Genomic DNA, 55,807 nt, shown 5'->3' on the forward strand with positions numbered 1-55,807 from the left:
CCGGTCAAGACAAAATTCAGTGACCCGGTATGGGGGGGGTCAGCACTCAAACTCAGTCAAGGCCCACCCACGGGGATATTTAACATCACTCACTCCGCAGTTTATACAGAACTTTTTAAATGTATCAGTTGGGCTGCCGACGGTTGTCTACGCTCACGTTATAAAGAATCAACGTTCCCTGGCCTTCTCGATAACCAGGGGAGAGGCGGAGAAATTGAGGAAGGTTGGTTATGTCGATAGGATGATGGTGCTCGTTAGGGAGATGGGGACAGGTATTACCTTTCAAGGCACGTTGAGGAACAAGTTCAATGCCTATGTGATCAGGATTCCTGTTAGACTCTCGAATTTCTTCATTCACGGCTCGACGGTGATAATCACAATAATACCCATTGCCGTGAAGGAAAACCAGCGTCCTAGTGCAAGGGCCCCCAGTGAGAGAGACCCAGAGGGTGATCCACAATGAAGGAGCCAGTACTGCTTTTTAGAGTTTCCCGTTCAAGAAACAATAAGGTCATACTAGGTCTATACATACTGCTGCGCGAGGCTAAAGGGAACGTTGTTGTTTACCCAGGCAAGATCGCTCGAGTTACCGCAAAAATGGGCTACGATAGCCCATTCAAATACGTCAGGCCGGCAGCGAGACTGTTGGGTAATCTTGAAAAGCTGGAGTTGATCGAGCCTTTCAATTTCACGAGGGCAAGGACCTCCCGAATATGGGTTATCTCGTTCAATTCACCATTGATGGCCATGGCTCGTTCAATGACTGCCGAGGAGTTTGTTGAGAAACTGAATGAACTAATTAAGGAGGGTGGTGGTCACGCCTGACTCGAAACTTATGACAATGGCCAAGTCGATGAGCCAGGGCGAATTCGTGAGGGAATTGACCAAAATAATCGAGGTGATTGGGCATGACGGCCGTTAGGGCAATTGGCCTCAGCATTGAGGAGACGGCTAGGTTACTGGTTCATGCTGGGTATAACGTCATCTTCGTTAATGAGTCAAAGATGCCAATCGGTATTGAGGAATACGCCAAGTACTATGACGAGCACATGACTGAGGACTTCATAAACGAGTACGTGAAGAAGGCATTGAGGAGGGCTAAGGGCATTGCACTGCTTGGCAACATCAACCCGTGGTTCCCCCCCGATAAGAGGCTCGTGATTATTGACGTGGATAACCCATGGACTTGGGATGATGTTAAGCAGAGACTGCCGCAGGAGCTGGCGAATAAGATTGAGGGCTCGTGGAAGTGGCTCACTGGTCCGAGGTGCCCAATTGACAGGGATAAGCACGGCATTAAATGCGATGGTGAGGTGTGCACGCATGAAATGGGTAATGAGCCACACTCATTCAAGCTGCCTGAGGCTAGGCGTGGCTTGGCTTACGCTGTTTTAGTTCCAGGCAACTGCGTTGGTCTTAGCGAGGGAACTAAGAAGTTGATGGGTGGAGACATCGAGCTCAGGCTCAGGGGGGGTTATGAACTCATTCCACCTAGCCTTCACCCAAGCGGCATTAACTACGAGTGGAGTAATCCAGCGATTGTAAATGGCTTGGTCGTGCCACCGAGTGAGTTGACTTGCGATGAGTGGAGGACGCTCCTAAACGCCCTGGGCTATGGAAAGGAGTCGAAGCAGCAGGAGGTTACTCAGCAAACTGGTGGCCTCGGCACTAGGAGGTGCCGTGAGGAGGTGATTATTCCAGAGGACAGGATTGCTCAGGCTGTGCAAATGTTCAAGGACGTCTATGTACCCAATTTCAGAGACCACATGCTCTTCGGCATCCTCGGCATGCTTTGGTGGAGGTGCGTCAGCTATGAATCGGCCAGGAAATTCGTTGACATGCTCACCACATGGGCCCAGCAGCAGTACCCAGATGAAAACGTCAAGAAGGACTACTACATTCTGGACTGGGTTTATGGCAGGGCAGGTGGTTCTGACGAGGATAAGCGCAGGTGGGGGGGTAAGCCAAAGTTTTACGAGCATTTAATCGAGCTTTTCAAGTCAAGGGGGGGCTTGAGTGAGGAGGAGGCCATTGCAAAGGCCGAGGCATTCATAGGTGAGTTATTGAATGCCCTGGGCATTAGCTCGGGTGTTAGGAGGCCGCTGGCGTGTGAGGGTGCCTCATTCACGGCGTGTCTGAAGAGAATCGTGAGGTACGACGGGAATGTGAGAGTCGACTGTAAGGTCAGCATTTGCGGAATCGAGAATGATGACCACATCGAGGTGAAGAAGGTTACGCACAATGAGGACTTCGACGTGGAGGAGATTCTTTGCACACTGCCGAAGACCATTGTGTGGTTCAACGAGAAGTTCACGGGTAACGCCTACATAGTCTTCGTTGATAAGCGTGGCAGGATTCACATAGTTGATGATGTTAATAACCTAGTTAATGAATTAAGGAATTCTGGCTACATAATCGAGAGGCTGAGTAATGAGGTTCAGCAGGCAATCGAGAAGATGATGATTAAGGAGGAGGGCTACCTAACCCCCCCTGGCATTACTGAGGATGGCGTCATAGACCCAACCCTCAGGCTGGCTGAATTGCTCGGGCTTGATAAGTCCAGGCTAAAGCCCCCCCTTGACCTCAATGACTACGGCATTGAGTCGTTAGCCGTGATTCACGACTTCATAATGAGCCACTACCCAGGCAATAATAAGTGGCGTGCCCTGGCCAACGTCGCCTTTGTCCTCGGGAAGATTGTCAGCCCGTACGTTAGGAAGTTCAATAGGACGTTCATAGACTCATTGATTTGGAACTATGGCCGTGGTGGTGAGGGTAAGACATCACTCGTGGAGTACATCATGATGCCACTCCTGGGCATCACGGATGAGTTCAACGAGATGTACTTCGTAGTACTTAAGGGTAGCGTGAGGACTTACCAGCAATTCCGCAATCTAATTAGCCTAAACAGGCTGCCTCTAATACTAGATGAGCAGACCGAGAAGGAGCTAACTAGCAATGAGGAGTTCATTATTGAGGCAACGATTGGCTTCGGCATTATCGGCGTCCACGCCGCTAGGTACGGCCCTGGAATCGGCGCATTCTTCAGGAGTAATAGGGGGGGCATCATAGTCTTCACAAATGTGCAATTCAGCAAATTCCTGAGGAAGGTTCAAGCCCGTGCCACTGAATTCGCCTTTGCCAGGCGTGTCGTAACGATTAATTGGGAACACGAGCCACTGAACGCTAGCACCGATGAGTTGATCGACCTAGCGAGTAGGGTCAAGCCGATATACGGGGGGGCAATAAACAGGGTGTGGCCTAAGTACAGGGATGAGCTCATTAAGTCCAGGGATATTTACGAGCTCTCGAAGAAGCTACTCCTGGCGCTAGGCAGGGAATACGCAATGGGTGATGAGGGGGCTGGGCAAAGTCATTGAGGATTACATAAAGGCCCTGGACTTTGTGCTTCAGGAGTACGAGGGTGAGAAGCCCCCCCAGTTATTGAGGAGTGATGAGGAGGAGTTTAGGGATGCAGCATATGAATTCGCCAGGGGCCTTGGCATTCAGATAAGGACGTGGATGGACGTGGTTGATGCATTGCTAAACAATCTATCGAGTGGCATCGAGCTTCATAATGCCAAGTACTCGAATGAGGTGATTGAGATACAGGACAGGGTGCTTAAGCTGCTTGGTGTTGGGCCGAATGAGGATTTTGTCAAGAGCCCCCCCAAGGTGCCTAACTCAATAGCCAGGGCTTTGCAGGAGGGTAAGGTCAAGGTCTACGTTAAGCCATACGCCTTAGGCGTAGTGCAGGAGGAAGGCGCAAGTGGTTGGGCAAGGAGGGCACGCCATACAAAGGCACTAGGTACTACGTCCTTGACCTGGACGAATTCATAAGAATCTTCTACGAAGCAACCGAGGAGTCCACGAAAGAGAGTGAGAAGCAGAAAGAGAGCTCTTAAATAAAGTAAAGAAATCATTTGATTTAAATAAAATAAAGCACGACTTTCTACCTTTCTACCGGTTCTACCAAGTTTCTCACTTACTCTAGTAACTAGTTAATTACGTATGCACGATTCACGCACAATTCAACCCCCCCTCACTTTCAGCCTCTAATAACCCCCCCACGTAGAGACAGAAGTATAGGGGGGGTTAGTGCAGAGTTCAGTAGAATCAGCAGAAAAGTAGAATCCCGTAGTACACTTGGCAAAGTTTAAGCCACGGAGTCTCACGTGAATACCGTGAGCCCCCCCGTGTACTTTTCACATAATAATTAATGCCGAGTGTAGGTTAAGTAGTTAGCGTTTTGTTTTTCAAGGTGCCCAGTGACTTGAGCTGCTAGCTACTCAGCCCCCCCCTTAAGAAAGGTGGTTTACGCACTTTTGCACAGCCTGAGCAAAGCAAAGCTCCTAAATACTGGCTAAGCCTATTGGGCATTGATGAAAATCACGTGCGATGACATTAAGGAGTTCATGAACAAGTACGTGGAGGTTCAACTCAAGCAGTACAAGGAGAGTGTTTGGGGGGGTAGGCTCATTGATTGTAACGGGCGATTCATAACGCTTGAGGACGCCCACAGGGGGGGATTGGGCGTTGGGCGAATGAGGAGGGTAATCATCAGGCTTGACTCGGTCACGTACATCGCCGAGTACGAGGAGCCACCTGAGGAGGAGGCACTCATTAAGGCGGTTCGAGGACTGAGGTGAATCAGTGAGGTGCCTCTCATAAACTAGTTTCTATTAATATGTGTTAGAAGTGCTGGGTGAGGAGACGCACTCAGCCTGACGGGTGATGAGTGCACCCCTACCGATACTAATCAATGAGCCCAATGAAAAACCACTGTTTACTGCCCAGCCCCAAGCATTGAGTCGAATCTATCCACGACACCCCTCCTAAGCTCCTCCTCAATCCACCTCAGCGCCTTCTCAGCGGCGCTCCTCAGTATCATGCATGAGGCTGGCTTAGAGGACTTGGCCCCAGCGAAGGCCACGCATATCCACCTAATGACCTCGGCAATGATTAGCTCGGGCCTCTCCGTGTCTATCGGCACTGTCCCATACTTGCGGATTGCGAACCTAACCACCCTCCTTATGGTCAGCGGTATAAAGCCACCCTTCACCGAGCTAATCTCATGCTGTAGGTAATCCCTAACCACGCGAATAGCCTCGAGCCTAAGGACCTCCCTGTCCCTTGGCATGCCCACCACCCTCAAGCCCAACCTCAGCCACCGCCCTCTGGACAAGCCTCTCGAGTAGGGGTATCAAGGCGAGTGAGCCCTCCAACTCCGCGTTTTGAAAGCCCCCCCGCACAAGGGCCTCCCTAACACTGCCCATCTTCAAGCCCCCCCAATGAATGCCCTCGCTACGTCGACTAACTTCTCAGCGTGCCTATTGATCACGGCCAAGTCAACAGCATCCCTTGACCCTTTGACATACCTAACCAGGGCCTTGAACAGGTTAAGCACCTCACCCTCTGGCTGCGCCACCAGGCAATGCAGTAGGTAGGGCTCTGCGAAACCCCCCCTGAGCAGGACCTCACCGGCTTGCCTCAGTGCCTGGGGCCTCGCTGACCTAGCATCAACCTCATTAATCAATGCGTAGAGCCTGAGCGCGTCAGCCACGTCGTTCGTCTCAAAGTAAACCAGGTTAGCCCATGCCTTCCTCCTGCCCTCCCTGCCGAGCCTTTTCATGGCAACTACCCACTTGGCGCCGAAAAGCACCAGGCTGCCTGGCCCGCCTTTGACGGGTGGCGTGTAATCGGTCAAGCCGATGACTGGGGTGAAGCCGCGCCTGATGAGGCTCGTTGCATAAGCGATGCCAGGCAGGTAAACCACCTCATCAAGGGGGGGTTGATTTCCTGGCAGGTAGAACGGCGAATACATCCTCAGGAGCTCCTCTGCGTTTATTACCTCGTGCCTCACTGACTTTATGGGGGGTTTCCGTTCAATCCCAGGCACTCCTCAATCACGTTATTAAGCCCGAATTGCTTATTTATTTGAGTGTCGACTCACCGAGAAAACCCCCCCTCGTGGAGGGGGGGGTTGGTTCCTACCCAATAGCCAGCCTGCCTCTTTCCCCCCCTATAATCAAAGTTTATTAAGTCATAATGAGGAGACGTGACTTGATTTTTAAGGTTGTGATCGATTAATTACTTCCCCCCCTAGGGCCTCGACTGCAGTATCTTGGTGACGAGGACGTCCCTAGCCACCGTGCTCGCCTTGCGGTAGCCAACCGTGTTTCTAACCCTGTCAGCAAACTCATCGCATATCATCGTTAGCGTGGGGGGGCCGAAGCCCAGGTTAATCGGTTCCCTACCCCCCCTCGAGCCACTGCATGTGGCTGTCTTATCAACGCACTTAACCCAGTTAATCCTGATCCCACTACACTCCTCAGCTACGTACTGACCAACCTCGCCCACGAGGGTTGCATTCCTCCTGATGTCCACGAAGACTTGGTTGAGTCCGGCTGCCGTGCCTATTACAATGCCTACGTAGCTTCTGAACGTGGTTAGTAGGCCCGTGAGTGTTTTCCAGATGCTGATGTCTCTGCTGCTTGCCCAGGCGCTTAGGTCGTCAAGGACAACGACTGGGTACTTGATCCCGCTTGGCTTGGCAGCCGCGATTAGGGCTATTAGTGAGTCCAGGTTGTTTATGAAGAGACCCTCATCAACGATTGCGTTGACACAGTCTTCAAGGGTCTCGAATGGCGGTGGCTCCCTACTGACCCAGTCGTACCTCCTCCAGAATTCCCTTGTCATGGGCCTGCAGGCGAAGAATAGGGCTGCCGTGGTCTTGCCAACCCCCTGCATGCTCGTTGAGAGTCTCCAAGGCACCAGGAGGGTGGTCCCAGTGAGTGCCCAATAGGTTATGTCCGGCCTCAACTCCTTAACGCTTTTGGACTTGGTTGTCGTGAGTAGTGGGTATGTCCAGGGAAAAGTCTCCAGCATGAAGGGTATTAGCCTGCCCGGCTCATTGGTCTTCTCATAAACAGCCCAAAGCCTGTGTAGGTTAACCGCCAGGTTGTAGCTGACGAGTGCTGTTATCCTTCCCCCCCAACCCATCATGTACGCAGCGATTAAGCAGTTAAATGAGATTCGGCGCTTAGTTCGATACTCAAATAAGTTTTGGATTGCCTTACTCGGTAATGAGTGGTAAGATTACAATGGGTGGTAGGCCCGTCACAAACATTAGTCAGAAGGAGCTTCTTCAGAAGCTCGCCCAGAGGCAGGCCCAGGCTAAGCCCGGCGAGGATGGCAAGAAGGAGAAAAGGCGTGGCTATAGGGACTCGTTTGATGATGATTACCTGAATAGGACTATAGTCATTACGATGGATGATGGCAAGGCCGTGACTGGTCAATTGATTGCCTACACAAAGTTCTGGCTTAAGGTCGTAACGACTGACGGCAAGCTTGTTTATATCAATAAGGGTTATGTCAAGACAATCGAGCCTCAACCTGAGGCTGGTGGTCAGCAATGAGCTTCACGTGTGAGGACATCAAGGACTTCATGAATAAGCTCGTTGAGGTTCGGTTGAGACGCTCGAGGTTCGGCATAATGGGCAGGCTCGTTGACTGCAACGAGAGATTCATAACGATTGTCAATGACGATCGCGAGTGCGAGGACGTCGACGTATGCATGAGGAAGGCGCTCGTCAGGCTTGACGAGATCGCGTATATCGCCGAGCTCGCGAGAAACCACACCGTAGATGAGGATGAGCTGGACATGGACTTGCTAGAGGAAGTCGGTTCGATGCGTCCGCGATAATAGTTTGTGACAGATTGATTGTCGAGAGACTTAGAAAGCCTAAGGAGGGTTCTTTGTCGATGATGTTGAAAATGCGGGTAACAAAAGTAAAGACTTAAGTGGAGCAAAGGGAGAGTGGGGGGGTGGTATGAAACCCCCCCCGTTATGGGGGGGATTACGGTAGTAATCACGACGGTCATGATCATCACCGCATTGGCTCTTGTTGTTCATGCTCAGTACGTGCCTCCGCCCTCTCCAAACATTGAGTTCGTTTACTGGTCTCTCTCCTTGAATTCCACTGGTTATGCGGCTGTTGGAGCGAGTGGTTGCGTGCCTAGTCAGCAGTACAGCCTCTACGTATTCACGCAGAGCCAGTACAATGCGTGGTACTCCGGTCACGCTGTAAATGCCGTTTACGCATCAACAATTGGCAGTACGGGTTCGCAATTAGTCATTTTACCCGCTGGTGACTACGTCGTTGTTGTCTACCCAGCTCCAAGCAATTACGAGACATGCCTAGAGCTGAGGTACGAAACAAGCCCATTCGGCATGGGTATTTCCTCAGCACCGAGTACGCCAATAACGACAAACGCAGTCATGGGGGGGTTCTTCAACATAACATCAATCTCGGGCTACAGCCTATACGCGAGCGAGTACAACATCCCAAGCGGCGCAGTCTCGCTCCAACTCAACGCCTGGCTAGTCGTGAGGCTCGCCGACGGCTCAACCCAGTACTTCTGGCTACAAAACACCATGAGCCTCCTCACGCAGAGTAATGAGTTTAACCTAGTGGTTAATGTTTGGAACTACACGACATACCCATCAACACCGAGCAACATAGTTGGCGGGGGGGGCTCCATACAAAACTCGACGGAGGGCTACGCGTACATATACATGACGCAGAACATGACTTACTCACTGCCGTTCTCCGGCTACCTAGTCATTGCAGTGGAGCAGGCAGGCAGCAACACGGTGAATGTCGGCTTCGGCTACGTCATTATCCAGAGCGGGAGTTACGAGCCCCCCCCACAGGTTGTTTGGTACGACAACGCCACAATAACGTTCAACGAACCCATTGAGGGCGCGGGCATTGAAATAAGCAACCAACTCACGCCAAGTGATTTACCGCTTAATGCGGAGTTCGTATTTGGTGGCTACTCAAGCGGTGTCCCCCCCGCGGTGTTTAACTCCCTAAGTGCGGAGTTGGCGCTTGTTTATTGGAGTGGCACATCCTGGCTGCCCCCCCACCCAATGACTACAGCTTTGCACTTACCACAGCCGAGTCAGCGACTGACCTACAGGTCAGCATGCCGGGCGCCTACGCAATTGTGAATGTGGGCACGCCGAACATCGGCTTGATCAACCCACAGCCGCAGATCCCGCTTTTGCCAATGACCTACGTCGAATTAAGTAACCCGGTGACTGGGGGTTAGCAGTGCGTTCTACGTGACTCAGCCGTACACCGTGAATTGCACGTCAATAATCAACGCCGGTTATGGGGTTAGGTACGTACTAACTGGGTACTACGTGAACGGTGAATTCACGACAACCCCCCCGCCAGTCATTGAGCCGGGCAGTTGGTTCGCGACTTACGCGGTCTCCCCCCCAACCTACCAAGTGCAGTACCTGGTCAGCATAGCGAGCCCACTCCCAATCACGGTGAATGGGGGGGTGCAGACCACCAACTACACGGGGGGGTGGGTCAACGCAGGCTCAACACTGAGTATTGAGGCTGGCAGGGTTATGATGAGCAACGGAACAATGCTTGTGCCGGGAATCAGCAATGAATCAATCACGGTGAATGCGCCAATGACCATGAGCATCACCTGGACACCATACTACCTAGTGAGCATTGCAAGCGTGCTGCCCATTTACGTGAATGGCAATGAGACCACGAACTACGTTGGTTGGGTGGCTAGGGGGGGCTCAACACTCCTTATTGAGGCTAACAGCGTGGTCTTGAGTAACGGCACCATGTTCAAGCCGTCAATCAGTAACGAGACGATTACCGTGAACTCACCCACATCGCTGAGCATCACCTGGACCACGTACTACCTAGTCACTGTGAGCAGTAACTACCCAGTCATTGTTAATGGCTCGTTAACGACGAGCTTCAGCGGTTACGTGAGGGCAGGCTCAAGCATTGGCATTGAGGCGAAGCCAATACCGGAGTACTGGGGGGGCTTAATCACACTCCGGCCAAACGCCACAGAGCTAGCCCTAACCATAGACAAGCCAACCACTGTCACAATAACCTACACACCAAACTACACAAACCTAGTAATTTTAATCATGGCGATTGCCGTAGCCACAGCAACAACACTACTCATTAAACGCAGGAAGTGAGCAACCGAAAACTAAACGAACCTATTAAATGAGTAAAGGCATGAGTGGGTCAGTAGTCATTAAACGGAAGGGGGGGCAGCATACATGGCTAAACAAATGACAAGTCCCGCCATCTAAAGATGGGGGGGGAGTAGAGGGATAATCATTATATAAGGAAAAGCAGTTACTAGGCGCGTGGCGTGGAGGAAAACAATTGGGATTGTCCTGCTCGTGCTCGGCGCGCTCTCTGTAATCGGTGCGATTCAAACCAGTCTAGAAATATTGTCGTTCGGCGTCATAAGCCCGGCGTGGTTGGGTTCATAGTCGGTGCTTGGTTACTACCGGCAATACTGCTTTACCTTGGGGGGGTTAGGTTCGTGAGGAGGAAGTGAGCTGCATGGGCAGGCTTAGAGGCCTAGTTTGGCTCTGGGCCAAGAGAATCACCGGTGCATTCCTCATAGCCTTCGCGGCAGCGAGCATCCTCAGCATCATCATAACCAGGGAATTGAGTGGGGTTGGGCTGGCGATCATCGCCATACTCATGCTTATTAAGTACGGCATCCGCCTACTCAGGAGTAAGGAAAGCAATGGGGGGGAGGAAGAAAAGGCGGGTTGATTTTGAGACTGCCCCCCCAGGGACGGGCGTCAAAATCAGAACCACCTTATTTCCTCCAGGAACCTCCCAATCGACGGCCTCGCTATTATAGCCCTGGAGCTCAGTGCCGGTGACGCCGCCGAAAATAACCCTATCCCTCCAGTACTCAATTGGTTAGTCGAAAACCATTGCAGGCGGAATTAACTGAATCAATGATTTATGTGAGTATCAAGCTCCCTCATGTACAGGTTAATTAAGTCCCTGAAGCTTGAGTTTAGGGTTACTACATCATCATGGACTGTGATTACGCCACTCTCCCTGAGCCTATCCAGGTATGCGTAGACGTTCTTACCGAATAGCCTCCTCAGTTCTTTGGTTTGAACGGTCTCCCTCCTAGCAATTAACACCAGGAGCACGTGCGTCAAGTTATACCCCCCCTGCCTACGCCTGGGCATCTGTGAAAGGCTGCAACTCGGTATTTATGACTAACTCTTATTAGCCATCATAGGTAGCGTAAAACATCGCTAGTTTATTTTATTTTGTCTGAAGACGTGGAGGGCTAACTAGTGTTAGGCACTCATCCAATCTGGCACCAGCAGTGGCGCAGGCAAAAACCATTTTATCTGAAGCACGGAGACCCACCGAGAAGCAATTCACTTGGTGCCAGGAGCCTTTTGTTTCACGAGTTGCCAAGCCCCTTGACGCTAAGCTGTGAAACAAAAGCTCCCTAATTGATTCACGGGAATCATTAAGTTCGATCTTAAAGATTGTGAACATGTTTTTGTTGTTAACGCGTTTTTCCGTAGGCGATTCATAAACTTTAATCCAAGTGGTGGTCATGATACGAGATACCCGGCATGTAATTGGAGGCGTTAATAACCTTGCCCAATTGCTAATATGCCACAGGTGGCGGACCGTTAATGAATTGCTAAGCTCATCATTTACAAAAGGGTCTATAGCGTTAAGCATTTAAAGTATGAGAATGGGGGGGTTCACCCACCCCCCCACGGCGGCGGCAAATGAGGGCCGCCCGCGTGGGGGGTCCCCCCCCACTGCCTGTTCATTATTTAGCTCATAATACGTGCTTAAAAAGCTATCTCTTATGGATAGGTTGTTGAGTATTAGTCTCATGGTTCCGCCATTAATTCAATAAGTAATTAATAATTTTTTATTATTGAGTGGGGGGGTTCGTGCATATTAATGTGTTTAATGATTTTCATTGATGAGTCGGGGGGGAAGCCTAATGAGCTTGGGAGGGGGGGTCCTTTCGTCATCGCCTCTGTGGCGATTGATGAATTAAGTGCTTGTGATGCTAGAAATAGGGTTAGGGAGTTCGTGGGTTCCGTTTCGCGGGGGGGGCTTGGCATTAGTATTAGTGAGATTCACGCGAGTGACTTAGTCGGTTACTCCAGTGAGTGGAGGAGGAAGAGGGTTGACATATCTAGGAGGGTTCAAGTCTTCAATGACTTTGCCCAATTGATTTCTGGCCTGAATATACTGTTGAATATAGTTGTTGTGAGGGCCTTGGGGAACGTGGTTGTGAGGAATCCAGGTGGTGTGATGAGGGTTGCAATCACAAACCTTGTTGAGCGTGTGTTTATGTCGAAGCCGTGGTTCCCCCCCAATTGTTCCAGGGCGACTTTAATATTTGACTCCCAATCCCCCCCAAGGGAGAATAGCCGGGTTAAGATGGATGTTGGGTATGCCATTAGGAAATCCCGTGCCAAGCCAACGTTTAAGTTATCCGTGGTATTCAGGGATTCGAGGGATGAACCTCTCATTCAAGTGGCTGATTACGTTGCGTATGTGGTGAGGAAGGTGTACATGGGGGGGCATACTCAATATAGGTCATTCAACTTCCAGCACGCATTTCAACTGCTTGAGGGCAAGATAAGGAGGTGCCCAGGCAAAAACACGTACATGGGCTGCGGACTTAAGGAATGGGTCATAAAATGACCCGCTAAATGATTCACGGCCTTCATTAAGTTCAGCCCTAAAGATTGTGAGTGCCTTTTGATTGTCGAGATTCCTTGACGACTCTCTCGTTGTATTACCCCCCCTCACTACTCATCGCATTACTCATGTAATTCACTTTAAAATCGGGTGGTTACGTGTATTAAGTACTGCCGGTGTAATCACCCTCGTACGTTAACTATGATTAGCAATGCTTTAATGTTGTTCCTATCTTTACTAATTTAATGGGTGTTTTTGATTCATTTGTTGATTGCCTCAGTAATTGTGAGGGTTTGTACCCTGTTGGCTCGGGTAGGGATAGGTGCTATGAGATTTGCCTCAGCAAGGCCGAGAGATTAATCGAACTAGGCACCAAGGATGGTAGTATTTCGAGGGATGAGGCCGAGAGACTGAGGAGCCTACTAAGCACGTGCAAATCAAGCATCGGCAAGGTTGAGGGGGGGTTGAGGGAGTACTGCGTTAGAAAGAATGAGGAGTTGATTAGGGCGTTATCACGTTCGAGCGAGGTTGTGGAGGCGCCGCCTGCCCAATCAAGTGTGGCTGAGGAGCAGTTACCGAGTAAGTTGGTTGATTGCTATCAGTACTGCGTTAAGTATCATGGTGATGACCTAGCCGCGCTGCAGAGTTGTAGGTCTATGTGTGATGCCATGTGGAAGTCCGGCATTCAAGTTGGTACTGAGCAATTCTCGAATTGCTTCCCACAGGGAATTCTGGAGCTTGGTGAATTCGAGGCGAGGTATAGGAGGGCCGGTAGGATTGGGCTTGATGATTGGCAGATTGTCGCCCACGTCTCGTTCATCATAAACAAGATGCTTGAGGAGGGCAGGCAAAACAAGTGCCCAGACCCGGAGGAGATGATAGTTAGGATAGTGACCAGTAAATTGGACGAGATGGGCATAGACAGGTACTCAGTGAGGAAGGCGCACCTACACGGAATGCCCAAGGAGGTAAGACAATTAATCATGGAGATATTCCCAAATGTTGAAGAAATAAGGAGACCGTCAATTGATGAAATAGCGAAGTACTACGAAGCATCGCAAAAACGAGCTACGGACATACCCAGCGGGCCCAGAGCCATTATTCCTCCAGGGTATGAGAAGTACCTATCCGAGAATAACGACCAGGGAATACCGCCAGAGCCCCCCCAGAGACCCCCCCCGGAACCTCCAAATCTCTCTGAACACCCTAATAATGAACGAAAGCCTGAAGCAAGTGGTAATGAGTGCGTTGAGCCAGATTACTCATACATAGGTAATGTATTAATGGGCTTGATCATCAATTACATAATCTTTGTATCACCAGCTGCCTATTTCGCCTATTTGGCATACATCAAGTACGTCACCTCTGTATATGCTTTCGCTCTCTCCATGTTTTTCTCCGCACTATTCTTTGCAACAGCATTAGGTCTTATACTAGGCGTTGAATATGCTAATTGGAGAGCGAGACGTCTTCGCTTTATTTCTTCTCTTAATGCAGAAACAGGATGTTTACGCGTCATACCCCCCCTTGGTTTGAGCACATTGAGAGTTTATTTGCACCATTCTTTGCAGCGGCCTTCATTAATCCGGTGGTTGAGTACATTGTGTATAAAATGCTTAAATCAGGACCGATCACGCTTAATCCAGAGACTGTTACGTTGTACGAATCCATGGTGGCATTCTTCGTAATCATAATTTTAATACTCATACTTAATACTCTCATTGACTGGAGTGATTGGCGCAGAAGACGCTTATTGGCTCCACCTCGTTGAGCCAATAATAATACTTAGGCAGAACATTACTCATGAGAAGTAATCCATTTATTATCCTGCCAACACCATTATCTAGCTTAGGCAAACTTACCCAGCCATGGGCAGTACTGGAGTGGTGGGGTATCCTCATTAGCTCTATACTCATTAACAATAACAATGGCTAACATAATTGGGGTCAATAATAATGGATTAAGCCGTTGATTAAATATTTTGAAACACGATGATTACAAACCCAGCAATGCTTTAAAGGGGAGGTGCGTTGTTCATATTGATGTCTTTTATTGATTATTCTCCGATTCATGAACTCCCCCCCATTCCTATTACTTGTTTTCTTACCGGTGATTAGGTATGGGTGGTTCAAGTGATTTAGATAGACGCGTTGAGTGTTATCGGGATTGTGTTAAGTATCATGGTGATGATAAGGCGTCATTGCAAACGTGCTATTCCATCTGCGATGCACTATGGAAACCTGAGCTGCAGTTTACCGATTTAGAGGCGTTTGAGAAGTGCTTTCCACATGGGATGCTCGAGCTTAAGGAATTCATGGCAAAGTACCGAAGAATTGGCAAGATAGGCTTTGAAGACTGGCAAATAGTGTCTCAAGTTTCAAGTGCTATTCATAAAATGCTTGAGGAGGGTAAGCAGAATAAATGCCCTAATCTGTACGAGAGCATCATTAGGGTTGTAGTGAGCGTACTAAATAGTCTTGGGATAAATAGGGTTGAAATAAAGACTGCATACGCACATCACCTAACAACTGAGGAGAAGGCAATACTATCAGTCATATTTCCAAGCCTAAACCTGGGGGGGGTTTCACCAATACCATTGCCGGAATCACCAGGTAAGGATATGACGCAAAGTACCTCCGCACCAACTACCTCGGTACCTCAGGAATCACAATCAACGCAGTCTGCGCAGACACAGGCGCAAAGGCCATTGGAGCAAACCAGTAGGCAGATATCCCTTGATGAGGCTTTGATTAAGGCCGTGAATGACTGCATGGCAAATAAGGAATGCGCCAATAACACCTCTAAGATTAGGGAGTTACAGAACACTATAAACACGTTAATTAAGCTTGGGGGGGCCAATATAAATACCAGGGATTTCAGGGGGTGGACACCGCTTCATTACGCAGTTTCACTTGGTAATTTAGAGCTTGTTGAGTTCTTGGTTGAGCATGGTGCCAATATTAATGCTAAGGATATTAATGGAGTTACGCCATTACATATTGCGGCAAAGAATGGGCACTTTAGTATTGTGAAGTTCTTGGTTAAGCATGGTGCGTTGATTGATGTAGTGGATATTTATGGTAAGACCCCCATTGACTATGCAAGAGAAGGAGGTCATAAGTCCATTGTCAAATACTTAACGAATAAATTAATGAATAAACCACCAATTGGGTTATTCACGGCAGGCATTATCGGTGGTATTGCCTTATCAATACTATTGATGTACCCGCCAGCATACCTATCCTCGGAGCTATATCTAATAGCCATACAAAATTCATCACCTGCCTTCGCCGCCTTAGCATCCTCAATTATAATACTACCATTAATGAGCGTAGTACTGTTATTCCTCGGATATGTTAGGTGGCTTGGCAGGCGTTATAACGTGTTGAGCCAATCAATATTATCTACATTAAGTGAAGTTATGGAGAGGGTTGCTATCTCAATAATAATTTCAGGCATTATTGAGTTAATGATTATATATTTACTCATGGGACTCTCATTAAGTACTGCATATTTCGTATCAATATTTATAGGGATAGTAATACTCACGAGCATGCTCCTCATAAAAACGAAATGAGTAGGTCACCGGCAAAGTAGGCACGGTGCGTGCCTCAAGTACCACTGCTTAAGCTCCTCATTAGGCCTGGGCTTTTAGGCTGTGAGTGTCGGTCTTATTACTCGGTCTCGCCCTCCACCCCCCCCTTTAGCACTGGCTTTCTGGCCAGTAGTACTCCCCCCCTACCAAGCTTAATGTTTATTTCCTGGCCCATGTCCGGTGGTGTGAGTAGTTCCTCTGTCTTAACGACATTCGTTATGAAGGACTCGTAGAGCCTCCACAGAAGCTCCTCCTCACGGCCTGCGGCAGCCCTAACCCTGATCCCAAGCTCCACCAAGTCATTGATTGTTATTGCGGCACTGTGCTGCTTATAGCCCGTGAACCTCCTTGCAACCTCAAGGGCCTTACTAGAATCACCCCCCCTGAGCATCCTAGCCGTTAAGACCCTAACCATTAAGTCTATGTTGTGCTCGAGAGCCCTTGCGTAATCCCCAATCTCAATTATTGGGGGGGCCTATCGAGGATCTCGGAAACAACCTTATTCGGCAAATCACCAACCCTCAATGCCTCGAGAACCCTATTGAAGGACTCAATCACCGACTGAATGGGCACGAATGTCTTACCCCCCCTCGGGTAGTATATCACTGGTCTATCGGCCCAAGCTCGGCGATTGGCATCATCGCCAACTCATCACCGGCCAGGGCGAGTATTGATGCCGCACTCTTGGCAAGCCTAAGCACGTAAATGATTAATTTACCACTGACAATACCCTGAAGGTGCCTAGCCAGTAGGTATGCCTCATCAATATTGCCACCGGCTGAGTTGAGCACCACGGCCAAGTCCTTAAAACCACCCAATCCCCTAATCACCGAGTAAACGGTGTCGACAACTGTGTGATCTATGAACCTGTATGGGGGGGACATGATTATTGGTAGGACGGGCATGCCAACCAAGCCCTCAAACTCATTGATTATGCCCAAGGCATCATCAACAAACCTCCTAAACACGTAAGGAACACCCTCACCAGAGGAATCAACAAGCATTAAAACGAAAATAGTGAGGTGGGAAATAAAACATACTAACCAAACGCGGGTAATGATCACCGCACCACGTCAATAAACCTTAAATTGGGTTTTGCCATGACTTTTTAATGCAGGTGGGTCCTGCATCTTCATGGCCTCCCGCTAATTGTAATTTCTTGAGTGGTGGGGGGGTTTCTTGGTTTAGGGTTCGTGATTCCACGGCTGAGGTTGAGCAATTGGTTGGTGGTACTAGGGGGGGTACTGACTATGTGTATGTTGAGGATGAGTCCGGCCTTCTAACCAATGTTAAGTACCTGCGTGGGGGGGCTAGGATCATTAGTAGGCGTGAGTGGGGGGGTAGGGACCGCACTGAGGAGGTTTACGAGGTCCCACTGGACGTTATTGGTGATAGGCTTATCATGAGGATATCCTTCTCAAACAGCGGTTATACAAATGCAACGCTGTGTAGGCTTAGCGGAAAATCCATTGAGTGCTACTCATGCCCCGTTGAGAGAATCACCCGTGAGTACGCGGGTAGGTTTAGGATTCTCGGTGATGAGAGGGCCTACGTCGATCTTTACATGAGGTTTGTACCGACTTTCGTGAGTGAGGTTTTGAATGTGATGAGGGTCTGGGGGGGCTAAGAACATTGTCTTTGGCGGTCATGAGGCTAGGCTTAGGGAGGCCTTTGAGGACCCATACCTATCGCTATTCGCATCAATGGCTCTAGACACGGCTGGGGGGGTAGGGCCCAATCCATCCAGAACACATTGGCTCACGTCACCGAGCTTTGGGTTCTCTCCAAGATTGTTGAGCTGTCGATGGTGAGACGATACGCCGTGATTACTGGTACATTGAGTTCACCATGAACAACCCATTCGCCTTCATTAGGTCTAGAACTTTTAATAGGGAGTTCACGATTTACTACCAACCATCAATATACCCACACATAACCTCAGCATTTACCGGCGGTGGTAGGCTCCACTTAATACCCGACATCGTGGTTTTCGAGGGCGTTGTTGATGAATTCCTCAATTGGGGGGGTGGTTTGCATAGGCTGATTGATGGTGGTAGGAGCCCACTGCTCATTGTTGAGGTTAAGACTGGTGTTGAGCTCTGAGTGGGGTGGGCCTGACTACGTGGTTGAGCAGTTGAGGCATTACAGGGAGTTCCTAAAGCCGAAGCACATGGCCCTCGCAGTACTGACGAGGCCAACCACGCAATGCCAATGACGGAACTAAGGCAGTTGGGTGTTGAGGTATTCCAGGAATTAACAAGGCAGGAGACGCAGCAACAACTCAAAAACTACATAACAAACGCACTAAGCAAGTAAGGAACACAACGCAAAATCAAGAACAAAGCAAACACGGCGCGTGCTTCAAATACCACCACCCTAATTCCTTCATTTTTAACTCAGTATTGATTACTCACTTATGATGAGTTATTCAGGCTGTGACCTGCAGTACCTAGGGCACAAAATAAGTCATTAAGTGTCAACACTTGACGGTATCCTCAAACCTATCTGCCTAAAAGCGCCATTATAAGCCTAATTAAAATCCCAATTAGTACTACGAATAATAGTATTATGAATATTGTAAAGAATATGAAGAATATCGTAGTAATCCACGGCAGAGCGGCTTGTGCCCAGTTCGGTATTAGGCTTGCTATGCCTGCTTGGTGTTGTGTGTCCAGTTGTTGGGCTGTCGTTGCCATTGCGATGAGTATTGCCGCCATCATTGCCATGAATAGTATTACCTGGAGCTGGTAGGCCCTGATACCCCCCCTACCCACTACGCCCTCGAAGCGTGCCCTGGTCCTGCTTATGATTGGGTAGGCCGCCTCGGTTTCGTATGGAGCGTTTACACGGGTGCATCTACGCTCTATCTCTTCAATGCATTCCGCCCTCTCTATCTGGAAGTACCTAATCTTTATTGATAATGCCATCATCGTAATTGCAAATATTAATAGAATGAATAGTAGCCCTAACTTCAGCATTATCGTTCCTGGACCTAGACCTGTTAAGTAATAGTAAATCAGCGTTAATACAACACCAACAACCGTCGCAGTGCCGAAGGGTATCTGCCAAAGAAGATTATCGTAATGCCTCCAATCCCCAACCAACCTCTCATAAGCCCGCCTACTAAACTCATCATTACAGTTAAAGGACTCATCAATGCAAAGCCCCCCGCCTCTCACCCACGAGATGAGAAGCCCTTAGCTTAACTTAAAGAAGTTGCGCATTAAGGGCCTGAGCACGGCGCACAATACGGAGTAATTAAGCCTTTATCTTCAAGGGTGAAAGTCTTTATCAATTCATTGGCAGAGTAGGCATGGTGCGTGTTTTAGGTACCACTGCCTGAGTTCATCGTGTCTTGGTGACCAGTAGTGCTCGATGAGGACTCGATACTCTGAAGGCGGAGCCTACCTTGTAAGGTATTGACAATGCTCTCTGGTACTCCTCTGCTAATCATCCAGGTCGCGAAGAACTTACGCAACTCATAAAGCTCGAATTCCCTGCCAAGCACTGCCCGGGCAGCCTCCTTAATCTCATGCCTAAGTCTTTCCCTTTCGTATGGTATGAACCTGTTCCTGAACCCCCCCTCGACGTAGGGTTTTGCCCAGTCCACGTTTTCCATGGCCTTTGAAACCCTTGCAACAAACTCCTCGCGCCTGGGTAGGTACTGGCTCTTAATGAATTCGAGGGTTTCTGGCCTTAGGAAAGCCACGAAAGCCCTCTTAGTCTCACCGAGTTTGCCAATCCTGAGCATGCCGTGCTCAAGGTCAACGTCATCCATGGTGATTAGGAACGGCTCACCAGGCCTCAAGCCGGTCTCCGCGAGGATCAGGAAGTATACCTTGGCCTCAACGCTCTCGATTTTCGAGAGTATTTGCCTAAGCTCGTTGATGGTCGGCAGTTTACCGTTATTGCCTGGCTTAGTCCTGATAGTCCTAAAACTATTGTATAGAATGCCGAATAGCCCCCCCGGGTCCCTGGGCTGCAGCACATTCTTCAGGAAGGACTTTAGGCTAGCGGCGATGTGCCTAGCCACGTTCGGGCCCTCATCCTCAATGACCTCAGCCAGGTAGTCCCTAATGCCCTCGGGACTCAGTGTCCAGTCCAGGTCAGCCAGTGCGCGCCTGATGTACCTAAGTCTCATGCTCACCGTCTCCCTGGAGGCATTCCTAAGCCTCAAGGCCTTGAGGTAAGCCTCGATGTCCTCATTCGTGACATGCCAAACCCTACCAAGGCTCTGAACATAATCGCCCAAGTACCTGGAGAGCAATGCCAGGAATTGCTCACGGAACTCGGGGGGGTCCTCCCTAGCCGTTATAATGACCCTAAGGGCATCACTAAGAGTTGCCCTCTTCTCAGGCACCCAGCCTTTCAATAATGCTTGTAATTCCTCTGGCGTTAGGAACCTGAGCATTGTGCAAAGGAGTTCATCACTGACCCTGCGCTTGCCGTTTCTGATCATGCTGATGTAGTTAGGCGTTACATTGAGGTCACGGGGGGGCTTAACTCCTTTGTTACTAATTAAGTAGTTGAGGATTAGCAGGCGTTGGTCGTTGCTTATCTCCTCAATGGCTATTAACGAGCAATCAACCATGCTTGCCCAAGTGATGCATCACCCAGGCACGTATATAAGCCTTATGTAACCGGTCACCGATTGAAATGTAACCGACCACGGCAATGATCTGCGTAGGATTGAACGCAGACTGGGGGGGGCCGGGGGGGGCCGGGATTTGAACCCGGGTTCACGGGCTCCACAGGCCCGCAGGTTAATTGCCCGAGACTGGGTCTCCCCCCCAGTCTCGCCAGACTACCCTACCCCCCCGGCAATGGTATTCTTGCTATTTATGCTTTTAAGTTTTTGTCCTTAGTATCATCACATCTTTGGATGTCTAACTTTCGTTTGGGCATTTTAATTTCGTTACTCCCTTTACCCGGTCAATCACCTAGTGAGTGCGTGGTATATACCGTTGATTCCGGGAAATATTTCGATGCCTTTTTCTCATTTTGCTTTTGTAGAATGGTTTAAATACCCAGTCTCCTTCATCGTTTGCGGTATGAATGAGGGTATTGAGGAAGGCGTGGTTTTTGCGAATCTGGTTTTTGTGGTAATGACGGCTATTTACTCCCTGGCCTTTCAATTAATACTGTTATTTAGTAATTCGTTAATTGTAATTAGTTTAAGCGTTGCCGCATGGTTCGTGCTTGTTTATGCCCTGGTGGCTAGGCGTGGTCCCTGGGCCCTGATTTATGCCAGGGTTCATAAGGCGTTGACTGGCATTAATGTCCTGGGCATTACCAGGGTGGAGAGACTACTATTGATACCCTACGTAATTAACCACGCGGTAACTATAATACTCGCGGCGTTCGCCAACTACCCAATACTGAACCTAGCCCTTAGGATAACTACCACAACGCCAATGTTCATAATGATTGGTGAATTCACGGCATTACCACGCATGGTCACTAATAATCGCCTAAAAATTCCCTAAGGTTTTAACGAAGATTCCTTTACCCAATTAAAATTGAGTTTTAGTCCCTTTTATTCATTAATGATTAGGAGGTAGGCAGGATGTTATAGCCCCCCCGAGGTCCCGGCACGCCGGTTTCCCGCGGCCTCGCGGACCGCAGTACTCCCGAACGCGGCAGGGCGTTTCACTTCCGGGTTCTGGTGAGTCCGGGTGGTGCCACCCCGCCTATGGCCGGGTTACCTCGGTTTGGCCGTTAATGACGCGCTCACCCCAGTTTTTAAGCTTTATTAACCTTAAGACGACCGAGGTTTTAAAGGTCGTGAAGATTTGGCGGGCCCGGTGGGATTTGAACCCACGACCTACGGCTCCGGAGGCCGCCGCTCTACCTGGCTGAGCTACGGGCCCAGGTTATTAATTATTTAAGGGCATATATTAAGTTTTTATTGTTGGTTCGTTACTCACGTTGGTATCATTAGGGCTGTGCCATATATTAGGCAGTATATTGCGTATAGGAGGCCTGTCCTGGCGTCTATGTCGTGTGCGCTATCCCTGAAGGCCCTTGCTAGTCTTGGTATTAGGGCTGCTGTGGGTAACGTGGCCAGTGCGGTGTATGGTAGTATGCCCGTGATTACCAATGCAGTGTTGATTATGTAGGCTGTAATCAATGAGCCTATGTATATTTGGTAGCCATACTTAGCCGTTAACATGGCTAAAGTCCTAATTCCGGCCTTGGCGTCGTACTCCCTATCCCTGTAGTTATTTGCGTATATTATTGAGAACATTATGAAGAATGGCGGTAATGAAATTAGGAACACGCTTGGCAATAATGAACCACCAGATGCAGCCACAAAGAAGCCGCTAACTAGCAATGGACCCCCCCAGGTTAATGCAACCGATAACTCACCGAGCCCCCTATACTTAAGCGTGAATGGTGGTCCCGTGTAGGCGTATAGCAGGAACACACTAAGTAGCCCAAGCACCAGTATTAGGTAACCCTCCATTACCGTTAGATATACACCGATTGAGGCCCCCGCAATTATTAGCGAAAACCCCCCAGGTTCTTAACGAATGATGGGCTTACCGTACCCATGACCAGTGGTTGGCGTCTATAAACCGCCGTGGATGAGTTGGGGCTGTCAACACCGTGTATAAAGTCGTAGTAGTCATTAAGCACGTTAACACTGGCATGAAGAAGTAAGGCACCCACCACAGCCATTACTGAATATATAATCCTTAAGCCGTAGTAAAGCCCAAGGTGATAGGCATAACCAATGCCGACTAGGGATACCGCTAGAGTCATTAATAGACTCCACGCCCTAATGAGACCGAGGATGTCACCCTTATTCATTAATATTCAATCTAATTCTTAATAATTTAAAAGCATTATTTTCTATATTAAGTAAAATAACCGTTATGTGAGTCCACGCATTGCTACGAAACCAGCGGGAGGATCACCATCATTAACTCTAGCCACACTACGTGGGCTATTATTGAGGCCGTAAGACCTGCCTTATCTGTAAGCACGCCATCAATAAATCCAATGGCGAAGGCCCCCCAGCAATTAGGGCTGGATTCAACGTAGATATATGGACGAGCGTGTAATAAATCATCGATGCTATCCAGGGCTCATTACTAAAAATGCCGCCTAATCCCCCCCTCGCCAATTCCTGAAGACCGCCCCCCCTCCAGTAAACCTCCTCCATGAACCCAATGATTACCAGGGCAATGGATAAGGCATAGGCATTTGCCATGCCCCCCCTAACCATTTCATAAACGAGGACTACATAACCCACGAGCCCCCCCATGTATTTAAGCAACGCGTAACCACCAACAAAGATCATGTAGAGAATCCCGGACATGAGGAGACCAAGTACAATCACTACTGCGGTGTTAACCCTAAACCACCGAAGCTATCCCTAAACCAAGCCAGCGATAGTAAACCGAGCAGTAACGTTGATAGTGCCATGCCATAGACAAAGTACCTACTAAACACGTCAAAGGACAGCGGCCACAGTACCAGGGGGGGTAGGATTACGTAAGCCACTGCCTTAGCCCTAGTCCCACTCATGAAGCATCACCACCTTACCAACCACGCCCCCTACTCTCCATCAACTCATGAAGAGCTGGGGGGGCATCCTTAATACTAGTCACCTTACTTATGAATGGCCTAACGCCCTTATTAACCATGAAGTTAATGACCTCCTTAAGGTATGACTTAGACGCGTTATGAATGCCTATCAACCGTGTATGTCTAAGGTAAAACCTCCTAATGTCGATCTGTACCGTGGATGACTTCCCAAGAACTCCAAATGTGACTACCGTGCCTCCTGGCCTAATGGTATCCAACGCCATTGGTAGGGTGTCGCCAATACTGTCTATGGCTGCATCAACACCACCATCAGTATTCTCATTAATAACCTTCATCAGTTCCTCCTTATCATAACCAATAACTACGTCAGCACCCAAAGACTTCAAAAGACTGGGCCTCGTGGTGACGGCGATTACCCTGGCGCCCAATGCCTTAGCTAGTATAGTTAATGCGGTGCCAATGCCGCCAGACCCGCCGAGCACCAGAACCCAATCTCCCGGTCCAACATTGGCAACCTTAAGGGCCTTCCAGGAAACGCTGTAGCCAGCGGTAATACGGCCAACTCATTAATGCTCAACTCCCTAGGTGCCTTGACAAGGGCCTAACGGGAACCCTAACCAACTCGCCATACCCACCCCCCCAAACGTGAAAGCCGGGCATGGTCCACGAGGGACAGTGATCCTCCATACCAGCCCTACAAAACCTGCAGGACCCACAGCCCCCCACACATTACTGACTAGGACTAAATCACCAACCCTAAACTCCCCCCCAAGGTCCGTGCCGGGTCTGGCAGACTCTATGTAACCAACTATGTCTGCACCAGGCACATGAGGCAACTTAACCGGTATCCCTGGGTAACCCCTACGCACAATAGCATCAATCCTATTCAATGAGGTAGCCAGGACTCTAACAACAACCTCGCCAGGGCCTGGGGGGGTCTGGTAGCTCCATGACCTTAAGCACGCTTGGTTCGCCATGCACCTCAAAGCCCACGGCCTTCATACCAGGCAAATCCATGGATTGACCAGGGATTTAAGTATTGGGTGTGTTTCCCAAGTGATTTGCATGTATTTTCTTTTCTATTCCGTGATTTCTATCTCTTCTCAACAATTCTACAAAGAGTTAACAACATAATTACTCATAACTTCTCAACAAGCCTTTTATATTTCGCGCGTAGAAAGAGAATGCAATAATGAATATTGACAGTCAGGTAGAGCTATTCCTGATGGCCACGCTCGCCAACGCGCTTGACTTAGTAACGAGTTACTTAGCCTTCTCTCTATTTGGGCTTCAGGAACTCAATTACTACGCAACAGTCATGCACCTCAGTAATTACTTGGCGGCTGCCCTGGCCTTCATAGCCTATGAGGTGGTGATAACCGGCATGTACCTGGCAATGCTGAGATTCCCAATGCTCAGGTGGTTCATGGCAGTGTTCATAGCCATGAAGTTAATAGCCGTGGCTGGAAACATAGCCGCGTCAATGGGTTTCTACGGCATTAATAACACAATTTTGGCAATGAATCAATTACTAATTGATGCCCTTAAATATTAGTTAAGAAACTGAATTAAACGAGGAGAAAGAATTGAAACTGAACAATGCATTAATCAATACAAAGAAGGAGTAAGTCCGTAGAATGCCCACGCAGGTTTATTGTGTTCCTCATGTTTCTATTGTTGTAGAAAGAGTTTTTCTGGAATAGAAAGTATTAACCCACACGCATGTGAGCACTTATTAAGTAGTTGAAAGAAGGCTATGCCGTATGGCAACCAAAATGAATAGAAAGGGTATATCAAACGTAGTAGCAACAATAATACTCATAGCCGTGGCAATAGCGCTGGCAGTGGCAGTCGCCGTGTGGGTCTTCGGCCTAGCAGGCTCAGCAAGCAAAACAGCAACACTACAGGTACAAGCTGTTGGCCTTACTGGTGTTAGCTCAGGTACCTCTGCTAACTTAACGCTTTTAATTAGTAATCCATCGAGCAGCGGCATAGGCATTAATGGCTTTACATTAGGAAGTCTATCATGCGTATTCTCAAGCCCGCTTCAGATACCTGCCGGTACGCAGGGAGCTCAGGTAAAGATAATATTATCTATAACTAATGGTAACTTCACTGGTGTATCAGCAGTATATCTAAATGGTGCTTCACAATCAATATCATCAACATGTAGCGGTTATCAAGCTGCTCAGGTTGGTGTTCAATACAGTGGTTACTTAACTACAGTTAGTGGGCAGACGTACCCATTCACAGTAACAGCAAGTTCATAATGAGTTTAATGCCTTAAATTGGTCTCGTTAAAATTTCGATTCTTTTATTTTTCTCCTCATTTATTCTCTCGCTGATGTTCTGTGGTTATTTGTTAAACCAGGGTTCGTTTCCGAACCAGGGTGTCTCCACCTCGTCTAGTCTCCATCTTTGTTTTGTCACTGCTTCCGTTGGGTCTATGGTGATTCCGCTTTTGTAGGCTAGTAGCCCCCCCGTTAGTGCTATCATTCCTCCGTTATCCCCCCCTGCGTACTCTGGCGGTACTATGCCTAGTTTGGCGTTGAATTCATTGGCTATCCACTCCATTATGGACCTAAGCCTCTTACTCCTCGCCACGCCGCCGGCCAGTAATAGTTCCTTCTTGCCCGTCAGTGCTAGTCCTCTCTCGACTACTTCGCCTAGCATTGAGTACGCAGTCTCAACTAGGCTTAGGCACACGTCGGGTAACGCAACGCCCTTCTTAACGAGTCTTAGGGTCTCCTCGACTAACCCGGAGAAGGATACGTCCTGACCCTTCACTGTGTACGGCAGTGGTATGTACTTACTGCCCCTCTCCGCGCACTCCTCCAGGTGTGGCACGCCGGGATTTGGCAACCCAACACTCCTTGCGAAGTAATCTAGGGCGTTACCCACAGCCATGTCTATCGTCTCGCCGAAAACCCCCCCGTAGGTCCTCCCTGAGTGGGCTATGACCATAGTGTGTCCTCCAGACACGAGTAGGACAAGCGGGTCCCTAAACCTGACAGACCACCTGGCGACCTCAACATGCGCAACACCGTGATGCACAGGAACCAATGGCTTGGCGAACTTAATGGCTATCGCCCTCGCAGGGTAGCACCGACCTAAGGCTGGGCCTAACCCTGGACCCATGGAGAAGGCCACGGCATCAACATCCCTAATGCCAATGCCGAGCCTCCTTAGGGCTTCGCTTAGTAGTTTTGGCCCCACTGCCACGTGGTGGTCAGCCGCGACTCTTGGGTGTATGCCCACACCCTGCGGTGGTGTGTATGTGTCATTAATGTTAATTAGTACTCCATCCTCACTGGCAATTCCAACACCGAAGGTGTGTGCCGTGGATTCAATGCCAAGCACGAGCGTCATTAATACACCCCCTCCATTATCGAGTCAACAACATCATCCAACTCACCATCACTTAATCCGCCATACTTATTAATTACGTAGTCGATCGCCGACTTCACGGAATTCTCGAGCCAGCCACACCCCCCCGGGTCGTAATTGTTATCCAGCGGAATTATGAAGTCACCCACGGTCTTGACAACGCCTGCCTTTGTTAATCTCTCAATAACGCTTATGAACTCCGGACTCGTTAGTACCAGGTCAATCCTATCCCAATTAAATGCCTCAAATCCCCCCCCTAACCTATCTATGAGGAATACCATCTTGGCTAGCCTATCCATGCTCACCCTGCCAAGTCTCCTCAATGCATCGACGATTATGCACTCAATTAGGCCCATGTCTGTAACTCTACTGCCTCGCATTGAGTAAATTAAACTTACTACGCGCGGCAGGTGGGCAATGCTTAAATCCGAGGTTTGATTACGGGTAATGTATGGTTAGTCCTGACGTACTCAGGGAAATACTAAAACCGAGTAATTCAGTCCTTGTGGTTTGGGATGTGCATAGGGCATTGTTTAACGGTATATTCAATAGGGATGAGTTTCAGAGGCTTTGAACACCGCGATTAACGCGGCCAGGAGGGTTAATGTGCCGATAATATTCACGAAGATAACCCATACCCAAGTGGCTTCGAGCCCATAACTACGAAGATAATGCCGTGGAGGGGGGGAGGGTTTAAGCCCGAGGAAATGGAGTTGATAGTCCAACCACAACCCAATGACATAGTGATCAACAAGAACACTTGGTCACTCTTTGTGGGGGGGACAAACGTGGAGCTATTGCTCAGGAATTCGGGTAGGTACACCGTGGTATTCACAGGTATTGCAACGGACATTGGAGTGGAGACCAGCGCGAGACATGCCTACGCCCTGGGCTTCATACCGGTGATTATATCTGACGCCGTATCATCATATGACAGGGAAGCCCACGAGAGATCACTGGCCAACATGAGGAGGTTCTTCCCAGTAATAACGGCCGATGAATTAGCTAAGTACTGGTCATGATGTTGCCTTGGCATATTTAAATTGAATTGAAAGGTAAAATAAAAATCATTATTTACGCATTATTTCGCTCAGCAAGTTCCTCATTTCCTCTATTAATGCGTTTGCGTGGTCCCTCGTGTGTATCATTGATGGTAGTAGGTGGGGCATGTGCTCCGTCATGTATAGTATGCCCCTGGTCCTCATGTACAGGTGCATTAGGTGGTATAAGTTCTCATCAATTCTATCAGCGTAAGCCGACCTAACATTTACTGGCCTGTTCCTCGTGAAGTGAATGCCGAGCATGCTACCAACACCCGTCGTCCAGCAGATCCTGCCGTACTCCTCACAGGCCTTGTCAATCTCCCCCCCACGCACCCAATTCCAGAGGTTGTTGAAGTTCTCATAGAGTGTCCTGTGCTGGTTCAGGTAATTAATCAGTGTGTAGCCTGCGGTTAGTGTCACTCTATTGCCCGTGAATGTGCCTCCATGGAAGCTCCTTGCCCTAGCACTTGGTCTCTTGACCTGGTCCAGCAATTCCATTATTTCTGACCTGGACGCAATGGCCCCCCCAGCGCCTGGGTAACCACCGCCGACTATCTTACCAAGCGTCACTATGTCAGCCTTAACATTAAATAATTCCTGACCACCGCCAAGGGCGAGCCTAAAGCCCGTGATTACCTCATCAAATATGAGCAGTGCGCCATACCTATCCACCAATTCCCTAACACCCTTTAGGTAGCCTGGCTGGGGGGGCTCTATACAACCGCCTGAGCCGAGCACGGGTTCCATGATCACCGCGGCCACGTCAAAGCCCTTTAAAGCCCTCTCAAGTGCGTCTAAGTCGTTGAATGGGACCACGATTGTGTACTTAATGTGCTCGAGAGGAAGCCCAAGGCTCTCGGGACCCTCAAACGGTGGGTTGACACCGACATGCAAGCCATCATAACCACCGTGCCAGCCACCCTCCATCTTAATCACATACCTACGCCCCCCCGTGTACGCCCTTGCAAGCCTAACGGCGTACATATTGGCCTCAGTACCACTATTCGAGAACCTAACCATCTCGACATTAGGTATTACCTTAGTCAATAACTCTGCATACTCAACCTCCAGGGTGTTTGGGTATCCTAGGTGCGTACCTCCATAGGTCGCCTCATTAACGGCCTTGACCACGAAGTCTGGTGAGTGGCCGAGTATGTGCGTTCCATGGCCCATCCAGTAATCCACGTACTCATTGCCATCAACATCCCAGACCTTAACACCGCTGGCTTTAGTTATGTAGACTGGGTATGGTGCGAAGTACCTTATTTGATACGTCGTACCTCCAGGAAGTACCTTCCTAGCCCTCTCGAATAGTTCCCTGGATTTACCCGTCTTCTCCGAATAAATTTTAGTGTATTTATCAATCAACTCCTGAACCCTACCACTAAGACCACTCATTGATTAATTCGTGAATTATTCAGTTATTAAGTATTGTTATGGTAACCTTGTGAGGAAACCGTGAACATTAATTAAATGAAGCAATGCATCAACGAGTCTAGTCGATTTATAGCCGCACTTCACGCATACGAAGTACCTCCTTCTATGGAATGAATTCCTTGAGTACGACTCAACCTTAACAACAAGCCACTGCCCATATTCCTTAGTCCTGACTATATGCTCATTAAAACCGCTGAAGTGCTGTATGAAGCCTAGCTTTACCTGGTCTGTGTGTGGCGTCACGTAAAGCCTAAACTCCTTGTTAGTGAATGGGCACTTAATCACACCGCTTAGGAAGGTCCTCTTACTGCCCTTGGTGATGTACATAATCAAATCCGCATACTTACCCTTAATCTCAGCGCTCTTCCTGAGACCCAGGATCTCCGCTTGCTCGCTCGTCACGGCTACATACCATTAAAATGGGGGGCTTTAAGCATTACTTTATGAGAAAATCACTGAATCACTCCATACCTCCTCATCACGCTTAGTATTTCATTAGCATACTTAATAACGTGATCTCTAACCCTAGGCATTAGGCTAATGAATGGATTGCCCAGCCTATCAACATCCCTTGCCTGAGACAGTATTATTAGGGATGATGGGGATCTAATGTCGACCTTAACAACTACGTCCTCACCAACCCTAACCCCTAACGATTCCCGTTACCTTACCCTCGGTGTAGGTTATGACCTCAATGATGCCACCCTCTATGGCTCCGCCACCAAGTTTAGCGTTATGTTATTACCGCTGTGCGTTACGTAAATCCTATCACTACCTGCAAGGTTAATACTTACCTTACCAAGTCTCACGGAGTCGAGAATCCTCCTCCAACCATCACCAACGAGTTTGAGGTACTCATCATGGTTATTGAGCCTTTTCATTAAGTATTGAATTGGGTCCTCTGTTTCGATACTCTTTGCATTAATATTAACGTTGACCTCACGCCCAACATTAATGATGAGTTCGTCAAGTCTATCGAGAAGTTCACCAAAGTAATCCTTACTGCTATTAATTATTTGCCTAGCTTCATCGCTATTGATCTCCAGTAACCTCTCCTCATAACTGCCGTCTGGCCCAATGCCTATTATGAATACGTACTTATCACTTATTGAGACCTTGGCGTTACTTAATAATCTACCTCCAACATTAACCGAGTTAAGTGGTGCTAGGAACTCCATTTATTATTATATGGTTGATTTAATCCTTATAAGCACTTGTGCGATGCTCATGCTCGTATGGGCGAGTTCAGCGATAAGGTGGTTATGGTCACGGGTGGTACCCGAGGTATAGGTAGGGCTATCGCCGAGGCATTCCTAAGGGAGGGCGCTAGGGTTGCCGTAACCTACGCCAGGAGTGATGATAAGGCTAGGGAACTCGAGAGAATGGGGATATTGGCGATTAAGTGCGATGTGGCTAATAGGGATGAGGTTAGGAGGGCTGCGGAAATCGTTAGTAATAAGCTTGGTGACGTTAATATACTCATTAATAACGCTGGTGTTATGTACCTAATGCCGTTTGAGTCATATAATGAGGAGTTGTTTGATAGGATGATGGGCGTCAATGTCAAGGGCATTATATACATGACCCTTGAATTCCTGCCGCAGTTAAAGAGGACTAGGGGGGGTGTTGTAATAAACATAGCATCGAACGCGGGCATAGGCACGGCCTTTGAAGGTACGACGTACTACGCAATAACGAAGGCTGCCGTGATAATACTCACGAAGCGCATGGCGTTTGAGCTTGGGAGGTACGGTATTAGGGTCAACGCGGTCGCGCCCGGCTGGGTTGAGACTGACATGACCACGGCCAATAGGACGCCGGAGGAGGTTGAGAGGGCAAAGGCGCTGGTTAGGTCTAGGACAATGCTAAGCACTACTGGCGTGCCTGAGGACATAGCTAATGTGGTGCTCTTCCTAGCCAGTGATAGGGCTAGGTACATCACTGGACAGACAATAGTGGCTGATGGTGGTAGAATTGACTACCTAACCCATGGGATTTAATGAACTAACTCCTTAAATAATTCCCTGCCCTACTTACCCCCCCTTAAATTTATGATTGGTCTCTCATTCATGGAATACTACGTATTGACCGTACTCGTATTAGCAATAATACTATTATTAATACGTATCGTTAGGTATGACGTAGTCGGCCTCATAGTCATGGTCTTACTAATCGTTGGCGGCATCATTAGTCCCGAGAAGGCCCTGGCATTCATTGGCTCCACCACGGTTGTGGTGCTCGGCAGTGTCATGGTGATTAGTAAGGTTCTTGAGGAGTCGGGGTTTCTCGATAAATTAGCCGAGGAGTTGGATAAGGTGTTTAGGAATGAGTACGTGCTCCTGCTCATTATCATGTTGATAGTATCGTTATTATCGGGTTTCATGAGTGATGTGGCGTTGGTTTCAATATTCATACCATTCATGTATGCCGTATCGAGAAGCCACAACAAGAAACTATCTAAGTATCTACTTCCCCTCTCCTATGCAGCCATTCTCGGTGGTAGGTACACAATATTTGGTACCAGTACGAATTTAATAATTGACCAGCTTTGGTATGAGAGGTTTGGTAGGTATTTACCTATTTTTCAATTCTTAAATATAGGCCTGGCAATAATTCTTGCGAGTATACCAGCATTACTGCTGATATACTTATTATTACCAAACAGGGAGAGTGTGATTACTAGCGTTGATGATTTGAAGATTGGTGAATACGTTGTTGAGGCTCAGGTTGGTGAGGATTGTGAATTGATTGGTAAGACGAGGCGCGAGGTTGAGAGGGAGTATGGTATTAAGATAAGGTCTATATTACCGAGGAGGTTATCCAGGTCAGGTAGGATTCATGGTGGAGTTACGTTGATAATGGAGGTTCCCGTTGATAAACTACCAATAATCTCATCGATAAAGGGGGGGTTAGCCCTGGTACCTCAATCCACACAGATTGAGGGTAAGGATGTCATTGAGGCGCTAATAACGAGTTCATCAACCATCATTAACTATACGATATCTGACCTAGACGTGTTGAATAAGTACGGCGTCAAGATCGTGGGAATCTCCGCAGGGGGGGATAGGAGGATATACGGTAGAATTTCGCATGTGGTGCTCAGGCCTGGTGATGCACTGCTACTAATGGGCAGTGAGGAGAGTATTGCCAAGTTCATGAGTGATTATGGCTTAGTGCCTCTTAGGACCAGAGGCGCCAAGCTCTTTGATGTTAGGAAGGGCGCCGTGTCTATTGCCGTGTTGTTGGGGGCAACACTCGCATCATTACTAGGTGCAAACATTGCATTGGCATTTCTCACGGGGGGGATCATAATACTTATGCTAAGTGGCGCTGTTAATTATAGGAGGATTTACCAATACGTTGATTGGTCGGTCCTAATATTCATAGCATCGTTCCTATCCCTGGGTTACGCAATGAGCAGTAGTGGATTATCAACAGTAATAGCCAGCGTACTCCCTAAGTCACTTATTGTTTTATTCCTAATAACTGCGATTATCGCGAACTTCGTGAATAACGTGAGCGCTGCAACGATAATGACGCCGATAGCCCTCACATACCCGAATCCCCCCCTGCTTGCGGTGACTGTGGTTGCTATGGCATCAACAACCACATTCCTAACGCCCTTTAGCCATCCAGCAAATCTCCTCGTCTACAACCCAGGGAATTACAGGCCCAGGGATTACCTAATAATGGGCACAATATTACTGGTATTAACATTAATAATAACGCTCCTGTTCACCCACGCCATTTAGAAAAATGCACCGTTAGGGAAGGATTAATGAAGTTGTAACCTGCGGGTAGGTTTTATAAATTAGATATCTTCTCCGATATCGATATGAAGATCATAGCAGCGCCAGGCCCGGTCTCCTACCCATTAATATTAGCTACCAGGGAGTATAGGGATCTCGACCTAGTCTTTGGCAAGGGTAATGAGGAGCCAAGTGCGTATGCAATAGCTGACTCGCTCACGTCATTGGTAAGGAGTGGTTTAAGGATTGACGTGGTGACGGTTAGGCGATTAATGTTTGTGTATCCTGAATTGAGGGGGGGTCCTAGGATAGCTGTTTGGAGACGTGGTAGTGCAGCTGATGTGCTTATTAGGGCGTTGTTAGATAGGGCTGGTCTAAGGGCTGAACTCGTTTATGCGGATGATTGGCCGTCAGTTCTTAACCTCCTTAACACAGGCTATGCGCAAAGCGCTGTTCTAAACCTTGGGGGGGTTCTCGAGTATAAAGGCGAATTTTTAGAGGACTTAGTTGGCGCGCCAGGCGCTGTGGTGCTCAGGTTAATGGTGATCCGCAGTACTTCATCGATGTCTATAGGGCTGGAATTGAAATAGCCAGGAAAAACTTAGAAGACGCCGTTGATTATGTGGCTAATAAGCTACCGATTAAGCTACCGAGGGAGTTCATTAAAAACGTATTGACTAGGGTGGAGTATGGTATTTATAGCCCGGGTGATTATAGGGGGGGGTTCGTAGAAGTCGTTAAAAGGTATGGTGGCGGGAAATGACGAGGGGGGGGCAGTACCTGGGCCTTATACAGGCAATATCAATAATAGTGCCATTGACCATAGCCATTAGGGCATCAAACAACATGCTACTGACGACAATACCACTGATCGCCAGGTATAACTTTCACTTCAGCAATACACTGATTGGCGTATTGTCTGCTTTAACATCGTTAATGACATTCCTGAGCAGCGGCCTGTTGAATTCAAGGTTGAGGGCATGTCATAGGAGGATTGCCTTCATAGCAGCATCAGTCCTTTACGCCATTGTATTTCCGCTATTTTGGTTATCATCACCACTCACCATATGGATACTCTCCGCCGCGGCAGGTTTCGTCCTAGGCTTTTTAATGCCCAATGTAATAACCTCGGCAAGCCTACTGCCGGACAGGAGGGCCAGGGAGAGATTACTAAACATATACACGTTGTCCCTGAGCATTAGCTTAATACTGGGTCCAGCCATTGAGTCGTTAATACTGAAGTACTACGGGCTCAGGGAGTCCTTCCTATTCTTCACGGTATTTCCAATACTAGCTCTTGCAATAGCACCGTTCGTTAAATTCCCCCCCGAAGAGAGTGCTGAGGATAATGCCGCAGTGAGCACGACTACGGTAATATCAAACCCAGGATTTATAGCGGCGGTCCTAAATATAGCCACCTACAACGTTGTCTTCTCCTTCCTAATGGCATTCGGCGGCATTTACGCCAAGGACTCCTTCGGAATTAGCTACTCAATGGTTGAGGTCCTCTTCTCGCTGTTCTTCGTAACATCCTTCTTAGGCAGGCTATACCTATCAATTAGACCTGCGGAGAGGCTGTGGCCGTACATGGCCAGTGCCGTTACCATGACCGTGGCCGGCATATTGCTGATTGTACTTACGAATAATCCACTAATCTATGCAGTAGCCCTATTAATACTGGGTATACCGCATGGTACTACGTATCCACTATCTGTTGTATCAATATCGAGGGCCTTTAAACCACAGCATAGGAATGCCGCCAATAGCTTATTCTTCTCATTCATGATGCTCATAGGCATAGTAACACCCACAATAACCGGTTACATAGCAGATTTAATAGGTATTAGGAGCACATTTATTGTGTTAATACCACCAGTGCTGGTCGCGTTATTCTTCCTAAGGAGGTACGTTAAATCAGTAGATAGGCCACGTGAATAATGAATTCAGCATTTAATTGATGCGTTAGGCTTAAGTACTTCATTCAATTTTGGTTTATCGTGAAATTGAACAACAAAATACACACATTAATAGGCATGTCTTTAATAATACCATTCTATTTAGTTTGGACTTTAGGTTACCTCAACACTATATCGTTAGGTCTCTATGAAACCCTCGAGAAAGTATTATCGATAACCTTCATAATAGGTCTAATCATTGGGTTAACACCAATTACATACAGAATAATTAGGTTAATACGTGAGGATAGGTATTTCCTAACAATAATCGCCATAATGACATTATTCATAGTACTTGGATCATCACTATCTTACATTAAGTATTTGACGTATAATGCTTATGCCTGGGATTTGGGTATTTTTGAGCAGGCTTTGTTTAGTGCTGCCTTTTATCATAGGCTCTTCTATTACACAGTTGAACTTTACACAAACCCAAGCGGAAGCTTCCTAGGAACACACTTCTCACCAATACTATTCACACTAACACCAATATACTACCTAAACCCACACCCAATAACACTGCTAGTGTTACAAGCATTCCTGCTATATATACCCGTAATTCCACTATACATTATGAGCATGCGATTAACACGTGATAGGAATATTGCCTTCATAACTTCATTAATATATCTACTCAGCCCGGGCATAGCAAGTCCCCTTTACTTTGATTTTCACGTTGAAGTCTTCATACCGCTGCTCTATATTATCACTGTATTGTTTATATTGATGAGGAGGTGGACACCGGCCACGGTATCAATGGCATTATTTCTCATGATTATTGAGTATACACCAATAATTGCCCTAACGATGATCATACCAATAATGTACAATCTTATTAAGGGTAAGGAGCTGAGCAAGTACGTAGTGAATGTGATTTTAATTAGTGCGATGATAATTCTTTACATAGCAGTAACGCCAAAGATTATGGGATTAATTAATTCCTATAAATCATCGTTTACGGTATATAACCCATCCACAATAGCTGGTTATTCCGGCAATCCAATTAACTTCATATGGTACGCCATGAAGTATTGGTCATTCGTTAAGCAATCAATTCTCACGAACATAAGGCAGAAAATAATGTACTATGCAATACTTGGGGGGGCGCCTCTGTTTCCATCGTTATTATCACCGCTATGGCTATTACCAGTAATTCCATACACAGCCTTCTCCATCCTATCAACATACACCTCTTACTATTCACTAGGTCTTCAATACACTATGTACGTAATGCCCCAATTATTTGTGGCGTATGTAATGGGTATTAATCGCATTAAGCAATTTAAGCAATATGTTAAGTACGTACTAACTTCATCATTAATCATTAGTATATTGCTATTTGTATTATATAATCCATTAAGCCCCCCTTTGCCCCCCCGCAAAACCTATACGTATTTATATGGCAACTTAATTCAGCGAGGGTTAAGGCTATCAATTCAGTCATTAAATTAATACCTAATAATGCATCCGTACTAACAATCGACAGCATTTTTCCTCATTTTGCAAATAGAATTGATGCATATGTATTTCCAATGTCAATACCTAATTATAATGAATATGTACTTAATATGAACGTAACATATATATTAATGTCAATTAGCAGTAGAGGTTCTATGGCTGGATTATTAAAGGCTGAGGTTCAGGGCTATGGACTATTGCTGCCGCCAATGGTCTTTACCTATTTGAAAAGGGTTATGATGGAAAACCAGTAATCTACGAGCCAATCATTAACTATACAATACCCACGGATGAATTTCAACCATGGACCGATGCGCCCATTATGGCGATTAATTACGGTCATGACACCGTATACTACTGGCCTAAGGGGGGGTACTTGGGAACTTTTTGGGTAGGTCCATTTTACCTAGTATTACTACCGGGTACTTATAACGTAACTGCGTACTTCATGATTACTGAGCCGTGTAACGGCACTGTAGGAGTACTTCAAGCAACAAATATGGTGGGTTCGCAGATATACGCATCGACTCCGATACTTTGTTCCTACTTTAAGGAGCCTAATAAGTGGGTTGGCATAACACTAACGTTAGTTGTCAGTAACTCTTCTGTGGATCCAATAATGCTTAGATGCATAAACATGACTGGTGCAACGGGTGTTTATTTCAGTGGCGTGGCCATAACTCAGATAAGTTAATTTAAATTAATTACGGCCTTAAAAAATTAAACGATTCATTAATCGCGCGAATTAATTAAGTGATTTAATGATAATGACTAGCTACATACTCAGGGAGCCAGACGCTGAGGGGATCTTCGTTAGGAGATTAAATAGGTTTGTTGGTATCGGCATTATCAATGGTAGGGAGGAGCTTATACATATTCATGATCCTGGTAGATTAACAGAACTATTGAGACCAGGCGCTAGATTCTTCGCGTATTCGAAGTCCACGGGTAAGACCAGGTTTTACCTAACGGCTGTTGATCTTGGTGATGAGTTAGTCCTGGTTAATTCGGCAATACATAACGACATTGCCGCTTGGTTAATTAATAGCAAATATGTATTGAATGGTTATGAGGTTATCAGGAAGGAGCCTGGCTTCGGCAATGGCAGGTTTGACCTACTACTTAAATCGCCAAGTGGTGATTACGCCTTCGTTGAGGTTAAGGGTGTAACCCTTGAGGAGGGAGGAATAGCGAAATTCCCCCCCGACGCCCCCCCAACCACACGCGGTGCCAGGCACATGCTTGAGTTGGCGAGGGCTGTGGAGCTTGGTTATGAGGCTTACGTACTATTCCTAGTATTTAGGTCGAGGGCCACCTCCTTCATGCCTAATACGACGCTTGATCCTAGGTTCACGGAATCCCTTAAGTATGCCATTAATCATGGAGTTAGGGCATTGGCCTATAAACTAATGCTTACAAGGGATTGGGTAATAATACCGGTGGGTCAACTCGAGGTCAGGATTGAGTAGGGATATTGAGGATGATTTCGATCACTCATCATTAGCCGAAACTATCATCATAGTATCACTTCCTGGGCAATTCAGGACCTAGTATGTACGTGCCCACGTCACTCCTTGGATTTAGTTCACCGGCTATTGGCGTTAGCATTAACCTCCTTACCTCACTCATATCCCTGGTCTGTGCCAACACCCAGGAGAGCTTCACGAAGGCGACCTCCGGTATCATATCCTCCGCAGGTATAACACCAAGCTTAAGCAGTTCCACGCCCCTCCTATAAACATTGAGGTTGACTCTACCAAATATTGTCTGGCTTGTGATCACCACAGGTATGCCACTATCGATAGCCCTCTTTATTGGATCGAGCAGCTCCTCCCTAACGTGTCCAAATCCCGTACCCTCAATCACAATGCCGTGATAACCCCTATCAATTAGAAAGTGCAATATCTCTGGATCCATACCTGGGTAGAACTTGACTAGGGCTGTCTTCTCATCAAACCTATTCATTAATATGGTATCCTCCACCTTAGACCTGGAGATGTAGTTGTTCGTGTTCAGTATTATTTCGAGTTTATTAATGTCTACGTAGCCACGGGCCTATCATTAATGCTTATGAACGTATCCCTCCTAGACGTGTGCATCTTCCTAACCCTAGTCCCCCCCCTATGAACCGCTATTAACCCGTCATTGGTCGACGCATGCATCACCACGTAGGAGCCTGCAAACGGCGCCCTGGCGCTGACGAGAACCGCAGCCAACATATTCTCGAAGGCGTCACTAGACGGCTATCACTACTCCTCTGTGAGCCAACAAGGGCTATTGGGCCTGGGGGGGATTTCTGATTGCGAAGGATAAGGCGGCGGCTGTATAGTGCATGGTGTCCGTGCCGTGAAGCACTACAACCCCAGAGACGCCGTCAAGGAATGCCCTGTAAGCAGCCTCAGCAATTTCAGCCCACCTCCTCGGTGTCATGTCCTCACTGAATATGGCCATTAGGTTTAAGAGCTCAATATCCGCTATGCCCTTAACCTCAGGGTACATCGCGTACAAGTCCTCAAGGCTAAAGCTCGGATACACGGCGCCAGTCCTGTAATCCACCTTAGACATTATTGTGCCGCCAGTGGCCACGAGCCTAACCCTGGGAAGCCCGTTGATTCAGCCTTAACGAACTGGCCAATGGGTATGGACACCGCGCTCTTCGACTCAACATGGCCCATAACCTCCACTTTCTCAATATTGCTGGCGTGAATGCCCACGTTATACCCATTATCAAGCTTCAGGATCAATACATTAGGGTCACCAACGCCAGGCCTAGGCAACACCACGCCATCTAATACCGTCCCATCCCTAAGGTGAATACGCACCAAGTCAAATTCCTTAATACCCCCCCACTTGCTCATTATCTCGCTTAGCACAGGTATCGTGTGCACCTCTGTATTATAAGCGTTAACTAAACAATTAATTACATAGATAATTAATGAAATCATTGAGTTATGTTTAGTAATATCCTGAAGAGCTTTGTGTCTGTTTCTGAGGGTTGACGAGTTATTATTACGTACTTAAGCCTCGACAATGCGTACTCACTGAGCAGGCCGAATCCATCCATGGATATACAGAGTACCTTATTACCAGCGGCGAGTAGGTAATCAACCTCTGTCTTATCCTTAATACTCCTCAGCAATACCGTGGTAACGCCATCCACGTGCCTTAACGAGTCATCAACCTGCTTAGTAAGTAATAATGCGCACTCGCCAGGCCCTAAATCAATGAGTACCTTATTGAGATCTGCGTAACTATTGATCCTAACGATCCTAACCATATCATTAATAACCCATGAACCCAGCATTTAACACCCAATTACTCAAAATAACTAAGCCTAATAACCCACTACACGTTACGATCCCGAAATACCTTTAAAGCACTGATGTGGTTCCCTCACATGGATTATAGGACTAGACTACGTGAGGCTAGTAAGGAGATAATTGAAAGGAGAATAACATCCGATGACGAGCTTAGAAAAATAGCCGATAAGTATAACCTACCCCTATCAACGGTTAAGACATTATCCACATTCTACTTCCATGATTACTCAGAGGTCCAGGTGTGCATGGGCCTTCCATGCCTATTGAGAGGTGCCAGGGAGGTTGTTAAGGAGTTAGAAAGGCGTGGCATTAAGTACTCCATCACGTACTGCCTTGGCTATTGTGACAGGGGGGGTCCCGTGGTTAGGATGAGCGATAAGTATTACACGTTCGTTAATGGTGAGTTTAGGGAGATTGAGGAATCAAGGAGTGATTACGTTCAATCTCAGTACGAACCTCTCGATAAGTACATAGCGAGGGGCGGCTATAAGTACTTCGAGAAATTCCTTAGTGAAGATAATAAGCTCTTCATACTTGAATTACTCGTTAAGGCCGGCCTACTCGGTGGTGGTGCCCTAAGTAGGTTTAAGACCCTAGCAAGCAGTGCCAATAAGCCTAAGTACCTGATTGTCAATGGCCATGAGGGCGAGCCTGGCGGCTTTAAAGACAGGTTGATAATGGAGAGGAACACTCATCAACTGCTTGAAGGCGCATTACTATTATCACTCGCCCTCAATGTTGATGAGGTTATAATTGCGGTTAATGAGAGATTTAGAAACGCCAAGGCCATGATTGAGAAGGCACTCAGTGAGTTAAGACCGTATTTAACGAGCAAGGGCTTACTTAATAAATTGCCTCCCATTACTGCCTTGCTTGTTGGTTCTCCGTACATCGTTGGTGAGGAGACGGCGCTGATAAACTCACTTGAAGGTAATAGGGGGGGTGAGCCCAGGTTAAGGCCTCCTGACCCAACTGAGGCTGGCTTGTTCGGTAAGCCCACAGCCGTGATTAACGTGGAGGTCGTTGCCGCGGTTCCCATACTTCTTAGCAATTATTATGAGGGTAAGGAGATAACGATTGAGAAGTACTTTTGCATTACTGGTGATGTGGATAGGCCGGGCCTTTACAAGGAGAAATTGACTGTGGGTCTCAATGAATTATTAGCAAAAGCAGGGGGGGTTAAGGAGGAGGATGTCAAGGCCGTCTTCGTCGGTGGGGGGGTCTCCTCGGGCCTTGTACATTCATCGAAGATAAGGGTAAGGCTTACGCCTGAGGAGACGAGGAAACTCGGCGTCTTCTTAGGGCCTGGCGTAATCATAGCCTTATCCAACAATAGGTGTATTGTCGACGTAATGCTTGAGGTCGAGAGGTTCTTCTCCCATGAGTCATGCGGTAGGTGCGAGCCATGTAGATTGGGTACTAAGGAGTTAGTGGAGGTTCTTGAGAAGGTTAGCATGGGTAAGGCGAGTGAGGAGGACCTTAAGTGGGCTGAGACTGTGGCGAGGACTATGATGGAGACCTCACTCTGCGGTCTCGGCATGTCAGCGGCAAGGTGTTTCTCGACGCGCTTACCCAGTTTAGGGATGAGTTTGAGGAGCACATAAGGGGGTGTCTGTAGGGCTGGTGTTCACTTCAGGTGATGGGTATGGTCAAGGTGCTTCTAAACGGTAAGGAGGTTGAGGCTTTCGAGGGAGAGACGATACTAAACCTGGCCAGGAGGTACGGCATTGAAATACCGACACTGTGTTACTACGAGGGCTTCGCAAATGGTTCCTGCAGGATATGCATCGTTGAAGTTAATGGTAGGTTAATGCCATCATGCATAACCAAGGTATCGGAGGGCATGAGGATTGAGACCGAGAGTACGAGGGTTGCCGAGGCCAGGAAGACCTTACTAAAGCTCTTACTGAAGAATCATACCCACAGAAGTAAGGAGGAGCAAATGAGGTGTAGAATATGTGGGTACGCGGTTAAGTACGGCCTTGAACCAGCACCAATAATACCGAGTGTTAAAGTCGATGATACACACCCAGCAATATTGTTTAACCCATCAGCCTGCGTAATGTGTAGGAAGTGCGTAATCGCCTGCGGCGTTGACCAGAATAACGACGTTATAGCGGTCATAGGTAGGGGGGGATCCGGTACTAGGGTTGGCTTCGACCTTGACATCCCAATGGGTATGTCAAGTTGCGTTAGTTGCGGCGCGTGTGTTGACGCATGCCCAACCGGGGGGGCACTAATGGAAAAGGATTGGGTACCCGCTGATAAGGTTATTGAGACTACATGCCCATACTGCGGCACTGGGTGTCAAGTCGAGTATGGAGTTAGGGATGGCAAGGTCGTCTGGGCTAGGGGGGGCGCCTATGGACCTGCGAACGAGGGTAAGCTCTGCGTTAAGGGTAAGTTTGGTTATCAATACGTCAATAGCCCCGAGAGACTCACGAAACCATTAATTAGGAGACCCGGCGTCCCTAAGGGCCCATTAAATGGTAGGTCAATTCATGAGGTATTTAGGGAGGCCACGTGGGAGGAGGCTCTAGACCTGGTGGCCAGTAAGATTAAGGAGATCATTAGTAAGTATGGGCCTGCCGCGATTGGGGTATAATGAGTGATAGAAGCACTAACGAGAGTATTTACGCTTTTCAAAAGTTCATGAGGTGCGCCGTCGGTACTGACAGCATCGATCAATCAGCCACGTTATGCCATGAACCATCAGCATGGTCATTAGCTACACAACTTGGTTATGGCGCGGCAACTAACCCCCCCATAAGGGATGTATTAAACTCAAGGACTATAATTGTAGTCGGCTCCAACATGAATGAAACGCACCCAGTCATTGCCGCTTACGTCAAGAGGGCGGCTAAGCAGGGCACTCACTTAATAGTCGTTAACCCAATACACACGGAGCTAGCCAGGTACGCCGAGTATGAGCTCCTCATTAGCCTGGTACGGATGTCGTACTATTCTCGGCGATGGCTAAGTACATAGTTGATATGGGCTGGTACGATAAGGAGTTCATTAGCAGGTACACCGAGGGCTTCGAGGATTGGGTAAGGAGCCTTGACACATTTACTCTGGATTTTGCCGAGGAAGTAACCGGAATACCTAAGGACGTTATCAGGGAGGTTGCTAAGCTTTATGCGCTTGAGAAGCCATCAATGATCATGTGGACCCTTGGCATCACGGAACATGAGAATGGCACAGAAAACGTATCAGCTGATAAACCTGGCATTGTTAACGGGCAATGTTGGTAAGCCAGGCGCAGGTTTAATACCACTTAGGGGACAAAATAATGTTCAGGGGGGGGAGCTGATGTTGGGTGTGCACCGGGTAGGTTGCCTGGTTATCAACCGTTGATGGATCCGGAGGTTAGGAGGCGCTTTGAGGATGTTTGGAGGTGTAGGTTGCCATCATTCATTGGTTTTAGGAGTACGGAGATGATTGATATGGCTAGGAGGGGCTTGATTAAGATGCTCTACATAGTTGGTGAGAATAGCGTTAGGTCGCACCCGGACAGTAGGGCTGTTGCTGAGGCGTTGAGTAGGTTGGAGTTCTTGGTTGTCCAGGACATCTTCATGACCGAGACTGCCGAGTATGCTGATGTGGTATTGCCAGCGGCGTCTGCGGCTCTTGAGGATTACGGCACATTCACGAATACGGAGAGGAGGTTGCAATTAACGAGGAAGGTGGTTGATCCGCCAGGTGATGCAAAGCCTGATTGGCAGATCTTCATTGAGTTGGCTAGAAGACTTGGTTATGACATAGGCTTTAGGGATAGCTCTGACATAATGAGGGAAATGGCGAGGGTAGCACCGATATTTAGTGGTTTGAGCCATGAGAGGCTTGAGCGCGAGGGTGGGCTTCAATGGCCGGTACCGAGTGAATCTAATCCAGGTACTCCAATGCTATATACTGATGGGTTCCCAAGGGGTAAAGCTAGGTTTAGGGTAATTGGTTGGAGGGGGGGCTTTGATGTTGTTATGGGAAGGCTTTACCCGTATTCGTTAATTATTGGTAGGGAGAGGGCGCAGTACCATACCGCAACCATGACGTCTAGGTCGCCAGTACTTAGGGTCATTTGGAGGGGGGGACCTATTGTTGAGATGAATCCTGAGGATATGAGGGTTGAGGGTGTTGAGGATGGTGAAATCGTTAGGTTGGTTTCACCAGTTGGTGTGGTGATTGCTAGGGTTAAAGCGTCGAATAGGGTTCCGAGAGGCGTATTATTCACCACGTTCCATTACCCAGAGCTCTTGGCGAACGCCTTGGTACCTGCCGTGCTTAATCCAATTACGAAAACGCCAGCGTATAAGGATACGAGGGTTCGTATTGAAAGATTAAAGCATGATAATGTTTAAAACCGAAATACTTAATCAATGAGAAGGTGGCTAATAATAGTAAGGATATTAGTAGGTCTAGGCGTAGGTTTCTAGAGACTATAGTCGCCGGCGCCGTAGCCGTTGGCGCCGGCATTATCGGTTATGAACTTGGTAAGGAATTCATTAAATGCCCACAATGTCCGCCATGTACAATAACCAGCGTTCAATGTCAATGTCCTCCCTGTCCATCCTCATCTATTCCTCAGGGCTACGACTACGTAATCTTCACAAGCAATGGCAATTACTACGTTATGAATTCAAGCGGTTCTACCATTTATCAATCAAATAACCCAGGCAGTGCAATTAACTACGTAATTAGCAAATTAAGTGGCAAGGGCGGTAGAATTCTCATTAAGAATGGCGTATACGCATGCACTTCGTACCCCTGTGCCACGATCACGAATTCCTCAAGTAGTGGCACTCCGTTGCCGATTATTATTGATGGTGAGGATCCAACGGGCGTTATATTCACGGTTGGTAATGGCGTCGCCAGCTCCTCGGGTCAGGGCTTGCTCGTGATTACTGGGTCATATATATGGCTCAGGAGGATTGGCTTTAATGGTAATTCCCAAAACAACACGTACAGCGTCGGCAGTCAATTCAACGTTGCCGTGAGCAACGCCAAGTTCGTGTGGCTTGACTCAATATACAGCACTAATGGTCCGGGCGCCGTTGGTGTCCTAAACTCAAGCCACGTGATTGTAAATAACGCGGTTAGTGAGGGCGACTCAATAGGCGCCTACGTGGGTGGCTCGGACACTGTGCTCATAGGCAACTCATCACTAAGGAGGAGCGCTAATTACGGTGTTGGGGGGGTTTCATCATCAACGAACACGGTCATTCACGGAACATCAATAATAGACGCTGGCGGTGGCGTGCTGATTAGTGACGGCGACGTATTGATTGATGGGAGCACGATAGCCTTCCCAACAGTGAGTGGTAAGTACGGCGTCAGCGTCACAATAAGCACGGCTGGTCGTGAGGTCATTATCTCGGATACGGCAATCACGGGCAGCGTGGCGAGCGCCATCAACGCCGTAATAAACACATCGGGCAGACTCGGTATCCAGAACTCCTCGGTAATGGCTGGGTCAAGCACCACACTGAGCGTTTCATCAACGCTGGGCTCCGGGGGGGCCGAACTAGTCATAATTGGCGCCAACTTCAGAGACATGGTGACGACGGCAGGCTCAAGCCCATACGTCATAAACGGTGTGGACAACGTAGAGATAGTAAACACCGCATTCCAATTCGGGGGGGCCAAACAACCAGCGCAAACGGACCAAGCATAAGCAACACCAAGAACCTACTACTCAGGGGCAACACCGTGATTAGATACTCAACGGGTATAAGCATCAGCAATTGTAATTCTGCGTATTTATACGATAATTACTTCAATAATGTCTTAACACCTATTAATTACAGTAATGTTTCATTAATGTATGCCATTAGAAACATTGGCTGGACGCCATCAATAACCACGCCATCATTACCTGGCTCCGGAACGCCAATAACCAACACATACCCAGTACCAGTGACCGTGTGCGTATACGGTGGTTCAGTGAGTAAGGTGGTAATTGCTAAGGGTGGGCAATTAATTACGGCATTTCAATCCTCTACGCCACAATCAATAAATGGTGAATGCTTTATGCTTAATCCGGGGGGGGACTCAATATTGATAACGTACACGCAACCACCAAGTTGGGCGTGGATACCGGCTACTTAGGGGGGGTGAGAATTTATTATTAAGGGGGGGATCTAGGCTTGGGTAATTCTGTGGCGTTAAGAATTAAGTACGTATGGTTTGCTTTAATGCTGATTGCATTATTACTCGTTATTATAGGTGTTGGTTCATATTCTCAGCAAAGCACGGTTTTAATTGCTTATAGGGATATCTCGTACCTGGGCGCCAATGGCGTTAATGTGAGTAAGGACGTATCCTTATTAAATGATGCGATAGCGCTGATGGAGAGGGGGGTAATTATACGGGTGCTCAGTTACTGGCTGAGGAGGTCATAAAGGATTCTGAGGCTTTGAGACCATCGTTGTACCTAGGCATACTATACATGGCGCTTCCCGGTATTATATCGGCCGTGGTAGTCGCGGCCTTAATAATTACGTATCTTAAGAGGGAGAGGATAATCGGTAAATTGATGATTAGGTTTAGGAGTCATTATAGGGTTGTTAGGGGGGGTAGTGGTAAGTCAAGGACCATGCTTTTCAATGAGGAGGTGCTTGCGGTAATCGCCGCAATAGTGGTGGTATTCTTAGTATTTCTATCCTTCTACCCAGCCATAAGTAAGTATGCAATTGAGCCATACGCGGTAATTGCGTATTTAGGGCCTAACGGTACGATAACTGGTTATCCAAGTACCGTTTACCCCGGTGAGTCCATCAATGTGAGTATTTATGTTTATAACGGCATGGGTGAGCCAATATGGTTTGTGGTTCGTGTTTATATCGCAAACGCGAGTTTAATTGAACCACCATTAAATGCCACACCAATAGTGACGATTCAGAGAATACTCCTTAACAATGAGACCTGGGTTCAGGGAATAACCATAAGCATAAATGGCACTGGGAATTATAGGGTATTCGCGACGCTGTGGATGTACGATCCAAACAACCTAGAGCTAAAGTACCTAGACACTTATACATACCTCACACTTAATGTCACCAGTTAATGCATGTAATGCGTCCTTTTAATCGAGGAAATGAACGAGAAATTTCACCCTCTTGAGTTAAGCAATGGCTACATTTATTACGTAGTAGTATATGAATAGTTTATTAGGTCTTTGAGTGTTATTAATCCGGGCCTTGCATTGAGGACCCTTGGGATTAGGTTTACGATTACCGCAGCCGTGGCTGGATCGCCGGGCGTTCCAGTACTCCTCCAGGTGATTGATGGTTCACCCTCAAGCCTAACCTCCTCGAAGTCCTCACAGCCAACGCAGGCCCTTAACTCAACCCTAACAACCTCCTTACCATTGATGAAGCCACTTCCATGACCAACAACACCCTTTACCTGTCCAGGCTCGATCTTGAAGTACTGTGTTTCGTAATTTCTCTCCGCAATTAGCGCCTCCTGACCCTCCTCAACCCTGTCCAGTTTAAGTCCTATGATATTGGCCAGGAGCAATACCGACTCTGCGAAGCCTACGTGAGCCGTTATCTCGCCTCTATTCAATGAATCCGTGAATTGACTCGGCGTCATGCCCAGACCAATCTTCTTCTGAAATGAGTACCTCCTCTTTGAGGCATCTAGGGATCTAATCACGGTAATCCTATCAAGCCTCGTTAATGTCACGGATAACACAGCGGGTAATGCATCAAATACGAAGCCTGGATTAACACCAGCCCAAGTACCGTTACGTCATGGCCTCTCGCATAATTATCAACGAGCTCCGCGAGGTCTGGGTACCTGTACCAAGCCACGCCAGTGTTTCGCATGTTGACACCACGTCGGCGCCAGCCCTGATTGCCCTCATTATCTGTGGGTAGACCCTATCAAAGAAACTGCCTGTTGAGTGAAGAACCACGTCTGGCTTCGTATCCATGAGCACCTTATCGGCGTCACTCTCAACCCTAATACCCAGGGTTTTACCAAGCCCAATAACCTCACCAAGGTCCTTACCAACCTTCTGTGGGTCAATATCAATTGCACCAACGACGTCAAACCCCTATTAAACGCAACCCTGGCTATTAACTGACCAATTGGACCTACACCATAAACCACAACCCTAATAGTCATTAATTAATGGGGTAAAGCCATAATTTTTAATGATTATCTCTATCCACGGAAATCAACATATCATCCTTAATCAGCGCTTGGATCCCATCATCCCCCCCATCAGCCAACTCACATAATGTAATGTTAATCTTAAAACCTTTTACCCATATTTCATGGGTTTCACTATGACGGTGCCTATACGTATTAATCTCATATTAATTGCCGTGGAAAATACAATTATTAATGTGAAAATATAGTGTGTTTTCCCCCCATTTGTCCTTGTAATTACCTGTGTAGAAAGAGCATTGTAAATATTGATTTATGAATTGTTTATGGCTATGATTATTTATTAAGGATAGAATAATAACTAGAGTACAATGGCGGAACTATCAAGCTACATGGAGAGGGAGTATGAGGTTGAGTGCGATGGTCAGGTGGTAAAGCTAAAACCGGTTAAGGTATGGATGCTAGCACCAAAGGGTAGGAGGGGGGGCGTGATAATAGGGCTCTTTAAATGCCCTGGCGGTAAGGTGGTTAGGAAGGCTATTGGTAAGGCTGAGTAATTCAGGGCACTTAATGAGAATACCTTTTTAAAATTATTAATTTTCAAACTTAAAAATGCATAGTTATGATGCCATTGAGGCATTAACTGAGGAGTACCGGTCACGCTTTGTGAAGGTCATACAGCAAATCTGCAGGTGTAAGGGTGAGTATGAAAGGAATAGGGAGTTAATGAGGATTCTGGAAATTAGTAATAGTATTACTGAGTGCGTTAGGCAGAGAAAGCCCTGCGACTTAGGGTTCGTTAAGGTCAAGGTTGTTAAAAAATTGATTAATACCCAGGTAATTATTGTGCTTAATAATGAGGAGATAACCATCGAATCCTTTAACAAATTAGTTGCATCAGCCAAGTTCTTTAAGGAGTGGTATGATAATGATTGCTCGGTCGACTCATACATGCAGCCATTAATAGGCGCTGACCATTACGACCTAATCAAGGAATTCCTTACTAAGAATCTTGAGAAGCTGCAGTACATATGCGACGGTAAAACGCCAAGCCTAAACCTCGGTGATTTACCGATTTACGTATCCAACGGCATTACCAGGGCAATAAACGACCTGGTTAAGAAAACTTAAAGAATTCACTAACCAACGGCTTAGTGAATGATGCGGGAACCATTCACGCTTAAGTTAAGCGGTCACTTATTTGATAGTGAGGACTTACTGCCTAAGTACGTGGACTTAATTCGTGAGTTTTGGAAGAATGGCTATAAGATGGCTGTGGTAACTGGTGGTGGGTCCCTAGCACGTAAGTACATAGATATTGGTAGGAAAATGGGTATAAACGAATCACTACTGGACATGCTCGGCATATCGGCCAGTAGGTTAAATGCCCAGTTATTAGCCGCCGCCCTCAGCGATATCGCCTACCTACCAATACCCACCAACATAGATGAGGTCTTTAGGGCATGGTCAACAGGTAGGTTAGTGATTACGGGTGGTTTTCAACCAGGCCAATCAACAGCCACAGTGGCGTTGCTCGTGAGCGAGTCCCTAGGTATTAAGAGGTTAATTGATTGTGCAAACGTAGACGCGGTTTATACGAGTGATCCGAGGGTTGATCCTAATGCCAGGAGGCTCGATAGGGTGAGCATTAGTGAGTTAATGGCCATGCTTAAGTCAAGGACGGTGGCTGGTACTTACGACTTACTCGATCCATGGGCACTAAGCATAGCCCAGAGGAGTGGTATTACGATCTACGTGGTTGGTTGTGGTAAGTTAGGTTCATTGAGGAGACTCATTACCGAGGGTGTGAGTGATGGTACTATCATTACACCATGAAAGGACGGGCTTAACGATACTACTAATGACCTGCCCAACATCACCCGTGAACTCACTCAGTAACTTTTCAATTAATTCCTTATAATTAATAATTAGTTCCTTCGTGTCATAACCAGCCCTGGCGTAAATGCACGCTCTAATTAATGTTGCTAATTTATCCGAGAGATTCACGATTTTACCCTCAATGCTCAGTCCATACCTATACTCACGGAAGTAGCTACGTAATTCCTCAGGGAATTGAAGCTCATTGAACAGCCTAACCTCTAAATCCCTCCAATTACTAATTAATGAACGGGCGCTATTACCCACATTGCCTATTAAGGCTTCATGAGCGTCGTGTATTAGCGCCATTGATGCGCACTTATCAAAATTAATATTACCATCAACCTTATGCACATTATTGCAGAGGATTAGCGCAAGGTAGCTAGTAAGTAATACATGGTCTCCAACACTCTCAGCAATGGCTTGGGGAACACCGCGCTGTAGCCATCCAATCCTTGGGGTATTAAGTATCGTATTTACGACATTAACCACACCTATTAATGACGACACCTTGAATGACGCGAAGGCCCTACTTAAAAGGTTTTTAGTATTGTTCATAAAATGCTTGGGTAATGCTGCCCGATATTGACGCTGTGACTAGGGATGACCTAATGAGATTAATTACCAAGTATAGGTTAAGGCCAATAAAGAGGTTAAGCCAGCACTTTGTAGTTGATCCAACGGTCATAAGAGACATTATCAAGCATGTACCAGGTGGTTCGAGAGTTCTTGAGGTGGGTACTGGAATTGGCGTATTAACGTATTACCTAGCAGGGTGGCTTCTCAGGTAATTACCATAGAGGTTGATGGAAGGCTTATGAGAATCGCTGAGCATGTATTGAATGGCTTAAGTAATGTATCCATGATTCAGGGCGATGCCTTGAGGATTCCATGGCCAAGCATTGATGTCTTGGTATCTAATGTGCCGTACTCAATAACGTCACCATTAATAATGAGGATAATTAGGGAGGGCATTCCAATGGCCTTATTAACTATACAGCGTGAAGTTGCCAATAGGCTTGTTAGTGGACCTGGTGGTGATGATTATGGAAGGTTAAGCATAATTACTCAGTGTAATTACTCAGTGAGCATACTGAATACGTATGCGCCCGACTCCTTCTACCCAAGCCCCCCCGAGATTTACTCATCATTAGTTATGATGATTAGGAAGGAGCCCTGCTATAGTGATATGAGGATGCTGGAGTCCGTGACGAACATACTCTTTAGGCATAGGAATAGGGTGCTCAGGTGGGTTCTCAATAAGTATCTCGGCCCTAATGCCGTTAATGCCGTGATTAAGGCGGGCATTGATGTGAACGCCCGTGTTAGGCAGCTGGGAATTAATGAGTTAATTGAGATTGCAGATTCACTAAGACCCTTTATTAATGATCGCGGCAATCTTACGAAGTGATTACTAGGCTCATTAAGTCCCTGGCGGCTATAACATTCATGAAAACCTCAGAAGCCTCAGCGGCTAAAAGCTCCGGGTCGGAGTACCTGTTACTAATGTGCGTTAACACAAGCCTCTCAACACCGGCCTCCTTAGCCACCCTAGCCGCGTCCACGGACCTTGAGTGACCCTGATTCCAAACGAGGCTTCCATCCTCAACAGCCGAGAATGTTGAGTCATGAATAAGTAACTGCGCGCCCCCCCGCGATATGTCTATGACGGAGTCCGTCGGCGCCGTATCCCCCCCCGTATAGACTATCTTTACCAAACCACTACCCTTAACCTCAACAACATCCTCAGGCTTTATGACCCTACCATCATCTAGTACCACAGTTTCACCCATATGAAGTCTCTTCCAAAGAGTTACGGGAACTCCCAACTCCTTAGCCCTCTCTGGATTGAATTTACCAATGTACGTCCTCCAATTAAGGGAGTAGGCGCAGTCGGGCACCGTATGCCTCGCCAATACGCATTGCAAGTTGAAATTCTCTTCATTAATAACATCTTTAGTACTGATTGATGGCTCGACCTCGTAGATCCGTACATGAAATGGCGGATCTCCAACAATCTCCATACTACTTTTCACGAAATTCGTAATACCAGTGGGGGGGCCGCTTATGACCAGGTCCTCCTTCCTACCCAGCATTGCCATCGTCGCTAGTAATCCAGGTAGTCCAAAGATATGATCGCCATGTAGGTGTGAGATGAATATGTGCGTTATCTTCAATGGACTTACACCAACCTCAAAAAGCCTATACTGAACACCCTCACCAGCATCAAGTAGTATTTTTCGTAACCCATCTTCAATCAGTATAGCCGGTAAGTACCGATCCTTACCTGGCGTCCCCGCGCCGGTCCCTAAAAACGTAATTCTTACCAGCATCCACCCCGATTAACTTAGGTTTATTTAAATAAGAATCCTCCTGAATTAATAAAGTGAAATGAGTAATGAGATTAATATTGAAGATTTAATCCGGAACTTTAGAGTAGGCTTCGATAAGGCAGGTCTAACGATATACGTAATACCGAAGAAAGACGCGGAATCACTGATGGCAGGTAAATCGTATTATTTCAATAATGAGGATGTTCAATTATATGGTACAAAGGTTATACTTCACTTACCATGTAATGGGGGGGCTATACATGGGAGATACCTAGTACGAGGTGACGATTATGTGAAGGGACTATACCTAGTAATTACTAATATGGAGTGCGACGTGGATATTTCATGGAATGAGGAGGGTTTAAATACGAGAATGCACGTGAGGTCTGACGAGGCCTTAATCGTGATCGTGAGGCTCATGATGTTTAAATATCATAAAGCGAAACCAAATAGCCATGCCCTCAGAATTATGAGGACCCTAAACCTTTCAGGTAAGTTTTTATACTCTGACGCTAACCGTGAAATTCAGGTATTTGGCATACAGAAAATACCTACCCTGCAAACCCAAAGTACCTGCGTAACTGAATTCTCTATTAAGCAGTGGAAGCTCGTCTTTGGCAAATGTGGTTTTGTGACTGAGGTATTTAATGATGGTAATACTACCGCATTGCTCATAATTGATGTTAATTCCATGGTAATTAGCCGGTACTTCCCATCGCTTAATAAATGGTATGAGCTAAATAGGGTCTCAGGCTTCAATAACTACTTAGTTGTGTTAGATGGCGAGGTTTGAGTGCTTTATGAAGATTGAGTTTAGGCGTGGACTGTCAAGCATTATGACATTGTTCACCATGTTTATCCTGAACTCCTTAAGTATTAACTGCGTATAGAGGTACATTAATGCCTTGCTTGCATCATCATAGTCAATACTTATGTGAAATTGCTTCCCAACTCTCTTAATCCAGTCGAGGCATGCGTCATGGGATGGGCACGTGCTTTTACAATCATGGTTTGAGAATGTTGGTGTTAATACGATGAATTTATGACCTCTAATGTCTATGAATGCGCCGTAGTTTGTTGGTATTACTATCTTCATGCCGTGCTCGTTAGTCTCGAGCTTAAACCCTAGGTAAACCATGGCGGTTGGTACGTAGTAAATCCTATTCGCTCCCTACTCAATCCCATGGTCCTCACCTCATCATTACTTAACTGCCTAATCCAACCAAAGTCCTCAAGGACCTTCACATGCCTGTGAACCACGCCCTTAAGCATGCCAAGTTCCTGGGCTAATGAAGTCACGGTCATGGGACCCCCCCTACTAAGCATATCCATTATACTTATCCTAACATTATTGTTCAGCAATGCATCAAAGGATTCAATGGGTAAAACGGCTACTGACTTTACATTAATCTTAAGCATGTCCAGCCCCACAGTCGCCATGTTTATCCTAATCATTTTACGTACACAAAAATGTAACCTCTGAGTTTAAAACCCTATTTTGGTAAACCATAGGAGTTAGTAAGCGCTGATAGCGTTGAGCACTATGTGGAGGGGGGGGAGTATTAACGAGATTGAGAGGATTAGGGAGGTAATTAGGGTAGAAAGGGGTACGCCGCAAATCGGAGCATTAGCTTTCGGCATAGTTGATAGGGGCACAAACATAATTGAGGTCAGGCCAACAACATTATGTCCGCTATCCTGTATATATTGCTCAGTGAATGCTGGCCCGAGGTCAACGAATAGGTGGGCGGAGTTTATTGATGATCCTGAGACGCTATTAATGGCGTTGGATGAGGTAGTTAGGTTTAAGGGTACGAGGGATATTGAGGTTCACATTGATGGTATGGGTGAACCTGGTGTTTATCCTTATCTTGTGGATCTCATTCGTGGTATTAAGGAGATCGATGGTGTTTCAGTAGTATCGATGCAGACAAGGCTATACATGTTCACTCCGGAGGAGCTCAGAGAATTAGCCCGGGCAGGTTTGGACAGGATAAACCTGAGCATTGATACGCTAAATCCCGGGCTGGCTAAGAAGATAAGTGGTGCGCCGTGGTATGACGTTAATCGTGTTAAGGAATTAGTGATGCAAGCCCTCGAACTTGGGATTAACGTGATTGCATCTCCCGTTTGGTTACCTGGCATTAATGATTATGACATGGTCGAGATAATCAAGTGGGCTAAGGAGACGGGGGGGCTAGGTAGGGGGGGTGAATTACCACCAGTGCTCATTCAGAAGTACATACCGCATAAGAGGGGGGGTAGGAAGGTTAGGGTTAGGGTTATGACTTGGCGGGAGTTTGGGATAGAATTAAGAAGCTTGAGGATGAATTGGGCGTTAAATTAACGGCAAGTAATGAGGAGCTGAACATACATAAAGCCCCTAGATTGCCGAGGCCGTACAACGTTAATGAGGAGGTTAGGGTCAGGATAATTAGTAGGGGGGGGATAATTAGGGGGGGTGAGTTCTTGGGCGTAATCCTGCCTCTGAAAAATACGGCAATGCATGATAGGGTCATTACCGTGATTGCAAGTCCTAGCATGGAGAAAGTGCTCATTGGAAATCAGGTTAGGGTTAAAATCATTGAGAATGATGATAACATATACATTGGTAGGCTCATTTGAAATTATGTATTGCTATATTTAATTATATATTTATAAATTAAGCCAATTTGAGTAATACTTAATTCACCCAATACGTTACTTTGCTTGGTATGGTTGTTAGGGTTGCTGTTGTTAGTGGTTCTGGTCGTGGTATTGGTAGAGCTATTGCGGTTAGGTTAGCTAAGGATGGTTTTCGCGTTGTTGTTAATTATAAGAGACATGATGAGGAGGGTGAGGAGACCATGAAGTTGATCAAGAGTGTTGGTGGTGAGGCCATCATGGTTAAGTCGGATGTGGCCACGGCGGAGGGTGCTAAGGCGTTGGTTGATGAGGCCGTTAAGCAGTGGGGCTCGGTTGATGTTGTCGTTAATAATGCTGGCCTCGGAATAATGAGACCCTTTGTGGATATTGATGAGGGTTTGTGGGATAAGATAATAAACACGAACCTGAAGTCGGCTTACCTATTGACTAAATTTGCTGTGCCATACATGATCAAGAATAATTGGGGGGGTAGGATCATAAACATGAGCTCCATTGAGGGCATAATGGGCGCTGCCTATAATGTTCCATACGCAACTGCTAAGGCAGCCTTAATAGGATTCACGAAGGCCCTAGCCGCCGAGTTAGCGCCCTATGGGATAACCGTCAACGCAATAGCCCCAGGCCTAGTAAGGACTAAGATGGGCATGAGCCTATTACAAGTACTCAATGTTAGGGAGGAGGATTGGGTAAAGATGGGGGGGACGCTCACGGGGGGGGAGGATTATCGAGCCTGAGGAGGTCGCGGACCTAGTAGCATTCCTAGTGAGTGACTCCGCAAAG

65 protein-coding genes, 2 tRNA genes, 1 rRNA gene and 6 pseudogenes are annotated in these 55,807 nt (G+C 47.2%); 41 read left to right on the plus strand and 33 right to left on the minus strand.

The genetic code is table 11. The features are described from left to right. The first annotated feature begins 19 nt into the window (after positions 1 to 19). The 5 genes from JCM11217_RS07680 (at position 20) to JCM11217_RS07700 (ending at position 4,649) form a co-directional block, all read left to right on the plus strand. Entirely contained in the window at positions 20 to 463 is a 444-nt protein-coding gene (locus JCM11217_RS07680; protein WP_054842559.1) for a hypothetical protein, read from the plus strand. Beyond that, complete coding sequence (locus tag JCM11217_RS07685; protein WP_054842560.1) at positions 460 to 825, plus strand: hypothetical protein; 366 nt, start codon at positions 460 to 462, stop codon at positions 823 to 825. The genes JCM11217_RS07680 and JCM11217_RS07685 overlap by 4 nt, the downstream gene beginning before the upstream one ends. A gap of 83 nt (positions 826 to 908) precedes the next feature. Beyond that, a complete protein-coding gene (locus tag JCM11217_RS07690) occupies positions 909 to 3,380 on the plus strand; it encodes a bifunctional DNA primase/polymerase (RefSeq protein WP_054842561.1) in 2,472 nt (823 codons plus the stop codon). After that, positions 3,355 to 3,840, plus strand: a complete 486-nt coding sequence (locus JCM11217_RS07695; protein ID WP_054842562.1) for a hypothetical protein — start codon at positions 3,355 to 3,357, stop codon at positions 3,838 to 3,840. Before JCM11217_RS07690 ends, JCM11217_RS07695 begins: the two co-directional genes overlap by 26 nt. Before the next feature lie 542 nt (positions 3,841 to 4,382). Then, complete coding sequence (locus tag JCM11217_RS07700) at positions 4,383 to 4,649, plus strand: hypothetical protein (protein WP_054842563.1); 267 nt, start codon at positions 4,383 to 4,385, stop codon at positions 4,647 to 4,649. A 137-nt stretch (positions 4,650 to 4,786) separates the two neighbouring features. On the opposite strand, the gene JCM11217_RS07705 is transcribed toward JCM11217_RS07700, so the two are convergent. From JCM11217_RS07705 to JCM11217_RS07715, 4 genes are all read right to left on the minus strand, one after another. Further along, positions 4,787 to 5,140: a hypothetical protein gene (locus tag JCM11217_RS07705; protein ID WP_054842564.1), complete on the minus strand. Its 354-nt coding sequence runs from the start codon at positions 5,138 to 5,140 to the stop codon at positions 4,787 to 4,789. Next, positions 5,115 to 5,282, minus strand: a complete 168-nt coding sequence (locus tag JCM11217_RS15195; RefSeq protein WP_243678746.1) for a hypothetical protein — start codon at positions 5,280 to 5,282, stop codon at positions 5,115 to 5,117. Before JCM11217_RS15195 ends, JCM11217_RS07705 begins: the two co-directional genes overlap by 26 nt. Further along, entirely contained in the window at positions 5,279 to 5,863 is a 585-nt protein-coding gene (locus JCM11217_RS07710) for a hypothetical protein (RefSeq protein WP_243678747.1), read from the minus strand. The genes JCM11217_RS15195 and JCM11217_RS07710 overlap by 4 nt, the downstream gene beginning before the upstream one ends. A gap of 239 nt (positions 5,864 to 6,102) precedes the next feature. Continuing rightward, positions 6,103 to 7,005, minus strand: coding sequence for a hypothetical protein (locus JCM11217_RS07715; RefSeq protein WP_054842566.1), 903 nt, complete (start codon positions 7,003 to 7,005; stop codon positions 6,103 to 6,105). Between the two features lie 80 nt (positions 7,006 to 7,085). Here JCM11217_RS07715 and JCM11217_RS07720 point away from each other — a divergent pair, with 80 nt between their 5' ends. The 6 genes from JCM11217_RS07720 (at position 7,086) to JCM11217_RS07740 (ending at position 10,625) form a co-directional block, all read left to right on the plus strand. Beyond that, a complete protein-coding gene (locus tag JCM11217_RS07720) occupies positions 7,086 to 7,418 on the plus strand; it encodes a hypothetical protein (RefSeq protein ID WP_054842567.1) in 333 nt (110 codons plus the stop codon). Beyond that, positions 7,415 to 7,705: a hypothetical protein gene (locus JCM11217_RS07725; RefSeq protein WP_054842568.1), complete on the plus strand. Its 291-nt coding sequence runs from the start codon at positions 7,415 to 7,417 to the stop codon at positions 7,703 to 7,705. Before JCM11217_RS07720 ends, JCM11217_RS07725 begins: the two co-directional genes overlap by 4 nt. A 114-nt stretch (positions 7,706 to 7,819) precedes the next feature. Beyond that, on the plus strand, positions 7,820 to 9,016 hold the full coding sequence (locus JCM11217_RS07730) for a thermopsin family protease (protein ID WP_054842569.1): 1,197 nt from the start codon (positions 7,820 to 7,822) through the stop codon (positions 9,014 to 9,016). 114 nt (positions 9,017 to 9,130) lie between these two features. Then, positions 9,131 to 10,030 (plus strand): hypothetical protein, encoded by a 900-nt coding sequence (locus tag JCM11217_RS07735; RefSeq protein WP_054842570.1) that lies wholly within the window; start codon positions 9,131 to 9,133, stop codon positions 10,028 to 10,030. A gap of 179 nt (positions 10,031 to 10,209) precedes the next feature. Then, on the plus strand, positions 10,210 to 10,401 hold the full coding sequence (locus JCM11217_RS15200; protein ID WP_243678748.1) for a hypothetical protein: 192 nt from the start codon (positions 10,210 to 10,212) through the stop codon (positions 10,399 to 10,401). Further along, positions 10,398 to 10,625, plus strand: a complete 228-nt coding sequence (locus tag JCM11217_RS07740) for a hypothetical protein (protein ID WP_243678749.1) — start codon at positions 10,398 to 10,400, stop codon at positions 10,623 to 10,625. The genes JCM11217_RS15200 and JCM11217_RS07740 overlap by 4 nt, the downstream gene beginning before the upstream one ends. A gap of 188 nt (positions 10,626 to 10,813) precedes the next feature. Here JCM11217_RS07740 and JCM11217_RS07745 read toward each other — a convergent pair whose 3' ends face one another. Beyond that, on the minus strand, positions 10,814 to 11,059 hold the full coding sequence (locus JCM11217_RS07745; protein ID WP_054842572.1) for a hypothetical protein: 246 nt from the start codon (positions 11,057 to 11,059) through the stop codon (positions 10,814 to 10,816). 745 nt (positions 11,060 to 11,804) lie between these two features. Here JCM11217_RS07745 and JCM11217_RS07755 point away from each other — a divergent pair. Beyond that, a complete protein-coding gene (locus tag JCM11217_RS07755) occupies positions 11,805 to 12,560 on the plus strand; it encodes a DUF3800 domain-containing protein (RefSeq protein WP_243678750.1) in 756 nt (251 codons plus the stop codon). A 242-nt stretch (positions 12,561 to 12,802) separates the two neighbouring features. Continuing rightward, complete coding sequence (locus JCM11217_RS07760; protein ID WP_054842575.1) at positions 12,803 to 14,245, plus strand: hypothetical protein; 1,443 nt, start codon at positions 12,803 to 12,805, stop codon at positions 14,243 to 14,245. Positions 14,246 to 14,275: 30 nt separating this feature from the next. On the opposite strand, the gene JCM11217_RS15205 is transcribed toward JCM11217_RS07760, so the two are convergent. Then, positions 14,276 to 14,413: a hypothetical protein gene (locus JCM11217_RS15205; RefSeq protein WP_243678751.1), complete on the minus strand. Its 138-nt coding sequence runs from the start codon at positions 14,411 to 14,413 to the stop codon at positions 14,276 to 14,278. A gap of 263 nt (positions 14,414 to 14,676) precedes the next feature. Between JCM11217_RS15205 and JCM11217_RS07765 the strand changes: the two genes are divergently transcribed. Beyond that, entirely contained in the window at positions 14,677 to 16,134 is a 1,458-nt protein-coding gene (locus JCM11217_RS07765; RefSeq protein ID WP_054842576.1) for an ankyrin repeat domain-containing protein, read from the plus strand. 97 nt (positions 16,135 to 16,231) lie between these two features. Here JCM11217_RS07765 and JCM11217_RS07770 read toward each other — a convergent pair whose 3' ends face one another. Genes JCM11217_RS07770 through JCM11217_RS07775 form a run of 3 tightly spaced genes read right to left on the minus strand, consistent with a single transcriptional unit; the run spans position 16,232 to position 17,156 of the window. After that, positions 16,232 to 16,567, minus strand: a complete 336-nt coding sequence (locus tag JCM11217_RS07770; protein WP_054842577.1) for a hypothetical protein — start codon at positions 16,565 to 16,567, stop codon at positions 16,232 to 16,234. A gap of 47 nt (positions 16,568 to 16,614) precedes the next feature. Further along, complete coding sequence (locus JCM11217_RS15210) at positions 16,615 to 16,758, minus strand: hypothetical protein (RefSeq protein ID WP_243678752.1); 144 nt, start codon at positions 16,756 to 16,758, stop codon at positions 16,615 to 16,617. Then, positions 16,755 to 17,156, minus strand: a complete 402-nt coding sequence (locus tag JCM11217_RS07775; protein WP_054842578.1) for an ATP-dependent Clp protease proteolytic subunit — start codon at positions 17,154 to 17,156, stop codon at positions 16,755 to 16,757. Before JCM11217_RS07775 ends, JCM11217_RS15210 begins: the two co-directional genes overlap by 4 nt. Before the next feature lie 107 nt (positions 17,157 to 17,263). Between JCM11217_RS07775 and JCM11217_RS07780 the strand changes: the two genes are divergently transcribed. Together JCM11217_RS07780 and JCM11217_RS07785 are read left to right on the plus strand one after the other, a co-directional pair. Further along, positions 17,264 to 17,779, plus strand: a complete 516-nt coding sequence (locus JCM11217_RS07780; RefSeq protein ID WP_054842579.1) for a hypothetical protein — start codon at positions 17,264 to 17,266, stop codon at positions 17,777 to 17,779. Between the two features lie 221 nt (positions 17,780 to 18,000). Then, positions 18,001 to 18,255, plus strand: a complete 255-nt coding sequence (locus tag JCM11217_RS07785; protein WP_054842580.1) for a hypothetical protein — start codon at positions 18,001 to 18,003, stop codon at positions 18,253 to 18,255. Positions 18,256 to 18,653: 398 nt separating this feature from the next. Here the strand turns inward: JCM11217_RS07785 and JCM11217_RS07790 are convergent, their stop codons facing one another. The 3 genes from JCM11217_RS07790 to JCM11217_RS07800 all read right to left on the minus strand — a co-directional run bounded on the left by JCM11217_RS07790 (position 18,654) and on the right by JCM11217_RS07800 (position 20,971). Then, positions 18,654 to 19,331 carry a hypothetical protein gene (locus JCM11217_RS07790; protein WP_054842581.1) on the minus strand — a complete coding sequence of 226 codons (678 nt, stop codon included), beginning with the start codon at positions 19,329 to 19,331 and terminating at the stop codon, positions 18,654 to 18,656. Between the two features lie 146 nt (positions 19,332 to 19,477). Next, the gene (locus JCM11217_RS07795; RefSeq protein WP_054842582.1) at positions 19,478 to 20,743 is read right to left on the minus strand and encodes a site-specific integrase; all 1,266 of its coding nucleotides are present in this window, start codon (positions 20,741 to 20,743) and stop codon (positions 19,478 to 19,480) included. A 121-nt stretch (positions 20,744 to 20,864) separates the two neighbouring features. Next, positions 20,865 to 20,971, minus strand: a tRNA-His gene (locus JCM11217_RS07800). A 232-nt stretch (positions 20,972 to 21,203) separates the two neighbouring features. Between JCM11217_RS07800 and JCM11217_RS07805 the strand changes: the two genes are divergently transcribed. Then, positions 21,204 to 21,638, plus strand: a complete 435-nt coding sequence (locus JCM11217_RS07805; RefSeq protein ID WP_054842583.1) for a hypothetical protein — start codon at positions 21,204 to 21,206, stop codon at positions 21,636 to 21,638. A gap of 97 nt (positions 21,639 to 21,735) precedes the next feature. Here the strand turns inward: JCM11217_RS07805 and rrf are convergent. The 8 genes and pseudogenes from rrf to JCM11217_RS07835 all read right to left on the minus strand — a co-directional run bounded on the left by rrf (position 21,736) and on the right by JCM11217_RS07835 (position 24,683). Next, a 5S ribosomal RNA gene (gene rrf, locus JCM11217_RS07810) occupies positions 21,736 to 21,856 on the minus strand. Positions 21,857 to 21,945: 89 nt separating this feature from the next. Continuing rightward, a tRNA-Arg gene (locus tag JCM11217_RS07815) sits at positions 21,946 to 22,022 on the minus strand. 53 nt (positions 22,023 to 22,075) lie between these two features. Continuing rightward, positions 22,076 to 22,618, minus strand: coding sequence for a prenyltransferase (locus JCM11217_RS15215; RefSeq protein ID WP_243678753.1), 543 nt, complete (start codon positions 22,616 to 22,618; stop codon positions 22,076 to 22,078). 38 nt (positions 22,619 to 22,656) lie between these two features. Continuing rightward, entirely contained in the window at positions 22,657 to 22,965 is a 309-nt protein-coding gene (locus tag JCM11217_RS15220; protein ID WP_243678754.1) for a hypothetical protein, read from the minus strand. A 139-nt stretch (positions 22,966 to 23,104) separates the two neighbouring features. Next, positions 23,105 to 23,497 carry a hypothetical protein gene (locus JCM11217_RS15225; RefSeq protein WP_243678755.1) on the minus strand — a complete coding sequence of 131 codons (393 nt, stop codon included), beginning with the start codon at positions 23,495 to 23,497 and terminating at the stop codon, positions 23,105 to 23,107. Next, the gene (locus JCM11217_RS15230; RefSeq protein WP_243678756.1) at positions 23,497 to 23,685 is read right to left on the minus strand and encodes a hypothetical protein; all 189 of its coding nucleotides are present in this window, start codon (positions 23,683 to 23,685) and stop codon (positions 23,497 to 23,499) included. The genes JCM11217_RS15225 and JCM11217_RS15230 overlap by 1 nt, the downstream gene beginning before the upstream one ends. A gap of 14 nt (positions 23,686 to 23,699) precedes the next feature. Further along, the gene (locus tag JCM11217_RS07830) at positions 23,700 to 24,188 is read right to left on the minus strand and encodes a zinc-binding alcohol dehydrogenase family protein (protein ID WP_054842584.1); all 489 of its coding nucleotides are present in this window, start codon (positions 24,186 to 24,188) and stop codon (positions 23,700 to 23,702) included. A 91-nt stretch (positions 24,189 to 24,279) separates the two neighbouring features. Beyond that, positions 24,280 to 24,683, minus strand: a pseudogene (locus JCM11217_RS07835) (alcohol dehydrogenase catalytic domain-containing protein). Positions 24,684 to 24,898: 215 nt separating this feature from the next. Between JCM11217_RS07835 and JCM11217_RS07840 the strand changes: the two are divergent. Together JCM11217_RS07840 and JCM11217_RS07845 are read left to right on the plus strand one after the other, a co-directional pair. After that, positions 24,899 to 25,261 (plus strand): hypothetical protein, encoded by a 363-nt coding sequence (locus JCM11217_RS07840; RefSeq protein ID WP_054842586.1) that lies wholly within the window; start codon positions 24,899 to 24,901, stop codon positions 25,259 to 25,261. 208 nt (positions 25,262 to 25,469) lie between these two features. Further along, positions 25,470 to 25,976: a type IV pilin gene (locus tag JCM11217_RS07845; RefSeq protein WP_243678757.1), complete on the plus strand. Its 507-nt coding sequence runs from the start codon at positions 25,470 to 25,472 to the stop codon at positions 25,974 to 25,976. Between the two features lie 85 nt (positions 25,977 to 26,061). Here the strand turns inward: JCM11217_RS07845 and tsaD are convergent, their stop codons facing one another. Together tsaD and JCM11217_RS07855 are read right to left on the minus strand one after the other, a co-directional pair. After that, complete coding sequence (gene tsaD, locus JCM11217_RS07850; RefSeq protein WP_054842587.1) at positions 26,062 to 27,075, minus strand: KEOPS complex N(6)-L-threonylcarbamoyladenine synthase Kae1; 1,014 nt, start codon at positions 27,073 to 27,075, stop codon at positions 26,062 to 26,064. Beyond that, positions 27,075 to 27,449, minus strand: a complete 375-nt coding sequence (locus JCM11217_RS07855) for a hypothetical protein (protein ID WP_054842588.1) — start codon at positions 27,447 to 27,449, stop codon at positions 27,075 to 27,077. The genes tsaD and JCM11217_RS07855 overlap by 1 nt, the downstream gene beginning before the upstream one ends. Positions 27,450 to 27,764: 315 nt before the next feature. On the opposite strand from JCM11217_RS07855, the gene JCM11217_RS15235 reads away from it, so the two are divergent. Further along, a complete protein-coding gene (locus tag JCM11217_RS15235; protein ID WP_243678758.1) occupies positions 27,765 to 28,115 on the plus strand; it encodes an isochorismatase family cysteine hydrolase in 351 nt (116 codons plus the stop codon). Between the two features lie 48 nt (positions 28,116 to 28,163). Here the strand turns inward: JCM11217_RS15235 and JCM11217_RS07865 are convergent, their stop codons facing one another. The 3 genes from JCM11217_RS07865 to JCM11217_RS15240 form a co-directional block, all read right to left on the minus strand. Next, positions 28,164 to 29,534 carry an aspartate aminotransferase family protein gene (locus JCM11217_RS07865; protein ID WP_054842589.1) on the minus strand — a complete coding sequence of 457 codons (1,371 nt, stop codon included), beginning with the start codon at positions 29,532 to 29,534 and terminating at the stop codon, positions 28,164 to 28,166. A 36-nt stretch (positions 29,535 to 29,570) separates the two neighbouring features. Next, positions 29,571 to 29,975, minus strand: a complete 405-nt coding sequence (locus JCM11217_RS07870) for a hypothetical protein (RefSeq protein ID WP_054842590.1) — start codon at positions 29,973 to 29,975, stop codon at positions 29,571 to 29,573. A gap of 305 nt (positions 29,976 to 30,280) precedes the next feature. Then, complete coding sequence (locus JCM11217_RS15240; RefSeq protein WP_243678759.1) at positions 30,281 to 30,751, minus strand: hypothetical protein; 471 nt, start codon at positions 30,749 to 30,751, stop codon at positions 30,281 to 30,283. Positions 30,752 to 30,808: 57 nt separating this feature from the next. Between JCM11217_RS15240 and JCM11217_RS07880 the strand changes: the two genes are divergently transcribed. The 7 genes and pseudogenes from JCM11217_RS07880 (at position 30,809) to sfsA (ending at position 38,204) form a co-directional block, all read left to right on the plus strand. Continuing rightward, positions 30,809 to 31,573: a glucose 1-dehydrogenase gene (locus JCM11217_RS07880; protein WP_054842591.1), complete on the plus strand. Its 765-nt coding sequence runs from the start codon at positions 30,809 to 30,811 to the stop codon at positions 31,571 to 31,573. Positions 31,574 to 31,642: 69 nt separating this feature from the next. Beyond that, positions 31,643 to 33,325 (plus strand): SLC13 family permease, encoded by a 1,683-nt coding sequence (locus JCM11217_RS07885; RefSeq protein ID WP_243678760.1) that lies wholly within the window; start codon positions 31,643 to 31,645, stop codon positions 33,323 to 33,325. A gap of 83 nt (positions 33,326 to 33,408) precedes the next feature. After that, positions 33,409 to 34,085, plus strand: a pseudogene (locus JCM11217_RS07890) (DUF3834 domain-containing protein). Further along, the gene (locus JCM11217_RS07895) at positions 34,082 to 35,260 is read left to right on the plus strand and encodes an MFS transporter (protein ID WP_054842592.1); all 1,179 of its coding nucleotides are present in this window, start codon (positions 34,082 to 34,084) and stop codon (positions 35,258 to 35,260) included. The pseudogene JCM11217_RS07890 and the gene JCM11217_RS07895 overlap by 4 nt, the downstream one beginning before the upstream one ends. Positions 35,261 to 35,319: 59 nt before the next feature. Next, positions 35,320 to 36,729 (plus strand): DUF2079 domain-containing protein, encoded by a 1,410-nt coding sequence (locus tag JCM11217_RS07900; RefSeq protein ID WP_243678761.1) that lies wholly within the window; start codon positions 35,320 to 35,322, stop codon positions 36,727 to 36,729. A gap of 328 nt (positions 36,730 to 37,057) precedes the next feature. Continuing rightward, positions 37,058 to 37,429, plus strand: coding sequence for a hypothetical protein (locus JCM11217_RS07910; RefSeq protein WP_054842595.1), 372 nt, complete (start codon positions 37,058 to 37,060; stop codon positions 37,427 to 37,429). Positions 37,430 to 37,502: 73 nt separating this feature from the next. Then, on the plus strand, positions 37,503 to 38,204 hold the full coding sequence (gene sfsA / locus JCM11217_RS07915; protein ID WP_054842621.1) for a DNA/RNA nuclease SfsA: 702 nt from the start codon (positions 37,503 to 37,505) through the stop codon (positions 38,202 to 38,204). A 55-nt stretch (positions 38,205 to 38,259) separates the two neighbouring features. Here the strand turns inward: sfsA and gatD are convergent. Further along, positions 38,260 to 39,593: pseudogene (gatD, locus tag JCM11217_RS07920) on the minus strand (Glu-tRNA(Gln) amidotransferase subunit GatD). Positions 39,594 to 39,676: 83 nt separating this feature from the next. Further along, entirely contained in the window at positions 39,677 to 40,039 is a 363-nt protein-coding gene (locus JCM11217_RS07925) for a hypothetical protein (RefSeq protein WP_054842596.1), read from the minus strand. Positions 40,040 to 40,132: 93 nt separating this feature from the next. Between JCM11217_RS07925 and JCM11217_RS07930 the strand changes: the two genes are divergently transcribed. The 7 genes and pseudogenes from JCM11217_RS07930 (at position 40,133) to JCM11217_RS07955 (ending at position 47,118) form a co-directional block, all read left to right on the plus strand. Then, on the plus strand, positions 40,133 to 41,659 hold the full coding sequence (locus tag JCM11217_RS07930) for an NADH-ubiquinone oxidoreductase-F iron-sulfur binding region domain-containing protein (protein ID WP_054842597.1): 1,527 nt from the start codon (positions 40,133 to 40,135) through the stop codon (positions 41,657 to 41,659). 41 nt (positions 41,660 to 41,700) lie between these two features. Further along, positions 41,701 to 43,309: pseudogene (locus JCM11217_RS15245) on the plus strand (molybdopterin-dependent oxidoreductase). Positions 43,310 to 43,390: 81 nt separating this feature from the next. Beyond that, positions 43,391 to 44,413, plus strand: a complete 1,023-nt coding sequence (locus JCM11217_RS15250; protein WP_243678762.1) for a molybdopterin-dependent oxidoreductase — start codon at positions 43,391 to 43,393, stop codon at positions 44,411 to 44,413. A gap of 26 nt (positions 44,414 to 44,439) precedes the next feature. After that, the gene (locus JCM11217_RS07940; RefSeq protein ID WP_054842598.1) at positions 44,440 to 45,726 is read left to right on the plus strand and encodes a hypothetical protein; all 1,287 of its coding nucleotides are present in this window, start codon (positions 44,440 to 44,442) and stop codon (positions 45,724 to 45,726) included. Positions 45,727 to 45,761: 35 nt separating this feature from the next. After that, the gene (locus tag JCM11217_RS07945; protein ID WP_054842599.1) at positions 45,762 to 46,160 is read left to right on the plus strand and encodes a hypothetical protein; all 399 of its coding nucleotides are present in this window, start codon (positions 45,762 to 45,764) and stop codon (positions 46,158 to 46,160) included. 38 nt (positions 46,161 to 46,198) lie between these two features. Next, positions 46,199 to 46,453 (plus strand): hypothetical protein, encoded by a 255-nt coding sequence (locus JCM11217_RS07950; RefSeq protein WP_243678763.1) that lies wholly within the window; start codon positions 46,199 to 46,201, stop codon positions 46,451 to 46,453. A gap of 14 nt (positions 46,454 to 46,467) precedes the next feature. Continuing rightward, positions 46,468 to 47,118, plus strand: a complete 651-nt coding sequence (locus JCM11217_RS07955) for a DUF1616 domain-containing protein (RefSeq protein WP_243678764.1) — start codon at positions 46,468 to 46,470, stop codon at positions 47,116 to 47,118. Between the two features lie 77 nt (positions 47,119 to 47,195). On the opposite strand, the gene JCM11217_RS15255 is transcribed toward JCM11217_RS07955, so the two are convergent. Next, the gene (locus JCM11217_RS15255) at positions 47,196 to 47,750 is read right to left on the minus strand and encodes a hypothetical protein (protein ID WP_243678765.1); all 555 of its coding nucleotides are present in this window, start codon (positions 47,748 to 47,750) and stop codon (positions 47,196 to 47,198) included. Positions 47,751 to 47,802: 52 nt separating this feature from the next. Beyond that, entirely contained in the window at positions 47,803 to 47,997 is a 195-nt protein-coding gene (locus JCM11217_RS15260; protein WP_243678766.1) for a hypothetical protein, read from the minus strand. Positions 47,998 to 48,541: 544 nt separating this feature from the next. On the opposite strand from JCM11217_RS15260, the gene JCM11217_RS07965 reads away from it, so the two are divergent. The 3 genes from JCM11217_RS07965 to pyrH are packed head-to-tail and all read left to right on the plus strand — an operon-like array spanning position 48,542 to position 50,006. Further along, positions 48,542 to 48,727, plus strand: a complete 186-nt coding sequence (locus JCM11217_RS07965) for a chromatin protein Cren7 (protein ID WP_054842602.1) — start codon at positions 48,542 to 48,544, stop codon at positions 48,725 to 48,727. A gap of 55 nt (positions 48,728 to 48,782) precedes the next feature. Further along, on the plus strand, positions 48,783 to 49,301 hold the full coding sequence (locus JCM11217_RS07970) for a hypothetical protein (RefSeq protein ID WP_054842603.1): 519 nt from the start codon (positions 48,783 to 48,785) through the stop codon (positions 49,299 to 49,301). 27 nt (positions 49,302 to 49,328) lie between these two features. Further along, entirely contained in the window at positions 49,329 to 50,006 is a 678-nt protein-coding gene (gene pyrH / locus JCM11217_RS07975) for a UMP kinase (RefSeq protein ID WP_054842604.1), read from the plus strand. Here pyrH and JCM11217_RS07980 read toward each other — a convergent pair. Then, positions 49,950 to 50,558, minus strand: coding sequence for an HD family hydrolase (locus tag JCM11217_RS07980; RefSeq protein ID WP_054842605.1), 609 nt, complete (start codon positions 50,556 to 50,558; stop codon positions 49,950 to 49,952). The two genes, pyrH and JCM11217_RS07980, sit on opposite strands and share 57 nt — an antisense overlap. Positions 50,559 to 50,659: 101 nt before the next feature. Between JCM11217_RS07980 and rsmA the strand changes: the two are divergent. After that, a pseudogene (gene rsmA, locus JCM11217_RS07990) lies at positions 50,660 to 51,459 on the plus strand (16S rRNA (adenine(1518)-N(6)/adenine(1519)-N(6))-dimethyltransferase RsmA). On the opposite strand, the gene JCM11217_RS07995 reads toward rsmA, so the two are convergent. Beyond that, the gene (locus JCM11217_RS07995) at positions 51,449 to 52,381 is read right to left on the minus strand and encodes a ribonuclease Z (protein WP_054842608.1); all 933 of its coding nucleotides are present in this window, start codon (positions 52,379 to 52,381) and stop codon (positions 51,449 to 51,451) included. The pseudogene rsmA and the gene JCM11217_RS07995 sit on opposite strands and share 11 nt — an antisense overlap. 58 nt (positions 52,382 to 52,439) lie before the next feature. Between JCM11217_RS07995 and JCM11217_RS08000 the strand changes: the two genes are divergently transcribed. Continuing rightward, positions 52,440 to 53,174, plus strand: coding sequence for a hypothetical protein (locus tag JCM11217_RS08000; RefSeq protein WP_054842609.1), 735 nt, complete (start codon positions 52,440 to 52,442; stop codon positions 53,172 to 53,174). On the opposite strand, the gene JCM11217_RS15265 is transcribed toward JCM11217_RS08000, so the two are convergent. After that, positions 53,157 to 53,519: a hypothetical protein gene (locus JCM11217_RS15265; RefSeq protein ID WP_243678767.1), complete on the minus strand. Its 363-nt coding sequence runs from the start codon at positions 53,517 to 53,519 to the stop codon at positions 53,157 to 53,159. The two genes, JCM11217_RS08000 and JCM11217_RS15265, sit on opposite strands and share 18 nt — an antisense overlap. Next, positions 53,507 to 53,836, minus strand: coding sequence for a helix-turn-helix domain-containing protein (locus JCM11217_RS15270; protein WP_243678768.1), 330 nt, complete (start codon positions 53,834 to 53,836; stop codon positions 53,507 to 53,509). Before JCM11217_RS15270 ends, JCM11217_RS15265 begins: the two co-directional genes overlap by 13 nt. 88 nt (positions 53,837 to 53,924) lie before the next feature. Here JCM11217_RS15270 and JCM11217_RS08010 point away from each other — a divergent pair. Further along, positions 53,925 to 55,006 (plus strand): annotated as a pseudogene (locus tag JCM11217_RS08010) (radical SAM protein). An 89-nt stretch (positions 55,007 to 55,095) separates the two neighbouring features. Next, on the plus strand, positions 55,096 to 55,761 hold the full coding sequence (locus tag JCM11217_RS08015) for an SDR family NAD(P)-dependent oxidoreductase (RefSeq protein WP_243678769.1): 666 nt from the start codon (positions 55,096 to 55,098) through the stop codon (positions 55,759 to 55,761). The last annotated feature ends 46 nt before the right edge of the window (positions 55,762 to 55,807 follow it).

This window comes from Vulcanisaeta distributa JCM 11217 (assembly GCF_001316005.1).
Classification (GTDB): domain Archaea; phylum Thermoproteota; class Thermoprotei; order Thermoproteales; family Thermocladiaceae; genus Vulcanisaeta; species Vulcanisaeta distributa_B.

Coding starts and splice junctions, on each gene's coding strand:
- JCM11217_RS08000 (WP_054842609.1), top strand. CDS start 52,440: ATGAGTAATGAGATTAATATTGAAGATTTAATCCGGAACTTTAGAGTA.
- sfsA (WP_054842621.1), top strand. CDS start 37,503: ATGACTAGCTACATACTCAGGGAGCCAGACGCTGAGGGGATCTTCGTT.
- JCM11217_RS07690 (WP_054842561.1), top strand. CDS start 909: ATGACGGCCGTTAGGGCAATTGGCCTCAGCATTGAGGAGACGGCTAGG.
- JCM11217_RS07855 (WP_054842588.1), bottom strand. CDS start 27,449: ATGGGCCTAATTGAGTGCATAATCGTCGATGCATTGAGGAGACTTGGC.
- JCM11217_RS07705 (WP_054842564.1), bottom strand. CDS start 5,140: ATGCCAAGGGACAGGGAGGTCCTTAGGCTCGAGGCTATTCGCGTGGTT.
- JCM11217_RS15265 (WP_243678767.1), bottom strand. CDS start 53,519: ATGGTTTACCTAGGGTTTAAGCTCGAGACTAACGAGCACGGCATGAAG.
- JCM11217_RS07775 (WP_054842578.1), bottom strand. CDS start 17,156: ATGCTTGTTGATTCCTCTGGTGAGGGTGTTCCTTACGTGTTTAGGAGG.
- JCM11217_RS07685 (WP_054842560.1), top strand. CDS start 460: ATGAAGGAGCCAGTACTGCTTTTTAGAGTTTCCCGTTCAAGAAACAAT.
- JCM11217_RS15215 (WP_243678753.1), bottom strand. CDS start 22,618: ATGGAGGGTTACCTAATACTGGTGCTTGGGCTACTTAGTGTGTTCCTG.
- JCM11217_RS07845 (WP_243678757.1), top strand. CDS start 25,470: ATGGCAACCAAAATGAATAGAAAGGGTATATCAAACGTAGTAGCAACA.
- JCM11217_RS07695 (WP_054842562.1), top strand. CDS start 3,355: ATGAGGGGGCTGGGCAAAGTCATTGAGGATTACATAAAGGCCCTGGAC.
- JCM11217_RS07925 (WP_054842596.1), bottom strand. CDS start 40,039: ATGCTGGGTTCATGGGTTATTAATGATATGGTTAGGATCGTTAGGATC.
- JCM11217_RS15230 (WP_243678756.1), bottom strand. CDS start 23,685: ATGAGTGGGACTAGGGCTAAGGCAGTGGCTTACGTAATCCTACCCCCC.
- JCM11217_RS07700 (WP_054842563.1), top strand. CDS start 4,383: ATGAAAATCACGTGCGATGACATTAAGGAGTTCATGAACAAGTACGTG.
- JCM11217_RS07770 (WP_054842577.1), bottom strand. CDS start 16,567: ATGGTTAGGGTCTTAACGGCTAGGATGCTCAGGGGGGGTGATTCTAGT.
- JCM11217_RS07880 (WP_054842591.1), top strand. CDS start 30,809: ATGGGCGAGTTCAGCGATAAGGTGGTTATGGTCACGGGTGGTACCCGA.
- JCM11217_RS07885 (WP_243678760.1), top strand. CDS start 31,643: ATGGAATACTACGTATTGACCGTACTCGTATTAGCAATAATACTATTA.
- JCM11217_RS07970 (WP_054842603.1), top strand. CDS start 48,783: ATGCATAGTTATGATGCCATTGAGGCATTAACTGAGGAGTACCGGTCA.
- JCM11217_RS15240 (WP_243678759.1), bottom strand. CDS start 30,751: ATGGAGTTCCTAGCACCACTTAACTCGGTTAATGTTGGAGGTAGATTA.
- JCM11217_RS07720 (WP_054842567.1), top strand. CDS start 7,086: ATGAGTGGTAAGATTACAATGGGTGGTAGGCCCGTCACAAACATTAGT.
- JCM11217_RS07995 (WP_054842608.1), bottom strand. CDS start 52,381: ATGCTGGTAAGAATTACGTTTTTAGGGACCGGCGCGGGGACGCCAGGT.
- JCM11217_RS07930 (WP_054842597.1), top strand. CDS start 40,133: ATGGATTATAGGACTAGACTACGTGAGGCTAGTAAGGAGATAATTGAA.
- JCM11217_RS07965 (WP_054842602.1), top strand. CDS start 48,542: ATGGCGGAACTATCAAGCTACATGGAGAGGGAGTATGAGGTTGAGTGC.
- JCM11217_RS07780 (WP_054842579.1), top strand. CDS start 17,264: ATGCAGGTGGGTCCTGCATCTTCATGGCCTCCCGCTAATTGTAATTTC.
- JCM11217_RS07785 (WP_054842580.1), top strand. CDS start 18,001: ATGAACAACCCATTCGCCTTCATTAGGTCTAGAACTTTTAATAGGGAG.
- JCM11217_RS07840 (WP_054842586.1), top strand. CDS start 24,899: ATGAATATTGACAGTCAGGTAGAGCTATTCCTGATGGCCACGCTCGCC.
- JCM11217_RS07760 (WP_054842575.1), top strand. CDS start 12,803: ATGGGTGTTTTTGATTCATTTGTTGATTGCCTCAGTAATTGTGAGGGT.
- JCM11217_RS15270 (WP_243678768.1), bottom strand. CDS start 53,836: ATGATTAGGATAAACATGGCGACTGTGGGGCTGGACATGCTTAAGATT.
- JCM11217_RS07755 (WP_243678750.1), top strand. CDS start 11,805: ATGTGTTTAATGATTTTCATTGATGAGTCGGGGGGGAAGCCTAATGAG.
- JCM11217_RS15235 (WP_243678758.1), top strand. CDS start 27,765: ATGCCGTGGAGGGGGGGAGGGTTTAAGCCCGAGGAAATGGAGTTGATA.
- tsaD (WP_054842587.1), bottom strand. CDS start 27,075: ATGACGCTCGTGCTTGGCATTGAATCCACGGCACACACCTTCGGTGTT.
- JCM11217_RS07805 (WP_054842583.1), top strand. CDS start 21,204: ATGAATGAGGGTATTGAGGAAGGCGTGGTTTTTGCGAATCTGGTTTTT.
- JCM11217_RS07745 (WP_054842572.1), bottom strand. CDS start 11,059: ATGCCCAGGCGTAGGCAGGGGGGGTATAACTTGACGCACGTGCTCCTG.
- JCM11217_RS07715 (WP_054842566.1), bottom strand. CDS start 7,005: ATGATGGGTTGGGGGGGAAGGATAACAGCACTCGTCAGCTACAACCTG.
- JCM11217_RS07895 (WP_054842592.1), top strand. CDS start 34,082: ATGACGAGGGGGGGGCAGTACCTGGGCCTTATACAGGCAATATCAATA.
- JCM11217_RS08015 (WP_243678769.1), top strand. CDS start 55,096: ATGGTTGTTAGGGTTGCTGTTGTTAGTGGTTCTGGTCGTGGTATTGGT.
- pyrH (WP_054842604.1), top strand. CDS start 49,329: ATGATGCGGGAACCATTCACGCTTAAGTTAAGCGGTCACTTATTTGAT.
- JCM11217_RS07795 (WP_054842582.1), bottom strand. CDS start 20,743: ATGGTTGATTGCTCGTTAATAGCCATTGAGGAGATAAGCAACGACCAA.
- JCM11217_RS07765 (WP_054842576.1), top strand. CDS start 14,677: ATGGGTGGTTCAAGTGATTTAGATAGACGCGTTGAGTGTTATCGGGAT.
- JCM11217_RS07865 (WP_054842589.1), bottom strand. CDS start 29,534: ATGAGTGGTCTTAGTGGTAGGGTTCAGGAGTTGATTGATAAATACACT.
- JCM11217_RS07725 (WP_054842568.1), top strand. CDS start 7,415: ATGAGCTTCACGTGTGAGGACATCAAGGACTTCATGAATAAGCTCGTT.
- JCM11217_RS07910 (WP_054842595.1), top strand. CDS start 37,058: ATGGCGATTAATTACGGTCATGACACCGTATACTACTGGCCTAAGGGG.
- JCM11217_RS15220 (WP_243678754.1), bottom strand. CDS start 22,965: ATGAATAAGGGTGACATCCTCGGTCTCATTAGGGCGTGGAGTCTATTA.